We start from the raw sequence: 55,528 nt of genomic DNA, 5'->3' as shown, positions 1-55,528 counted from the left end.
GGGGACGGCGCTGCGGCGGGCCGCCGGGCGGTACCGGCCGGAGCGGATCCTGTGTGCCGGGGACAGCGTCATCGACGTGCCCATGCTGCGCCGGGCGGACCTGGCGATGATCCCGGACGGGACCCTGCTGCCGGCCCTTCCGGCGGAGCGGACCCTGGTCTGCCAAGAGAACGTCCGGTTCCCGGACTTCGTCCTGCGGACGGTGCTGGCCCAGGCCGGCCCGGGCTGAGGGACCGGCGCGGATCTTGTATCACTGCGCCTGCGGGCGGGGAGAGGAGCTTTGGAATGGAACTGCAAAAAGGACAGAAGTGCAAACTGACGGACCTGACGGAGGATGGCCGGCTGCGGCTTTCCGTGGCAGTGTCTCTGCCGGCGGGAGAGGCGGATGTGACCTGCTTCGGCGTGGACGGCGCGGGCAAGCTGTCCGATGACCGCTATTTCGTCTTCTACAACCAGACCCGCTCGCCGGAGGGGGCCGTCTCCATGGAGCAGTCCGGCAGGACCACGGCCTTTTCCATCGACCTGGGGCGGCTGCCGGACTTCCTGCAGCGGCTGGTGGTGACCATCGCCGTGGAGGACGGCACCATGCAGGCACTGGCCCGGGGCACGCTGCTGCTGGAGGGCGGCCTGGGGCAGGCGTCCTACGCCTTCTCCGGCGCCGGATACCGGCAGGAGAAGGCGCTGATCCTCTGCGAGGTGTACCGCAAGGACGGGATCTGGCGCCTCTCCGTGGTGGACAGCGGCTTCAACGGCGGGCTCTCCGCCCTGCTGGCCCACTTCGGCGGGGAGGAGGCCAGGCCGGATACGCCGGCTCCGTCCCCTGCGCCGGCCCCGGCCCCCGCACCCGCAGAGCCCAGGGTGAATCTCACCAAGATCAGCCTGAAGAAGAGCGGTGAGAGCCATAAGATCGACCTGAAGAAAAACCGTCAGCGGATCCATGTGAATCTGAACTGGGACCAGCGGCAGGGCCTGTTCAGCCGGGGCATCGACCTGGACCTGGCCTGCATGTACCGGCTGAAGGACGGGCGGCAGGGCGTCATCCAGGCGCTGGGCAGCAGCTTCGGCGCCTCCGATCAGCCGCCCTACATCAGGCTGGACAAGGACGACCGCTCCGGCGCCAGCGTCAATGGAGAGAACATGGATTTCTTCCGGCCGGAGCTCATCGACTTCGCCATCGTATTTGCCTTTATCTACGAGGGCGTGCCCAACTGGCGCGCCACCAACGCGCGGGTGGTGCTGAGCCAGCAGGGGGAGCCGGATATCGAGGTCCACATCGACAATCCCAACAGCAACGAGCGATTCTGCGTCCTGGCCAGCCTCACCGGCCGGGACGGCGGCCTGGAGGTCCGGCGGGAGGATCTGTTCTTCAACAGCCACCGGGCCGTGGACGCCCACTATCACTTTGGGTTCCGCTGGGTGGCGGGCCGCAAGTAAATACGGGAGAGGAGCCGAAGACATGATGGAATTGCAGCGGGGACAGAAGATATCCGTGCAGACGGTCTGCCGCTCCTGGACCCTGGAGGTGGAGCTGCGGCACGAGGGACCGCTGACCGTGGACGTATCCTGCTTTGGACTGGACGGCGCCGGCCGTCTCTCTGACGAGCGGTACTTCCTGTTCTACAACCAGCGGCGCACGCCGGACGGGGCGATGGTCCTGGCGGAGGGGCCCTCTGCCGGGACCGCCCGGTTCCAGATCGACCTGGCAGCCCTGCCGGATCAGATCCAGCGGCTCTCCTTCACTGCCGCCGTCGACGGCTCCCGGACCCTGCGGGAGCTGACCCGCGGCAGCATCCGCCTGCTGGCCAGAGGGGAGGAGGCGGTCCGATACGCCTACACGGGAGGAGAGTTTCAGGGGGAGCGGGCCATCGTGGCCGGAGAGCTCTACCGCAAAAACGGAGACTGGAAGTTCAGCGCCGTGGGGAGGGGCTTCAACGGCGGTCTCCGGGCGCTGGTGGAGAGCTTCGGCGGCGTGGTGGCAGACCCGGCGCCTCCGCCGCCGCCATCCAGACCGGCCCCCGCCCCGCCCCGGCAGGGCCATGCCGGCGGCGCGGCCCCATCTGTGGGGGAGATCCTCCGGGCGCTGCCGCCCCGGGTGTGCGCCCGGATGGAGGATCTGGCCCGCCGCAGCCAGGGGGATCTGGAGTTTCTGGCGCCGCTGTACAAATCCGCCTTCGGCGCCCTGGCCCGGTTCCCCCAGGCGGCGGAGCGGGAGCTCTCTGCGGTCCTGTGCGCGGATGCCTCCGGGTCCATGTTCGACTTTTACCGGTCCGGGCACGTGCAGCAGATCTTTGACAAGCTCTTTGCCCTGTCCTCCGCCCTGACGGACCGGGGCGACATGGACTGCTGGGCCTTTGCCGCCAAGAGCCGCCAGCTGGACCCGGTGACGCTGGACAACATCCGGGACTATACCTTCGCCCAGTCCGGCGGCTACGAGCGGTGGATGAGCATGCTCAACTACCAGTACAACAACGAGCCTGAAGCCATGCGGGACGTCATGATGATCTACGGCGGCCAGCACAGGCCGGTGCTGGTGCTGTTCCTGACGGACGGCCGCCTGCAGTCCGACTGGGAGATCGAGGAGATCCTGGTCAAGACCTCCCGTTTTCCGGTGTTCTGGCAGTTCATCGGATTTTATGGGGAGGAATACGGCGTCTTGAACCACCTTGAGGAGATCGACGGCCGCCATACCCGGAACGCCGCATTTCTGAAGCTGGAGGAGTATGATGCCTTTTCAGACAGCAGATTTTATGAGGACCTGCTGACCCACGTGAGTGCCTGGCTGCAGGAGCTGAAGGAAAAACAGATGCTGTGACGGCGGGGGCCAGAGGCTCCCGCTGGGCCGCGCCCCTTTATGCGGGCGCGGTTTTTTGTGCAGAGCGTCTGCGGCCGGCGGATCGTGCGCGGGCGGGGCTGGCTGCGGCGGCCGGGTCCCGGGCCATAATGCCCGCCAGGGGGGAGCGCGTACAGGGCTCCGCCAGCCAGGCGCGCTCCTCCTGCATTTGAAAGATAGCAAATACCTGCTTTTGGCCGTGAGACATAGCTGGATCGTATTTTTTGATGGCGCCGGGCGGAAACGTGTGATATACTGGTGGCGAAAGGAGGCGGCAGCATGGAACTGCGGGTCCTGAAATACTTTCTTGTGGCGGCACGGGAGGAGAACATCACGAAGGCGGCGGCCCTGCTCCACGTGACGCAGCCCACCCTGTCCCGCCAGCTGATGCAGCTGGAGGAGGAGCTGGGCGTGAAGCTCTTTCGCCGGGGGAAATACCGCGTGTCGCTCACGGAGGACGGGATGCTCCTGCGCCGCCGGGCCCAGGAGATCGTGGAGCTGGCGGAGAAGACGGAGCAGGAGTTTCAGCGGCAGGAGGGAGAGCTGGCCGGAGCCATCTCCATCGGCACCGGAGAGTCCAACGGCATGACCGCCCTGTCCCGGAGAATGGCCGGCTTCCGCAGAGAGCACCCGCTGGTGCGGTTCCACATCTACAGCGCCACCGCGGATGAGATCCAGGAGCGGCTGGAAAAGGGCCTGCTGGACCTGGGGATCCTCACAGAGCCGGCGGATATCGGCCGATATGAATTCATCCGCCTGCCCAAGCGGGACCAGTGGGGCGTCTGGGTGGAACGGGAGCACCCGCTGGCCGCCAGGGAGCGTGTCACCCCGCAGGACCTGCTGGGCGTGCCGCTGCTGCTGCCCCAGCGGGAGCGGGTGCAGCAGGAGCTGGCCGGCTGGTTCGGAGATGATTTTGAAAAGGCGGAGGTCGCCGCAACCTACAACCTGATCCTCAATGCCGCCAACATGATCCGGAACGGGGTGGGGATCGCTCTGGGCTTTCTGCTCGGGAACCTGTCGGACGACCTGCGGTTCATCCCCCTGTCGCCGGCACTGGAGACGGGCAGCGTTCTGGTGTGGAAGAAGGACCAGGCGTTCTCCCCGACGGCTGCGGCCTTCCTGCGGGATCTGAGACGTGCGGAATAGGGATCCGGCGGCATACGGCTGCATTGCGCTTCCCGCATTTCGCGATGCAGGCATCCGGATCGGATGCTGGATGAAAACGGCGGCCGGACGATCTGCGCCGCGGACTGCGGAAGCGGACAGAGGCCCCGGGCCGCGCGGCCGCAGGCAAACGCTCTCCGTCCTTTGCTGGGGATGTCTCTTCGGCAGGGGGCGGGGAGCGTTTGATCGTTTTTTCACCGGCATCGCGGCTCTGAAAAGCGGCCGCCGCACCGGCCGTGAGGCGGGGACCGCCTGATCGTTACCGCCAGGTGACCATGTCACAAAAAGGTGCGTACTTTACGGGGACGCGGTCCTGTCGTACAATGGGGAGCACAGGGGAAAGACCCGCGGCCGCCCTGCCGCAGACACTGAGTTGGAGGGGATGCCCATGGACCGAAGGGATCAGCTGGCGTTTTTGATCGATGCCCTGCTGGCGGAGATGCCGGAGTACCGGGAGCAGGCCGGACAGTTTCCGCCTGACGACACAAGTCGGCGGCGGCTGCTCCGCTCCCTGATGAACGTCCGGCCGCCCATGCCGCTGGACCGTGCATTTCTGGAGGTGCAGGACGCCCTTCTCTCCGCTGAAACGGAGGAGAAGGGCGTGGTGGACGGAGACGCGCTGCCGCCAACGGCAGGGGATGCCCGTCTGGTCCTCTGGCAGGGGGATATCACCCGCCTGCGGGCGGACGCCGTCGTGGATGCGGACAACGCCGCCCTGCTGGGGTGTTTCGTCCCCTGCCACGGCTGCATCGACAATGCCATCCATTCGGCGGCGGGCCTGCAGCTCCGGGACGCGTGCGCAGAGATCATGCGGGCCCAGGGGCATCCCGAGCCCGCCGGCCGGGCCAAGCTGACAGGAGGCTATAACCTGCCGGCCCGGTACGTGCTCCACACCGTGGGACCCGTCGTGGGCAGATGGGTGACCTGGAAGGACAGGCGGGAGCTGGCCTCCTGCTACCGCGCCTGCCTGGAGCTGGCGGCGGAGCACGGCCTCCGGTCCGTGGCCTTCTGCTGCATTTCCACGGGGGAATTCCATTTTCCCAATCAGGAGGCAGCTGAGATCGCCGTGAAAACGGTCCGGGAGTTCCTGGACCGGCAGGCGGCTTCCATCGAAAGGGTGATCTTCAATGTTTTCAAGGATCTGGACAGGGACATCTACCGCGGCCTCCTCGGACCTGACCGGGCGGCTGTGTGATGCGCTGGACGCGGCGGACGCGGTGGTGGTCGGGGCCGGCGCGGGCCTGTCCGCCTCCGCCGGTCTCACCTACTCCGGGGAGCGGTTCGAACGGTATTTCGGCGATTTTCAGGCCAGGTACGGCATCCGGGACATGTACGCCGGCGGTTTCTATCCCTTTGAGACCCTGGAGGAGTACTGGGCCTGGTGGAGCCGGCAGATCATGGTGAACCGATATACGAAGGCGCCGAAGCCCGTGTATGAGGACCTTTTGGCCCTGGTGCGGGACAGGGACTGCTTTGTCCTCACCACCAATGTGGACCACCAGTTCCAGCTGGCGGGCTTTGACAAGCAGCGGCTGTTCTACACCCAGGGGGACTACGGATTGTGGCAGTGCTCCGGGCCCTGCCATCAGGAGACCTATGACAACGAGGAGACCGTCCGCAAAATGTTCGCGGAGCAGCGGGACATGCGGGTCCCCGCAGAGCTGGTGCCCCGCTGCCCCAGGTGCAGCCGGCCCATGACCATGAACCTCCGTTGCGACGGCACCTTCGTCCAGGATGCGGGCTGGCATGCCGCCGCCCGACGGTATGAGGACTTCCTGCGGCGGCACAGGGGCGGGCGGGTGCTGTTCCTGGAGCTGGGCGTGGGCGGCAACACGCCGGTCATCATCAAATACCCCTTCTGGAGGATGACGCTGGAGAACCGGCGGGCGGTCTATGTCTGCGTCAATCAACAGGAGGCGTCTGCTCCCGCGGAGCTGAGAAGACAGGCCGTCTGCATCCCGGAGGACATCGGCGCGGTCCTGTCCGCATGCTGCGGCAGGCGATGACGGAGAGGAACTGCCGCCGGACAGGAGCTTATCCGTTCTCCTCTCCATACCGGGCGAGGTAGAGATCTTTCGCGGTCTCCTCTGATCCGGTTTTCGCCGCGATCTCATAAAACGCCAGGGTGCGCCGCGAGTGCTCCAGCGCATTTTGCACAGCGGCCAGCTTCTCCTCCAGCCGCGCGATATGCGTCTGGTAGATGGCAAGGCGCTCATCCAAGGTGACGTCCCTCTGCCTGACCAGGGACATGAAGTGCCGGATCTCCCGGATCGTCAGCCCGGACTCCTTGAAGCACCCGATGAGGTCGATGGCCTCCAGGTCCCGGTCTGAAAAAATGCGGTAGCCGGACTCCTTGCGCTGAAGGTCCGGCAGAAGCCCCTCTTTATCGTAGTACCGGATGGTTGGAATGGACAGGCCGGTCATCTCTGAGACCTGCTTGATGGTGTAGTTCATACAGATCGCTCCTTTGGGTGCAGTATAGCGAAAAAAAGAGCCCTCCGTCAAGAAAAAAGGATTGACTCTCAAGCTTACTTTACCCTTATACTGACGCTGAAAAGGGGCTGTTCCACAGCCGGAAATACGATGAGAGGACGGGTCAGCAAGTATGCAGTATCACGAATTTGACGGGATCCAGCTGTCTCAGCTGGGCATGGGGGCAATGCGGCTTCCTCAGACAGAGCCGGGGTTTGCAAAGCCCATTGACGAGCCGAAAGCCATGGAGCTGATCGACTGCTGTATCTCCCACGGGGTCAACTACTTTGATACGGCGTACATCTACCACATGGGGCAGTCCGAGGTGCTTCTGGGCAAGGCGTTGAAGCGGTATCCCCGGGACAGCTTCTGCGTGGCGGACAAATTCAATGTGCAGGCGGAGCCGGATCATGAAAAACAGTTTGCCCGGCAGCTGGAGCGGCTCCAGATGGACCGCATCGACTTCTACCTGCTCCACGGCGTGACGGACAAGTTGATCTCCGACTATCTGGACCACGGCACGCCGGAGTATTTTCGGGAGCAGAAGCGGCTGGGGAAGATCCGGTATTTCGGCTTCTCCTTCCACGGTTCCCCCGATGCCCTGCGGCAGATGCTGGCCCGCGGCCCATGGGACTTTGTGCAGATCCAGCTGAACTACTACGACTGGTTTCACGGAACAGCCCGGGAGCAGTATGAGATCCTCCGGGAACACGGCATCCCCATCATGGTGATGGAGCCGGCCCACGGCGGGATGCTGGCCGATCTGCCCGAGGCGGGCCGTGATCTTCTGCTGACCGCTAAGCCCGGCGCTGCGGCGGCCTCGTGGGCCTTCCGGTTCCTGCGGACGCTGCCGGGGATCGCCGTGGTTTTGAGCGGGATGTCGGAGCTGGGGCAGGTCAAGGACAATATTCAGACCTTCTCAGACGACAAGCTTCTGTCTGAGGAGGAGATCTCCCTGGTGCGGCAGGTCAGCGACGTGCTCCACGGACTCTATGCGGTGCCCTGTACGGGCTGCCGCTACTGCTGTGCCGACTGTCCCCGGCAGCTGGACATTCCCTTCCTGCTTGCCGCCTTCAACGAGTACAAGACCGGGGGAGAAAAGGACCTGTCCTCCTGGCGTCTGGCTCGCCTGGGCGCCCTGCCGGAGGACAAGCGGCCCTCCGCCTGCATCGGCTGCGGCGCGTGTACCGCCCACTGTCCCCAGGGCCTGGACGTGCCCGCCTATATGAAGGAGATGGCGTCGTTTCTGTAAGCGGCTGAACGAGAGGCGGGGGACCTGCGCGGTATTTGCGCCCCGCCTCCGGCGGGCGGTGCCGCAGCCGATCAGGGGCCTGCCCCGGTCTCTCCCCGCGCCGTTCCGCCCCGGCCCCTCCCTTCCCAATGCAGCGGGGTTGGGCGGATGGGATCCGGAGGCGCGGCTTCCCGTGCCTCTGCGGCGGCCTGCCTGGAAATTGATGCGGGACGTTCGTTTCGGCGGGCCGGAACGGGCTTCCGGCTGCAGAAATAGCAAAAAAGCATCTTTGGCCATGTAGAACAGGCATTTGCGCTTTCCGCAGGTCTGCGCTTATAGTGATTTGAAGTTCAGAAAAGCGTGGAAGGGTACATGGCAGAGAAAGCGTACTTGCAAAAGGATCCCCACCGGCTCACTTTGTGGAGCGTGCAGATGGGAAAGGTGATCGCCCTCAGTGTTCCGGCGATCCTGGCGGAGCTCAGCTCCATGGCGATGCAATACATCGATTCGGCCATGGTGGGGAGCTTGGGGGCGCAGGCTTCGGCCTCCATCGGCCTTGTATCGACTTCGACCTGGCTCCTCAGCGGACTTTGCATTTCGGTCGCCAGCGGCTTCTCCGTCCAGACTGCGCAGCTCATCGGCGCCAAACGGGAGGCGGAGGCAAGAGATGTGCTGCGCCAGTCCTTTGTGGTCGCGCTGCTGTTTGGAATGACGCTCATGGCGCTCGGCGTCTTCATCAGCGCCGCGCTCCCGGTTTGGCTGGGAGGCGACCCGTCCATCCGGGCGGATGCTTCCCGCTATTTTTTGATCTACGCCTGCGCGATGCCCGCTGTGCAGATGCGGCAGCTGAGCGGGAGCATGCTTCAGTGCAGCGGCAATATGCGGACACCGAGCATCCTGAATGCACTGATGTGCGGCCTGGACGTTGTTTTCAACGGTCTCCTGATTTTTGATCAGCTTTCCATCCCGCTGCTCGGGATCAAGATCCCCGGAATGGGCCTTGGTGTCGCCGGCGCGGCATTCGGGACTGCCTTGGCAGAATATGTGACCGCTTGTCTGATGGTTTCTGCCGTCTGCTTCGGCTCTCCGCTGCTGCGGCTCCGCAGCGGCGGGTCCTGGCGCCTGCGCCGGACCTGCATGGCGCGGGCTGCCCGGATCGCGGTGCCGATGGCCTTTGAGCACAGCGTGATGTGCGGGGCGCAGATCGCCTCGACCCGCATCGTCGCCCCCCTCGGGACCGTATCGATCGCCGCGAATTCTCTGGCAGTCACCGCTGAGAGCCTGTGTTATATGCCGGGCTATGGCATCGCCACGGCAGCGACGACCCTGGTGGGACAGAGCATCGGCGCCGGCAGGCGGGATCTTGCCCGAAGGTATGCAAGGCTGGCGGTCCTGCTGGCCGTGATGGTGATGACGGGAATGGCCCTTCTCATGTTCTTTCTGGCCCCGCTGATCTTTTCCCTTTTAACGCCGGATGCGGCTGTTCAGCAGCTCGGCGTCCGTGTGCTTCGGATCGAAGTATTTGCGGAACCCCTGTATGCCGTTTCGATTGCCGCGGCCGGGGCCATGCGGGGGGCTGGAGATACGCTGATCCCCAGTACCGCAATCCCCATATCTCTCTGCAGGAGATCATCGACGCAAACAGAAATTCATAAAAGGAGTGTTTTCACATGACGACCATCACACTGAACGACGGCAACAAGATCCCCGCAGTTGGCTTTGGGGTATTCATGATCCCCGCCGACGGCCCCACCTACGACGCGGTGCGGACGGCCCTCGACGCCGGGTACCGGCACATCGACACAGCGGCCGCCTACTTCAACGAGGCGGACGTGGGCCGGGCGGTCCGGGACAGCGGCATCCCCCGGGAGGAGATCTTCATCACCAGCAAGCTGTGGCTCCAGGACTACGGCTATGAGGCGGCAAAGAAGGGCCTGGACACCTCTCTGGAGAAGCTGGGGATGGACTATGTGGACCTCTACCTGCTCCACCAGCCCTACGGCGATGTGGCCGGGGCGTGGAAGGCGCTGGAGGAGGCCAAGGCCGCGGGCAAGGTCCGGTCCATCGGCGTGAGCAACATGACGCCGAAGATCTGGAAGGAGTTCGTTCCCCAGTTCAAGACCCTCCCGGCGGTGAACCAGGTGGAGTGCAACCCCTTCTTCCAGCAGCGGGAGCTGCGGGAACTGCTGGCCAAGGATGATGTGAAGATCGAGGCCTATCAGCCTCTAGGCCACGGGGACAGCAGCCTGCTCTCCCACCCCGTCATTGCCAAGCTGGCGGAGAAATACGGCAAAAACGCCGGCCAGATCATCCTCCGCTTTGAAGTGCAGGACGGACTCATCGTACTGCCCAAGTCCACCAATCCGGAGCGTATCGCCGGAAACCTCCGTATTTTTGATTTTGAACTGACGGAAGACGAAATGAATCAGATGTACGCTCTGGACACAGGTAAGGGGAGCCACGACCCGGAGGCCCCCGGCGTGGCGGAGATGCTGCTCCAGAACTATAAGATCCACGATTGATGCAGGAGGAGATCCTGCTATGAGAAAGAATTTTGGCCCGAAGCCCTTTTTATATCCTCAGCTGGTGATGGTCATCGCCAGCTACGGCAAGGATGGAACGCCGGACGCCATGAACGCCGCCTGGGGCGGCATCGCGGGGGGCGACAAGATCTTCCTGTGCCTCAGCTCGAACCACAAGACCGTGGAGAACATCCTGGAGCGGAAGGCCTTTACCGTCAGCGTGGCGGACGAGGCTATCCTGGACGAGGCGGGGATGATCGACCCGGCCAAGCTGAAGCCGCTCACCTTTGACCCGGCCAATGGGACATACTGGAGTTTGGGTGAAAAGATGGGCAAGGCCTTTTCAGACGGCAGTCAATTGAAATAACAGCAGAGGCTGCCGTTCCCGGCGGAAACGGCAGCCTCTGCTTCTCCTGTGGAATTGAATGATGAAATCGCCTGGGTCACCAGGCGCCTCTGATCCAGGCGACGACTTGTTCTGCCGTTCCCTCGATCCCCATCACAGAACTGTTGATGCAAAAATCGTAGTTCTCCGGCGCGCCCCAATTTTGCCCGGTATAGGTATCGTAGTATTTCTTCCGCTGCTTGTCGATTTTCCGGACGGCAGCCTCCGCCTCTTTCTGCCCGATGCCCTCGATCTCCATCCGGCGTTTGACCCGGTCCTCAAAGGGGGCGCAGATGAACAGGCTGACTGCCGGGATGCCGGCCGAGCGGAGGACCGCATCGGCACACCGACCTACGATGATACATGGCCCGATCTGAGCAAGTTCCAAAATCACCCGGCTCTGCATCTCAAACAGGATGTCCTCCGCCGGCTGTCCCTTCCGCACCTGGGGGCCGCCCTCATAGATGCCGGTGAACAGCCACGGGTTCGGAGCCTTTTCTTCCCTGTCCGCGAACAGCTCCTCCCGCACTTCCGCCTTCTGGGCCGCCAGTGTGATCAGTTCCCGGTCATAGCACCTGACGTTCAGTCTCTCCGCCAGATGTTTCCCGATTTCCCGGCCGCCGCTGCCGAACTGGCGGCCCAAGGCGATGATCGGCGTCCTCATGTTACGATCCCCCCCTGCAGGTCTGTTCCGCGGCCGGGGGCGTTTCCGCCATCCGCAGGGCCGCTCCCCGGACATGGTCCTTCAAAAGCTGATCGGCAAACCGGATCAGTTCCTCGGGCGTTTCGCGGATATTCCCCAGCAGCCACTCCTCCATGATGCTGGCCAGCGCCCCCACATAAAACTTTGTCAGCAGATCGACTTCCTCCTCGGATACCTGGTAGTTCAGCTCTTCGGCGATCCTTTGGATCGTGCCCTGTATGATCACATGCACGTCCGTCTGGAAAAATCGCTTCAGGTGCTCCCGGCTGATGGAATGCAGGGCGCACAGGCAGACGGCCCGGTTCTCCTGAAGGTACTGGAACAGCTGGAGCAGGCCGTCCTGCCACAGCATGACCCCGTCATGCTCCCGCAGAAGCGCCACAGCCTCCTGGTCGAACATCCAGCGCACCGCGTCGTAGAGATCCTCAAAGTGGTAGTAAAAGTGCTGCCGGGCCATGCCGCAGGACTGCATGATCTCCGCCACGGTGATTTTGTTCAGAGGCTTTTGCGCCATCAGCGCTTTCAATGCGGCACAGATCTCCCGCTTGGCCGCCTCGCTGGCCTCATACGTCCGTTTTCTCATTCCGACCACCACGAACCTTTCGTTCAACTGTCCCTGCTATTTTAGCACAGTTCCCGGCACGTATCATAGATGCAGATCGGGGTCAAGTGTCAGAAATCTGACATGCGGCCCCTATCTGCATCTTGTTTTGCCTGGGCGGATTTTCTATGCTGGAATGAGTAAACGGAAAGGAGCGCGGCGCTATGACGGAGCAGTATCAAGTCAGGATCCAGAGCCAGATGGGCCCGCGGGAGGGCGTTCTGACCCTCAGCTATCAGGGGAGCTACGTCACCGGCTCACTGGATCTGGTGGGCTATGTCAACACGGTGCAGGGCGTGCAGGCGGCGGATGGGACGCTTCATCTCTTTCATCCCATCCAGACCGTGGTCAGCACCATCCCCTGTGAAACCGTCCTGCGCCTGCAGGCGGGAAGCCTGCGGGGCACATCCACCTCGAGATCCGCCCGGATGCGGTGGGAGGGCACGCTCCTCCGTCAGGGCCCCCAGGAAACCTGCCGACAGCAGACCCGGGAGGAATCAAAACTGTGAGCAAGGAAACGGAAAAGCCATCCTTTTTTGAGAAGCTGGCCACGGTCATCGTCGACAAGCGGAATCTGATCTTCTTCCTCTATGCCTGTACCCTGATCTTCTGCCTGTTCTCCCGGAACTGGGTCAGCGTCTGCAACGACATCACGGAGTATCTGCCGGAGTCCACGGAGACCCGCCAGGGCCTGACCCTCATGGAGGAGGAGTTCACCACTTTTGCCACCGCCCGGGTCATGGTCTCCCATGTGACGTACGAGATCGCGGCGGACCTGGCGGAGCAGATGGAGCAGATCGAGGGGGTCGCCTCCGCCGCCTTCGGGAGCGGCACCACCGGCGGGGACTCGGAGGACAGCGACCCGGAGACGCCGGAGGACATCGCGGCGTATTTCAAGGGGGCGGATGCCCTGATCTCCGTGACCTTTGACGGGGAGGAGGACGACGAGATCAGCCTGGCCGCCCTGTCCGCCATCCGGGAGCTGCTGGAGCCCTACGACTATTACATCGACAGCACCGTGGGCAGCTCCCAGGCAGACTCCCTGGCCAACGAAATGGGGATCATTCTGGCGGTGGCGGCGGTGATCATCGTACTGGTGCTGCTGCTCACCTCCCGCTCCTACGCGGAGATCCCGGTGCTGCTGCTCACCTTTATCGCGGCGGCGGTGCTGAACCTGGGCACCAATTTTATCTTCGGGGAGATCTCCTTTGTGTCCAACTCGGTGACCGTGGTGCTGCAGCTGGCCCTGGCCATCGACTACGCCATCATCATGCTCCACCGCTTCCTGGAGGAGCGGGAGCACGCCGGGGACCGGGAGGCCTGCATCGCGGCGGTGAGCGCCTCCATTCCCTCCATCTCCGCCAGCAGCCTCACCACCATCTCCGGGCTGGCCGCCATGATGTTCATGCAGTTCCGCATCGGCTTTGACATGGGCATCGTGCTCATCAAGGCCATTCTGTTCAGCATGCTTTCGGTCTTTACCCTGATGCCGGGGCTGCTGATGCTCTTTTCCAAGGCCATGGCCAGAACGCAGCACCGCAGCTTTATCCCCAGGATCGACCGCTGGGGCAGGTTTGCCATGAGGCTGCGCCATGTGGGGGTGCCCCTGTTTGCGGTGGCCATCGCGGCGGGCTTTCTGCTGTCCAACCGGTGTCCCTATGTCTACGGCTACAGCCAGATCGAGACCGCCCGGCAGAACGAGACCCAGATCGCCGAGGAAAAGGTCAACGAGACCTTCGGCACTCAGAACGTGATGGCGCTGATCGTGCCGAAAGGCGACTATGCCAGTGAGAAGGCTCTGCTGGAGCGGCTGGAGACCTATGACCAGGTGGACTACGCCATGGGGCTGTCCAACGTGGAGGTCATGGACGGCTACATGCTCACCGACTCCCTGACGCCCCGGCAGTTTGCCGAGGCCACCGATCTGGACTACGAGCTGGTGTGCCTGGTCTACGCCGCCTACGCGGCGGAGGGGGAAGAATACGGCCGGATCGTGGGCGGTATCGACGACTATACCGTTCCCCTGATGGATATGTTCTTCTTTGCCTACGACAAGGTGGAGGAGGGCTATGTGGATCTGGACGAGGAGAACCAGGCGGATCTGGACGACCTCTATGACCAGCTGTCCGACGCCCAGGCCCAGCTGCTGGGAGAACACTACACCCGCATGCTGATCAGCCTGGATCTGCCTGAGGAGGGTGAGGAGACCTTCGCCTTCCTCCAGACCATCCACCGGGAGGCGGAGCGGTACTATGACGCAGACCATGTCTATCTGGTGGGGGACTCCACCAGCGACTACGACCTGTCCGTCTCCTTCGCCCGGGACAATATCATGATCAGCGTGCTGTCGGTGGTGTTCGTTATCATTGTCCTGCTGTTCACCTTCCAGTCCGTGGGCCTGCCCATCCTGCTGATCCTGGTGATCCAGGGCAGCATCTGGATCAATTTCTCCTTCCCCGGCGTGACCCGGGAGCCCATCTTCTTCCTGAGCTATCTGATCGTCACCTCCATCCAGATGGGCGCCAACATCGACTACGCCATCGTCATCTCCTCCTGGTACAACGAGCTGAAGGAGAAGATGTCCCGGCGGGAGGCCATCATCCAGGCGCTGGATCTGTCCTTCCCCACGGTGCTCACCTCCGGGAGCATCCTGTCCGCCGCCGGGTTCCTGATCGGCCGGATTACCACGGAACCCGCCATCGTGGGCATCGGGGAGTGCCTGTGCCGGGGGACGCTGATCTCCATGTTCCTGGTCATGTTCATCCTGCCCCAGATCCTGTACCTGGGGGACAAGATCGTGGAGCGGACCCGGTTCAATATCAAGGTCCCGGAGGTCAGCCGCAGCGCCAGCGGGACCGTCTATGTGAACGGCCGGGTCCGGGGCCGGGTGTCCGGCGTGGTGGATGCCCATATTCAGGGTGTGATCTACGGCGACGTCTCCGGCATGCTGGAGACCGGAAGCTATCAGACCGAGGAGGCTTCAAACGACAATGAAACGGAAAATCAGTAAACTCCTGAGCCTCCTGCTGGCGGCGGTTCTGCTCCTCTCCCTCGCGGCTCCCGCCGCGCTGGCGGCAGGGAGCGCCGATGTGGTCTACCTCCGCACGGCGGAGGATCTGGCGGAGCTCTCCAAAAACTGCACCCTGGACAGCTGGTCCCAGGGAAAGACCGTCTATCTGGAGGCGGACATCGACCTGACCGGCACGGACTTCGCCCCCATCCCCACCTTCGGCGGCATCTTTGAGGGGCAGGGCCACACCATCTCCGGCCTGTCTCTTACCGGCAGCGGCAATGTGCGGGGCCTGTTCCGGTACATACAGCCCTCCGGTGTGGTGCGGGATCTGTCGGTGGAGGGGTGGATCGATCCCACGGGCCGGAAGAATACGCTGGGCGGTATCGCCGGCAGCAACCAGGGGCTTCTCTCAAACTGTTCGTTCCACGGGACCGTGCGGGGGGCGGACTACATCGGCGGCCTTGTTGGGACCAACGAGAGCACTGGACAGATCATCAACTGCACCTTCTCCGGCGCAGTCACCGGGGAGCACTATGTGGGCGGCATCGCCGGGCAGAACGGCGGCTCCATCATCCGGTGCGCCAACAGCGGCAGCATCAACACCACAGAGGTGGACGCGGAGTTAAACCTGGACAATTTGAATCAAGAACAACTCAACGCCGCGGAGAATGTGCCGGTCTGCACCGATATCGGCGGCATCACCGGGTTTTCCTCCGGCATCCTGCAAAGCTGCGTCAACACCGGAGCGGTGGGGTATGCCCACGTGGGATACAACATCGGCGGCATCGCGGGGCGGCAGTCCGGCTATCTGAACGGCTGCACCAATTCCGGGACGATCTTGGGCCGGAAGGATGTGGGCGGCATCGCCGGTCAGCTGGTGCCGGAGGTGCGGCTGCTCTACAACAAGGGCCAGCTGGGGGACCTGCTGGACGAATTGGATGTGCTGCGGAGCCTCATTGACCAGACGGGGGATGACGTCCGCGGGGCCTCCGATGAGATCTCGGAGCGGATGCAGGCCATCTCTGACCGGGCGGCGGAGGCCCAGGAGGCCATTGGAGATTTCGCGGGTTCCGCCGCGGACTGGGCCAACGAAAATATGGATGAGATCAACGACCTGTCCGCCCGGCTCTCCTGGCTCATCGACCAGCTGACGCCGGTCCTGGACGACGCCTCTGGACTGATGGACCTGGCGGAAGATCTGGCCGACCAGCTGGAGGAGGTCCTGGACGAGGCCGGCCAGGCCTCGGACCTGGGAGAACAGACGGAGCGGGAGCTGCGGGCGGCAGTCCGGTCGCTGCGGCAGGCGGCCGCCAGTGGGAAAACAGCTGTGGCCCGCCTGCTCTCAGCCCTGGAGCACCTGGGAGCGGCTCTGGGCAGCGCCCTCCAGAGCCAGGAGGCCATGGAGGAGGTCCGGGCCGCCGCCGGGGAGCTGGCCGCTGCGCTCCGGGATATGTCCGACGCGCTGGTCAAGATCACCCAGCTCCTTTGGAGCGGCGGCGACGAGGCGGCGCTGAGAGAGGCGGTCCAGGCCCTGGCGGACACCCTGGACCGGGCGGGCGCGGCGCTGGAACAGGCGGTCGCCGCCGTGGCGGCCCATCTGGACGGCGATGCGCTGGATTCAGCCGGGGAGGATGCGGCGGCCGCGTGGCAGGCCCTGAGAGCGGCGGCGCAGTCTCTGCTGGATGCCGCCGGGCACGCCGCCGACGCGGCATCGCTGCTGCCGGAGCTGCTGGCCCAGGGCGGAGATATCGCGGAGGCGCTCCGGGCCCCCGGCAGGACGCTGGAAAAGCTGGCGTCCCGTGCCGCCGGCCTCGGTGAGGACCTGGCCGATATCTTCCGGGAGCTGGCGGAGGAACCCACCCTCTCCATCCGTCCCATCGACAGCACGCTCCGGCAGCAGGGGGACGCTCTGGGAGACATTTTCTCCGGCCTGCTGGATGACGGAGACGCCCTGCGGGAGACCATGTCCGGCAGCACGGACATCCTGCTGGACGACCTGGACGCCATCAACCGGCAGTTCGGCGTGATCACCGACCTGCTGCGGGACCTGCTGGAGGGCGGCGAAGAGCCGGAGGACCGGTTCGAGGATGTGTCGGATGAAGCCTCTGCGGCCACAGATACGGGGGATCTGTCCGATGCCAGGAATGACGGAACGGTGGAGGGCGATATCAATGTGGCCGGGATCGTGGGCTCCATGGCCATCGAGTACGACTTTGACCCGGAGGACGACCTGATCCGGGAGGGCGACCGCTCTCTGGACTTCCGGTATCAGACCAGGGCCGTCGTCACCGCCTGTATCAATACGGGAGAGATCACCGGGAAACAGGACTACGCCGGCGGCATTGTGGGCCTGATGGACCTGGGGCGGGTGAGCGGCTGTGAGAACTACGGTACCGTCACCAGCACCAACGGGGACTATGTGGGCGGCATCGCCGGGGCCTCCTGGGGCAGCATCCGGGACAGCTGGAGCAAGTGCCGCCTGTCCGGCGGGGACTATGTGGGCGGCGTGGCCGGGCTGGGGGCCACTTTGGTGAATTGTCATACTCTGGTGACCATCGACGAGGGAGACGCCTGCCTGGGCGCCGTGGCAGGCGATGCGGCCAGCGGCGGCACCGTGTCCGGCAACACCTTCACCAGCGAGAGCCTGGGGGCGCTGGACGGCATCAGCTACGCCGGAAAGGCGGAGCCGGTGACGTTTGACGCCCTGTGCGGCACGGAGGGCGTGCCGGAGCTGTTTTCCCGGCTGGAGCTGACCTTCGCGGCCGACGGCGTCACGGTGGCCGTGGTGCCCTTCCGGTACGGGGAGGGGATCGATGCCCTGCCGGAGATCCCGGCGAAAAAGGGGTATTCCGCCGCCTGGCCGGATCTGGATTATACCCATCTGACCGCCAGCCAGACCCTGGAGGCGGAGTACACGCCCTACACCTCTGCCCTGACAGACGGCGGAGAGCTGCCGCAGATCCTGGTGGACGGCAGCTTCAGCAGCCGGGCGGAGGTCTCCCACACGACAGAGGAGGTGACCTGGACCGATGCCCGGGGCCGGACCCACAGCGGTACCGCCTATACCGTCACAGTGGAGGATCCGGACCTGGAGCAGGTGGCCTACACGGTGCACTGCCGCCTGCCGGACGCCGGCAAGCGCTGCGCGTTATGGGTGCAGGATGGAAGCGGCTGGTCCCAGGCGGATTTTACAATCGACGGACAATATCTGCTGCTGACCAGCCAGACGGAGGCGATCACCTTCTGCGTGACGGAGCGGCCCGGCAGCCTCTCGGCCTGGCTCGCCGCCGGAGCAGGCTGCCTGCTGCTTTTGGCGGCCGCATGCTATGTGCCGCGCCGCATTCGAAAAAAGAGACGCTGAGCCCCTGTGTGAGAGACATGCCCGTGAGGCATAAAACTTGTGGCATCTATGCAGCAGAGGGGGAGCTTCAAGCTGTATCTGCAGGCGCTGACGGTCATTCGGACTGCGGCGTTGCCCTTTGCGTCCCCGCGCCAAAACGATATCACAGGGAGTGAAAAAACACGCTGGAGGCACTGCCATGGAATGCCTCACCGTGTTGGAGACCGCGAGAAAATGGGACCTTTCCCCACGGATGGTGCAGCACCACTGTACCGTCGGTCACATTCCCGGCGCGCAGAAGTTCGGGAAGTCCTGGCCCATCCCCGCCGACGCGGAAAAGCCCCGGGGCGCCTAACCTGCCCAAAAGCAGGCGGAGACCGGGGCCGCCGGTGTTCTGGACCACACCGTCCTCATGCCCCTGATGAACACCCCCTTCCAGCTGGGAACGTACGTGGCCGCGGTACGGGCCATGGAGGCCGGCCCCCGGCGGGACATCGCCTGGGCGGAATACTGCTACTTCACCGGCCAGCCGGACAAAGCGGCGCGGGCGGCGGGGGCGTTTGTGGCGGCAACCTCCGCTGTGCTGCTCCACCGCTGCGCCCAGCACCAGGGTTACGACGTGTCCATCGGAGAGGACACCAACATTCTCAGCTATGCCGACGCCTTCGATGTGTCCAGGTACGCCGTCTCCGCCCTCCAGCGGGCCTGCGGCGCGGGGATCATCAGCGGCACCGGCGACGGCAGCACCCTCACCCCCCCAGGGCGAGGCCACCCGCGCGCAGGCGGCGACGGTGCGGATGCGGTTCTGTGAACAGGACCATTGACCAGGCAAGCGCAATGCCGGACAGGCGGAATTGCGGGGAGAGGATGTCCAGGCATCCTAAAACCGGAAGAGGACTCAGAGACAAGTCCTCAAATCTTGCGGGGCTGTAAACAAGCGGGAGGGGCATCCCCTGAAGACAGGGAATGCCCTTCCGGTGGTCAAAACAGAAATCCGTCTGCGGTGCGTTCTGTGGTCAAAAACGCTCCCTGCCCTTTGCCGGAAATGGGTTCCCGGCTTAGGCCGGGAGCTTTTTTCATGCCTCTGACTGCCTGCATTGTGACGCTGACGGCAGGATCCCGCAAGTCATTTCTGCGCCGTCCAGGACTCAAAAATTTGGGGGCTGTACAGAAAACTTAAGAGAATATTCATGAGATTTCCCCATTCGCCGTGATATAATCTCGGCACTTCATCAAGACATCGCTTGGGAGGACAGTGTATGAAACGCATCATCACAAACGGGATCACCGATCTGGAGCCGCTGGCCGGCAGCAGCGAGTGGTACTGGGGCACCGACTATGCCAGCGGAGATTTATACGAGGCGGAGGAGCTGTTTCGCAGCGGCCATCCCATCCGCAAAAACCGGCTTGTCCTGGTCCGCTGCCCGGAGGGCACAGTCTATGAGCCGGTATGCACAAAGCCGGGACAGTACCTGGGCAGACCGGCGTACCACGATGGTCAAGTGGTACTGCTGCTGGTGGACTTCCCGAAAGGAGAAATCCATATCCTTGCCTTCCACGAGACGACGGGAACGACCGAACCACTGGCGGTGCTGCCTCTCTCCATTGCAGATGACTGCTGCAATCTGATGCTGGAGACTCCGCCCCTCATGCTGATACGGTCAGGGCATAATAACAGGATTCAGCTCCTCTGGCCGGAGCGCCGGGACTTCGCGGTGGAGGAGAACGAGTATTTCGCGTTTCTGGAAGGGAACAGGCTGTATACTTCGGTTTGGTACGAGGACCCGGACTACCGGGAGGAGGTCCTGGTGCGGGATTATGATACCGGGGAAGTGCTGGAGCGGATCCCGGGGAGTCTCCGCTCCATGCCGGACGGCCAGAACTGGCTTTTGGTGTGAGAGGGTGCTCATCAAATTGAAGTTTGAAGAGTCGCAGAACCGAGAGGCGGTGAAATGATGTCCCTTTCCATTGTTGCTGCGAAAGACATTGAGCAGGCCATTGAGCTCCTGGCGTCCAGGCCACGGAAAGCCGTGAAAGATCACTTGGCAGAGGAGCCGGAAGGAGTGGGAAACTTCTTGTATGACTTCCGGGCGGCGTTTACAAATTACCAATGCTATCACCAGTTTGATCCATACAGGGAAGCCTGTCTCGAAATGGACCAGGTCCCGGCTATCCGGGCGTTTGCAGATTCCGTCTTCAACTGGCTGTCAGCGCATGGGGCGGAAGAAACCAGCGTGATCCAGCGATATGGCGTGTCCTTTCAGAAAATCCGAGGGTTCGTCGCGGCCCTCATCCGCGTTTGTAATACCGCCATGGAACATGGATATGGATTGGCAGGTATCGGAGATTGAACAGGGCTAAGGAGACATGTTGAAAGGAGCGCAGAGCTATGCTGGAACATCATTTCTGGGAAAATTTCAGAAAGTGGGTTCCCCATCCTGAAGTGGACGAAGTCTATGATGTGGAAGAGATCGGATTTCAGGAGGATGGCTTTGTGGTCCTCCTGCGCCCTGATCATTTCCAAGAGGAGAAGCGGTCGGAGCGGGCCCTCCGGCTGGTGTGGGACAGGATCGTCTCCTACACCGTCACCGACGAGAGCTACCGCCCGGAGCTTTGGGTGTCTGAGAAAACGCCGGGCTGGGCGCTCTGGACCTTCTATCTCAGCGAGACCTCTGACCATCTGACCAGGTTCCGGGAGGAAAACTACATTGTTCCAGAAGACACCCACCACTTTTTTATCTGCGGGACGAATCTGATGGCAGACATTTTGTCTGACGAATATCCCACGGCCACATTTCTGAAATGGGGTCCCGAAATACGATGATACAGCGGACAGAGGGCTTTGCACGAGTCTTTTCTTCAGAATAAGAGCGATAAAATATATATGTGCATAACGGCAACATTTGCACAAAGATATTTAGGAAGGAAATCTAACGATGAATCCTGAAAAAACACACTTATATAAAAGACAATATCAGCAGCCAATCGAGGAAGAAACGCCTCCGCAGAAAAGAAAATCAAAGACGGCTGCTACCTCTGACAGCCGAAAACGGTCTAAGCACAAACACATATACAAAAAAATCATCTTACACTATGGCAGTGCCTCATTTTCCTGGGGAGGACAATGCGAAGTTTGTGGGAGATTGGATTCTACATATAAATCATCTAATTGGAACCCTGAAGAGCTTCAGGTAACCGGTGAGGGCTTGTATGGAGAGTGGAGAAGTATTTGCCTTACCGAAATTCACAGAAGATATCCTGAATACACCATTATGACATTGGAACATGCAAAGTGGGTGGAATGGACAGGAGAAAACGATAAAGAGAAAAAAGAAGATCTCCCATGAGTCACTGTGTTTTTATCGCAGCAGATACTCCCCTGCCTGAAGTCACACCATCGCAAGATTATCCCCTATATATTGATTTGGACACCGGCACCATCTTTGACGGGGGAGCGGATGACAATGATTGCCTGCTGCCCTTTGACGAGGTGGATCTGTACAGCGAGAAGAAATACGGAGTTTATCTTGAACTTCCGCAATTTACCAATGGACGGGCCGAGCAAATTACTGCTTATATCAGAACAGCTCTGAGGAAGGCGATTCAGTTTGTAGAAAAGCAGAAGACGATGATCGCTTCTGTCACCCTAAGAAAACATACGGCTATGAATTTGAAGTTTGATAAAATTTGGAGGGGAAATGACGGAAAACAACTGGAAAATGTGGATACCACATGATGATTTAGAAAATAAATACTTTATATGTAAGGCAGTTGATGATAAAGAGATTGCAAAAGAATCGCATGACATTTATCCATTTTCACAGCTTATCCATTTTGCTGTTGTCGGAAGCCAAGCATTATTTGAGGTTATCACGGATGCACTGCCTATAATCACCGAAAGCTGGGAATTTTCACCCGAAGATATACGCCCTTAACGTTATGAGCTGATGGAGACAGAAAGATGAAGATTGAATTAAACGAACACGAAGCCCTCACCCTTTACAGACTTCTTTGCCGCTGGGAGTCTACAGGAAAACTGACTGTTGAGGGCGAAGAAGAACCCCAAATGCTGTGGGATCTGCAATGTGTGCTGGAGAAGGAACTGGAACCGGTGGATGAGGCCATCACAAAAAGACTTGTTTGAAGAATGTTCAAGAATACAACTGCGAGTAAAGGACGATGAAATGATACTTCCAAGGGGAATTACAGGATTTGGGAGCATAAACACAGTTCCGCCTCTGTTCCTGGATGAAAAAGCGTTCTGCCGGATGTGCCATGCACTGGCCCGGGAAAACGGCGGAGCTGTGACAGAAGTGGATACAGACACAGCCATAAGGAACTTCTATTCTGCCAAAGTCAGCAGATACGGCCAGTCTGTCTTTCTTTTGCAGAACATCCATTATCCCTATGCGGTCTTTGCTCAGCGGGAAGCTTCCGGCAGATTTGTTCTGACCCAGCAGCCGGAATGGCTCCAACTGCCGGAAAGCCCGGTGCAGTTCCTGAGTTTTGATAAGCTGAATCAGGACTGGCGCAGCCTGTGCGGGGAGCTGAGCCCGGAGGAACTGGAGCAGATCCGCTATTGGGACCCGCAGACGGTGGGGGAGATCATATTCAACACTTGGGACTGACAGGAAAACTGGCCGATGTCAATTTTATCATCGGCCAGTTTAAAGCTATCGTTTTGAAGAAAATGATAGCATACATGCGTTGATTAACCTGCACTTTTGCCGCCCGCCCCGATCAAGGGAGCGCCGGGGCCGTTTGCGGCCCTACTCCGCCGGTTCCCACTGCTTGTTGGCCTTCATAGCCGTCCAAAATCAAAGGAGGCGCACTTGTGCAGCCTTCATTTCGGCCATTGACAGCCCCGGCTGGATTTGCTATTTTTGTGGAATTTTTTCGTGAAATGTTTCGGTTTTCATCGTAAAAATCCTGCTACAAAGTCCCCTCAAATCTCGCGGCAACCTTTTTCAACCATTCCCGGATATGAATGTGCTGCGGGCACATGGTTTCACATTGTCCGCACCCGATACAGTCGCTTGCTTTTCCAAACTGTTCCGAAAAATGGCGATACAACATTGTCTGCGCAGTCCACGCCTTTGTTCCTAACTCCCGCATATCCGCATTGTAAAGGGCAAAGTATTTTGGAATGGCTATGTCTTTCGGGCATTTGTTGATACAATAGGCGCACTCCGTACAGGGTATGGCAATACTGCCATTGATGATCTCCGCCGCTTTTTGGACCAGTCCATATTCTTCCCCTGTAAATGGAGAGAAGTTTTCCATATAGGACAAGTTATCTTTGACCTGTTCCAGAGTGCTCATGCCGCTTAAAACCAACATCACGTTTTCATGGCTTGCCGCAAATCGGATGGCCCAGGAAGCGACAGACAGATCGGGATGATAGGTGCGGAACAGATTTTCCGCTTCCTGGGGGATATTGGCAAGCGTCCCGCCCTTGACCGGCTCCATCACGATCACGGGTTTCCCATGCTTTTTTGCTGTTTCATAGCATTTGCGGGATTGGATCGTGTCGTTTTCCCAGTCGAGGTAATTCAGCTGTATCTGGACAAAATCCACTTCCGGGTGTTCGGTCAAAATCCCGTCCAGCACATCGGCGGTATCATGGAAGGAAAATCCGATCTGCTTGACAAGTCCGGCTTTTTTCTTCTCGGAAAGGAACGCAAAGACATGCGTATCTTCTGCCGCTTTGCGGCGGTTGCCCCCCATATCATGGATTAAATAATAGTCGAAATAGTCCACACCGCACCGCGCAAGCTGTGCGCTGAAGTATTCCTCTAACTCGCTTTCCTTGCGGATGAGGACAAGGGGCATTTTGTCGGCAAGCAGAAAAGCGGAACGGGGATAACGCTCCACAAGACATTCTTTCACGGCAGCTTCCGATTGCCCGTTATGATAGAACCATGCCGTATCAAAATACGGAAATCCTTTTGCAAGGAAAAGGTCGACCATATCGCATAGCTGCGCCTTATCCGGATGGGAAAAGTCATCGTTTGCAAGCGGCAAACGCATCAGCCCAAAGCCTAATTTTTTCACGGATTCCACTCCATTCTGAAACAGTCATAAATCTTTGATTTTGGATATGCAGGTGGAAGTATATTTGTCCCAAAGGTCCGTCATGATCTGCTGTTCCTGTTCCGTCAAAGAGGCAAAGGTCTCCAACTCCGCCTTCTCGATATGGGAAATGACTTTCTTTTGAAACACCCGTCCTTTTTCGGTCAGCAGAATGGAGCGGGCGCGCCGATCATCAGAATTTTCCACCAATGTTACATAACCTTTTTTCTCAAAAGAGAAAATCACTTTATTGACCGTCTGTTTCGGAAAGTACAGCGCGTCGCATAATTCCTTTTGCGTCGTTCTGTCGTCGATCAACTGTAAGACGAACATGGAAATATAGGTCAGATCGTGCTCCTTTGCGTATTCCTCATAGACATGGTTCAACCTCTGCCAGGAGAGGTAAAAGCGTTTTAAGTTTTTCGGTCTGTCTAATTCTTTCATACAATAGTCCCCTTTTAGACTATTAGAGCAGAAACGCGGAGGGTAAATCAATGCCTTTCTCTGTCTGCTTCAGGGAAAAATACCTCCTTGCTCATTAATAAGAAACATATAACGGGTAGGGATATATCACGATATCCCAATGAGATGGCAAACAGAGCCATCGTCATTTTTGAGCCCCATATTTCCGATGCTGCCGGAATACGGTTCGCCATCTCTGTCGGCAAATCGATCAGCAGTCCAGGCTTTCCGCACACCGCTCCCGCAGGCGGTCCAGGAACGTTTCTGCCGCCGGGGAGAATACCTGGTATTTTTTCCACACGATGTCAAGGCCGGACTCCAGCCGGGGCTCCAGCGGCCGAAAGCAGAGGGGGCTGTCCACAGAGGTGTCCGCCAGCTTGTCCAGGCTGACCACGCAGCCCACGCCCTGCTTGGCCATGACCGCGGCGTTGTAGCAGAGGTTGAAGGTGGTCACGATATTGAGATCGCTCCAGGCTGGTCCAAACCACTTGGCCAGTTCATTGTCTCCGCTCCGCTCCTCCAGCACCTGCCGGGAGAAGATCAGGGGCTCGCCCACCAGGTCCTCCGCCCGGATGCTCTGCTTTGCCGCCAGCGGGCTGTCCCGCCGCAGGATCACACCCCAGCTGTCTTTTGCCGGCAGGCTGAGATAATCATACTTCGCGATATCGGTGGGCTGGATCAGCAGACCGAAGTCCAGCAGGCCCTTGTCCAGCCGCTCTGTCACATCCTGGGCGTTGCCGCTGAACAGGTGGTAGCGGATGCCGGGATGCTCCTCCTGAAGCTCCCGGCAGACGGCGGCGATGAGGTTCATGGCGTCTGTCTCCCCGCCGCCGATGTAGATGTCGCCGGACAGATCTCCCTTCATGGACCGGAACTCTTCTTCCGTTTTGTCCGCCATGGCCACGATCTCCTCCGCCCGCTTCCGCAGGAGCATCCCTTCGGCGGTCAGGGTCATCCGGTGATTGCCCCGGATCAGCAGCTTCTGCCCCAGTTCCTCCTCCAGATCCCGCAGCTGACGGGATAACGTAGGCTGGGTCATGTGCAGGGAATTGGCCGCCGCTGTGATATTCTCCTCCCGGGCGACCGCCAGAAAATAGCGCAGGACCCGCAGTTCCATAGGATGTTCCTCCCTTGCATTTCTTTGATGAAAGCATAGCGCAAAGCAAAATGCCCGTCAAGCATTTTGCTTTATAAGAACAAGGTATTTGCTATAGAGACTGCGGAGCATTATGATGAGGGCAGGACAGGAAAGCGTCCTCGCAGGAAAGAAGGGACCCTAATGGACTCTTATGCACAGACGGAGCGGCTCTTGATCCGCAATCTGAAAGACGCCGGCTGCTCTGAAACGGACATCCAGCGGTTTTTGAAACTGGGACAGGAGGGCAGGAGACGGGATCAGCTGCGGCTTCTGGCCACGCATCGGGCCTCACTGCTGGATCAGCTCCACGTCAGCCAGCGCCAGATCGACTGCCTGGACTACCTGGTCTATCAAATGAGCAGCCGGACAGACAAACAGCAGGGACGAAACATGGAAACGGAGGCATGACAATATGGAAAAACTGGATTTCACGCAGGAATGGGATAAGACTTTCCCCCAGAGCGGCAAGGTGGCGCACAGCAAGGTGACCTTCCACAACCGTTACGGCATCACCCTGGCGGCCGACGTCTACAAGCCCAAGGGCAAGGATGGCAAGCTGGCGGCCATTGCCGTGTGCGGCCCCTTTGGGGCGGTGAAGGAGCAGGCCGCGGGCCTCTACGCCCAGACTATGGCGGAGCGGGGCTTTCTCACCATGGCCTTCGACCCTTCCTTCACCGGCGAGAGCGGCGGCCAGCCCCGGTACATGGCCTCCCCGGACATCAACACCGAGGACTTCCAGGCGGCAGTTGATGATCTCTCCTGCCGGGAGGATGTGGATGCGGAGAAAATCGGCATCATCGGCATCTGCGGCTGGGGCGGCATGGCCCTGAATGCGGCGGCCCTGGACACCCGGATCAAGGCCACAGTTGCCTCCACCATGTACGATATGGCCCGGGTGAACGCCAACGGCTACTTCGACGCCGAGGACAGCGAGGCCGCCCGGTACGAGAAGAAAAAAGCCCTGAACGCCCAGCGGATCGAGGACTACAAAAACGGCTCCTACACACTGGGCGGCGGCGTGGCGGAGGAAGTGCCGGACGACGCCCCCTTCTTCGTAAAGGACTACCACGACTACTACAAGACGTCCCGGGGCTATCACGCCCGGTCTTTGAACTCCAACGGCGGCTGGAATGTCACCGGCACCATGTCTTTTATGAACCAGCCCATCCTGCGCTACAGCAACGAGATCCGCTCCGCCGTCCTCATCATCCACGGCGAGAAGGCCCACTCCTGCTACTTCAGCCGGGACGCCTACGCCGCCATGATGGAGGGCAACCCCTGCCCGGAGAACAAGGAGCTGCTCATCATCCCCGGCGCGGTGCATACCGACCTGTACGACAAGCTGGATGTGATCCCTTTCGACAAGATGGTGGACTTCTTTCGGAAGGCCATGGTCTGAGGACCGACACTGTTTATCGTTGAGAGGAGGAGATCCCAGTGGGGTATGAGTTGTTCGAACAGCGGGCCAAGGAGATGGCCCTGCCCGTCTACCAGTACATGCGCATCGCCAGCCAGCGGGCGCAGAAGCTGACGGCGGAACTGAATTTTTCCTACCATGAGCCGGAGGAGGTGGTGCGGCTGTTCTCGGAACTCATCGGCAAGCCGGTGGGCGAGGGCTTCTGTCTGTTCCCGCCCTTCTATACCGACTACGGCCAGAACATCACCATCGGCAGCAACGTGTTTCTCAACACCAGCTGCCACTTCCAGGACCAGGGAGGCATCACCATTGGAGACGGCACCCTCATCGGCCACAATGTGGTGCTGGCCACTCTGAATCATGAGGAGGACCCGGAGCGCCGCCACCACACCTATGCCGCCCCCATCGTCATTGGAAAGAATGTATGGATCGGGGCCAATGCCACCGTCACCCCTGGTGTGACCATCGGGGACGGGGCCATCGTGGCTGCCGGGGCAGTTGTAACAAAGGATGTGCCGCCCGACATGGTGGTGGGCGGCGTCCCGGCCCGGGTGATCCGGCCGGTGCGAAAGGAGGAAAGCAGATGAAGAAACGAGTGTTCTCTTTCCTGCTGGCTGTCTGCGCAGCCCTCTCCCTGACCATGACCTCCTGCGCGGCGCAGGAGGGGCCGGAGGAGGACGCGAATCCCTCGCCGGTCTCTGCCGTATCCCGGGAACTGCCCTTCACGGACATTCCGGCGGACGCCTGGTACGCAGATGAGGTGCGATACTGTTATGAGAATGGGATCTTCGCCGGGACCAGCGATACGGCCTTTTCTCCGGACACGACGCTGAGCCGCGCCATGCTGGCCACCACCTTCTACCGAATGGCGGGGAGTCCCTCCCTGGAGGATGAAAACCTGGGCTACCCCTTCTCCGATGTGCCGGGGGACAGCTGGTACGCGGACGGGGTCTACTGGGCCCGGATGGAGGGTGTCGTGGGCGGCTACGGGAACAACGCCTTCGGCCCCGACGATCCGGTGACGCGGGAACAGGCGGTGACCATCCTGTGGCGCTACGCCGGTTCTCCCACAGCCTCGTCCGGGACGTTCTCCGACAGCGCGGCTCTTGCTGATTGGGCCGTCTCCGCCGCCGGCTGGGCGCAGGCCATGGGACTGCTCACCGGCTGGGCGGACAGTTCCCTCCAGCCTCAGACGCCGCTGACCCGGGCGGAGGCAGCCGTCCTGCTGGCCCGCTATCTGGAGAGCGGCGAGGCCACGGCGGATGGCAGCAGTTCCATTCTGGTGGCCTACTTCTCCGCCACCGGGACCACCCGGCCGCTGGCGGAGTATGCGGCGGATCTTCTGAACGCCGACCTCTATGAGATCGTCCCGGAGGACCCGTATACCAACGAGGACCTGGACTACACAAACCCGGACAGCCGCTCCCAGGTGGAGGGGGACGACCCGGACGCCCGCCCTGCCATTGACGGGAGCGTAGAGAATATGGCGGGGTATGAGGCCATTTTGCTGGGCTACCCAATCTGGAACGGCCAGGCGCCCAAGATCATCTCCACCTTCCTGGAGTCCTATGACCTCTCCGGCAAGACCATCGTGCCCTTCTGCACCTCCCATTCCAGCGGCATCGGCTCCAGCGACGATAATCTGCACAGACTGGCCCCCGATGCCAACTGGATAGATGGGACCCGCTTTGCAGGCGGAACCAGCCGGGCGGAGATGGAGCAGTGGATCGAGGGCTTGGGACTGCCCCGGGCCCAGGAGAGCGCCGCGCCGGTCTTCAACTTTGAGACCCGCACCGTCCTGCTGAACAGTGGGTATGAAATGCCCATTATGGGCCTTGGAACCTACAGCCTCTCCGACGAGGAGTGCTATAACTCTGTAACGGCGCTGCTGGAGGCCGGAGGGCGGCTCATCGACACCGCCTATATGTACCACAACGAGGAGCGAGGAGGCCGTGGGCCGGGCGGTCCGGGATTCCGGTGTGCCGAGAGAAGAGGTTTTCGTTATCACCAAGCTCTATCCCAGCCAGTTCAGCGATGCCGAGGCCGCCATTGACGATGCCGTGGAGAAACTGGACATCGGCTACATCGACCTGATGCTCCTGCACCACCCCGGTGACGGGGATGTGGCGGCGTACCACGCCATGGAGCAGGCGGTGGCAGACGGGAAGATCCGCTCCATCGGCCTGTCCAACTGGTACATCGAGGAGCTGGAGGAGTTCCTGCCCCAGGTGAACATCACCCCCGCCCTGGTGCAGAACGAGATCCATCCCTACTACCAGGAGCAGGAAGTGGTGCCTTACATCCAGAGCCTGGGCATCGTCACCCAGGGCTGGTATCCCTTCGGCGGCCGGGGACACACGGCGGAGCTGCTGGGCGACCCGGTGATTTCCGCCATCGCAGAGGCCCACGGCGTCACCTCCGCCCAGGTGATCCTGCGGTGGAATCTCCAGCGGGGCGTGGTGGTCATCCCCGGCTCCAGCAACCCCGACCACATCCGGGAAAACCTGGACCTGTTCGGCTTTGAACTGACCGATGAGGAGATGGCACAGATTGCCGCTCTGGAGAGAGGAGAAAAGCATGACTGGTATTGATTTAAGCGGTGGACGCAATGGAAAGGCCCCGGTGGTGAAACTCTCCAGCGGCTGCGACCTGCCGGTGGTGGGCCTGGGCACCTACTCCCTCCATGGGAACGCCTGTGTCAACGCTGTTCGGACCGCCCTGGAATGTGGTTACAGGCTGATCGACACCGCCTCTATGTACGGCAACGAGTGGGAGGTGGGCGAGGGCGTCCGCGGCTCCGGCGTGCCGCGAGAGGAAGTTGTGGTGCAGACCAAGCTATATCCCAACCAGTACGGCCACGCGGCACGGGCCATTGAGGAGTGCCTGAGCAAGCTGGACCTGGGCTACATTGACATCCTTCTCCTGCATCATCCGGCCTCCAACGATGTGAGCGCCTACCGGGCCATCGAGCAGGCAATCCGGGATGGGAAAGTCCGCTCCGCGGGCATCTCCTGCTACTACATCCGGGAGTTGGATACCTTTCTTCCCCAGGTGGATCTGAAGCCGGTGCTGGTCCAGAATGAGGTCCACCCCTACTACCAGGACACGCCGGTGGTGCGGCACATCCAGGAGGCGGACATCCCGGTCCAGGCCTGGGACCCCCTGGGCGGGCGAGGTTTTAATCGTGAACTGATGACCGACCCGGTGCTCCGGGACATCGCTGCCGCCCACGGCAAATCCCTGGTGCAGGTGATCCTCCGCTGGGATCTGCAGAGAGGCGTGACTGTCATTCCAGGCTCCAGCGATCCTGAGCATATCCGGGAGAATATCTCCGTCTTTGATTTCTCCTTGAGCGAAGACGAGATGGGTAAAATTGCCGCGCTAAACAAGAACGAGAAACACGACTGGTACTGAGGATATACCTCAAATCCTGCGGGACAGTAAACAATAAAGGGCACTCCTTCCGAAAAGGGGTGCCCTTCAAGTGGTCAAAACCAAAACCTGTCTGTGGTATTTCTGTGGTCAAACGAGAAATCGCCGTGGTAAAACCACGGCGATTTCCATTTTTGGTGGACTCGAAGGGGATCGAACCCTCGACCTCTGCGATGCGAAAAGGCATATAAAACTTTTTTGCATGATTTCTAATTATTTGTGGTGATTTCCGCTCGGTTTCTCTTTCTTTCCGCCACTCTTTAGAACTCTAATATCCATGTGCTGCGCCGCCGTCTGTGGTGCGTCCTGTGGTCAAAAACGCTCCCCGCCCTTTGCCGGTGCCTTTCGCCGGCGGGGACAAGGAGCATTTTTCGTGTCTTTGTCTGCCTGCATTGTAACTCTGATGGCAGGATTCGGCAAGTCTTTTCTGCACCGTCCATGCCTCAGAAATTGGGGGGCTGTAAACAAAGAGATGGAATTATCTTTTTTGTATTATTTCTAATACTTTATAGCCATTTTTGTTCCATTCCGATTACTCTTTAGCATTCTTCGGATGGACTGTTTCCGTGTGCTCCGAGCGGCACTGTGGCTAAAAATGTGGTCAGAGTAACGCATTGGGAGGCAGTTAGCAACCACATCTTTCAGAATGGTTTTAGCACGGTGTTAACAAAGATTACTCCGGCATCTTGAACGCATCCTAACTATGCCCCCGGTGCAACACACCGGGGGACTTATTTTTTGGGACAGTCTTGCATTTCAATTAAGTTTCGCTATAATACAAATAAAGAATATTTTTTGATTTTGTACTTTATATAGGGCGGTGACAGCTTGTGGCAAGAAAGGCGTATTCCGATGAGGAGAGGGCGCAGGTAAAGGAAGCCCTGATGGCTGCCATGATCCAGTGCATCGTGGATCGGGGGCTGATCCACAGCAGTATCGAGACCCTGTGCGGAAAAGTTGGGATTTCCAAGACCTTTTTCTATAGTTTTTTCTCATCCAAGGAGGAATTGGTGTACCATGCCCTTCGGTATCAGCAGCCCAGACTGCTGGACTACGCCCGTCAGCTGATGGAGGACCCGACGCGCAGTTGGCGGGCGGGCGTGGAGATCTTCCTGAAAAACTGCTGCTACGGGGCCAAAAGCGGAGTTGCTGTTTTGTCCATTGAGGAGGAGCAGCAGGCGCGCCGCTGCCTTTCCGAAGAGAATTTTCAGGCCTTCCGACAGGACCAGGTCAGTTTTTATGGGAAACTGCTCTCCATCTTTGGCCTTCCCACAGACGGCATTGACCCCCGGCTGTTCGGTAATCTGGCTCTGGCCATGATGATGGTACACAAGGCCATTCCAGACACCATGCCATTTCTGTTTCCAGAGGTGGCGGAGGACATGGTGGACTTCCAGGTCAGGGCTCTGGTGGACGAGATGGAGCGGGTAAAAGAGAATGTGCGGTAGGTGAAAGCAAATGGATAGAGATCAGTACCCATGTCCAAACGGGCGGGAAAGACAGCAGAATATCGTTAGACACAGAGCCTTGGGATACAGGTCTTGGTTCTGTGCGGCCTTTTCACGCCCTGCGTCAGCCTGTCCAAGTGACAGGGTGTCGCGGGGCGTTTTTTATTGTTCGGAAAGAGGTGGCCTAATATGAGTTTACCAAAACGAAATAGTGCGGACGGGCGCTGTTACTGGATGAAGCCCGAGGTACAGGAAGAACTGCAACCGCTCTTTGACCAGTGCATCCAGGATGCCATTGACGGGAGAATCACGCGGCTTGATTCCCTCTGGCCGCCGGTAGTGGTTAGCAGTCAAGGTGCGCCCTTTGAGGTGTGGCAACTGCTTAGGGCGTGGACCGAAATACAGCGGGCCGAGACCCTGGATGCGGAAAAGGCCATCGCCTTCAGCGAAAACCTGCGCCGCCAGAGCCGGTGGGGTGAAATTGACCACCATTTACTTGATATGCTGAAACGGGAACTACAGGAGAAGTATTTTATCGTGACAGGCAATGAAGATGATCACTTCTGGGATCGGGAGTATTCTCTGAAACCAGGTATCCGTGCAGAGGAGGTCCCGGAGCCGCTGCTGCGTTTCGCCTGCTATGTGGCGGTGAGCTATAAGGTATATGGTATGGACTTTCAGTATCTGGACACCAATTACCTCTTTGGATTGGTGGAGAAAGTCCGTCCTGATATGGTGAAAAAGCTCCGGGAAAATGGGACCGGCAGGCTGCTGATCTCTCTGCAAAAGCGGAAAACAGAGCACTTCACCGCATCGGCCAACGATGCCTTTGCTGTGATCCGTATTACTGCCAGGGACAACACAGAGGAATGCTGCCATGAAGTGCTGAACTACCTGTGTGAGCTTCTGGAGCAGGAGGATTTTCCCCGCAGCTATGGGGTGGAGTTCAAAGGGCCGGAAAAAAGTTATCTTCCCATCACGGGACTGCCCAAAAAGGGAGTAAACCAGCTCTTTGCCTGTGCCGTGCAGTATCCCGGCCTCCACCCCCTGATGGAACGGTACGCCCGGCTTGCCATGCGGCAATATGAGCAGTACACCAATCTCAGCGATGAGCAGTGCGCGCTCCCCGGAAGTTTTGCCGTGTTCGCCCTGGGAATGCTGGGGCAAGAGTGGCGGCAGCTGGTATGGGATTATCTCGATCTCTGTGATGATGAGCACTCCCACTTACAGGAAAAATTCCTCCGGGAGTATGTGAAACAGTTCGGATTTACTGCCGATACCGTCCCTGTATTTGTCCGTGGGGTGCTGTCCATGCAGAACATGAAGTATTCCAAGGACTATGCCGCGTGGATGGCAAACGCAGAAAGCCTGGACGCTCTGCTGGAGGCAAAAATCCACCTGTCCGAGATCGTTCCAAGCGGTTTTTCCTCTGACGAGGATGACGATGATGACGAGGGCGAGGAACCCGCCGAAGAAACAGAAGCCAGCCCGGAGGAAGTGCTGCAATACGCATGGGAAACGGTCTGCTATGTGATCTGGGGCAAAGCCAGCGCCAAGGGTGGTCAGAAAGTGGTGGAAGCAGCTCCGGAGGAACTGAAGGAACTTTACCGACAGATTTTTATTCCGATAACGAAGAACCTGGAAGGAAGTGGTGGCCTGCTATGAGTTTGCCGAAACGCGACGGCGTACAAGGTCGTTATTATTTGATCCAGAAACCAGATACGAATCCCGAAGTGCTGGAACACGCCGATCAGTGCATCCAGGATGTGTTGGATGGAACTGCAAAAGAAAACCATTCCGGCTATCCGGTGGTCGTTCGGAACCAAAGTGGAACGCCCTTTCTTCCCAGCCAGCTGCTGGGTCGGTATCTGTCCAAACTGCCTTTGAAGGGATTTCCCTATGCGGATGCGGTCGCCTTCTGCGATGCCCTGCGGCGGCTGGCGGGCTGGAAAGAGATTGACCACACACTGGGACAATACATCGAACATCAGGTGCAGGAGCGGTATTTTGAGGTTGGAGAGAAAGAGGATTACTTTTCCGCTTACCCGCCCTGCACCGTGTGGCCCGAACTGAGGCCGGAGGATGTGGATGACGGCCTGCTGCGCTTTGCCTGCTATGTGGCGGTCTGTTATACGGTATATGGAGCCAGCTACAACTCCCTCACCACCGAGCACATTCTCGGCCTGGTTTCCCAGATTCGCCCGGACATGGTGAAGCAGCTGAAAACGGGCGGCAGCGGCAAATTGCCAAAGGACATCCAGCGGCGTAAGACGGAGCATTTCACCGCATCGGCCAACGATGCGTTTGCCACCATCCGCATCACCGCCAGGGACTCCACCGAGGAGTGCTATGGGGAAATCCTGGACTACCTGTGCGCGGTGCTGGAGCAGGAGGAATTTCCCCGCAGTTACTCGGTGGAGTTCCGGGGGCCGGAGAAGATTTACCTGCCCATTCCCGGCCTGCCCAAAAAGGGAGTCAATCAGCTCTTTGCCTGCGCTGTGCAGCACCCCAATCTGCACTCGGCTATGGCGCGGTACGCTCGCCTGGCTATGCGGGAGTTTGAGTGGTACCAAAACCTCGCGGATGAAGCCTGTGCGATGCCCGGCGCCTTCGCCGTGTTTGCCCTGGGGCTGGAGGGAGAACCGTGGGTGCCGCTGGTGACGGAGTATCTGGATCTCTGCGATGACGAGCACTCCTCCCTGCAAGGGAAATTCCTTCATGCCTTGATCCGGAAGTTTGGGTTTCAACCATGGACACTGGGGGTATTGGTGCGGGGCGCATTATCTATGCAGTGGCTGGAGCCTGCCAGAGAATTCCGCAGCCTGATCGCCAATGGGGAAAGCCTGGATGCACTGCTGGCAGTCAAGCGACGCTTTTCCGCTTATCTCCTGCCGGAAGAAAACGAAGACCCGAAATTCCGGGCCATTGCTTGGCAGAGCCTGCTCTGGGCCATCTGGGGACAAGCCTCTGAAAACGGCGGCAGCAAGGTCATCAAGTCGGCACCGAAGGAACTGAGAGAAAGGTATCAGGAAATTTTAGAATAGAATGTTATGTCGTTAGTATTGAAGATGAGAAAAATGAGGCGTGTGATCCATGATTATCGGAAAGTATTTGGAGAATCCAGCATTATATAGTCCCGATGAACTTGAGCGATTGGACAAGCATATTGAAAAATATTTTGGGAAAGCCACAACAGTGGTTCACGAATTTTTCAGCGAAGATATTCATGTTGATGTCTCCATCATTCCGCCCCATGAGGAACACAACTATTATACTTTGGTAACCACAGGCATGGGTGCGTTTTCGATGAAGATCCCAAGTGAATATCAAGAGGATGGCCTTCCCTCTCGGATAGAACTGATGATGTGCCTTCCGCCTGAGTGGAACCCTGAAAGTAAGGAAAGCCAAGAAAATTGGCCAGTAGAGCTGCTTCGCTATTTAGCAAGATTTCCAATCATAGAAAGCACTTGGCTGGGCTATGGGCATTCTATTCAAAACGGAACACCATACGCAGATAATACATTGCTGGCAGGGTGTGTTCTTTTAGGCGTACAGGATGCGCCGGAGGGTGCTGCCGTCTGTAAGCTCTCAGATGGAAGTTGGGTCGGTTTTTATCAGGTGATTCCTCTGACAGAGAACGAACTGGAATACAAGATTCAACATAGTACAGATGAAATGCTGGAATACATGGAAGATGTAGACCATGTTGTATATTTCCAAAGACCGGATACCAAGTTTGAATAACACAGAAGAATAAGGAGAGAACGCAACATGGAACAGGCATATTGCACCGCAGTTTTCTGGCGCGGCGGAGAAAAGATTGATCTGAATGGATTAGAGCTAAACGCGGTGCGGCGCCTATCTGTGACGGGAGAGCGGAAGGTGAATCTGTCCTTCCTGCGAGATTATCCCAATCTGGAGGAACTGACCCTAATGGAAAAATGTGAGGGTGTAGAAGTTCTCTCCGAGCTAAAGCAGCTTCATACACTGTCCCTATGGCTGTCGGCCCCTGTTTTCTGGGACAATGTTTCTCTCCCCGGCCTGCGTGTTTTCCACCTTCGTGGGGAAAAGAATGGCGACATCACCCCGCTTCTCTCCGGCATTACCTATCTCCATTTGGAGGAAATGCGGAAAACGGAAGATCTTGCCCCTTTCCTGACTCCGGCGACCCGGCTTCAGAAACTCTATCTCCAGTCACTACCAGCTGTGCAGAAACTACCGGCTCTGGATGGGCTTCCTTCCCTTTATGCCCTGAAACTCTATGAACTGCATAAACTCAGCGATTTGTCCGCCCTCTCTCACAGCCATTTGCGCTACTTTGCCGCCTCTCTGATTGGGGATAAACTCTCCGCCCAGGCGCTGGCAGATGCTGTGCTGGCAATTCCCGGTCTGGAGGCAGCCGCGCTCCAACTGGTAGACCGCTCCGGGCGGCGCTATGGCGGTGTCCAAAAAACCTTTGCCGCCGCTGGCAAGTCCCCGCTGCTGCGAGAGGAAATTAGTGCTTTGAGCACATGGCTGTCGCTGTAACACAATGGAAAGGAGGCGACCAGATTGTGTGAGAATGTGAAAATTCTTTGTCCTTACTGTTTGACGAGAGAAATTGATCCGGCACAGGCGATATGCTCTGCTTGTTATTCAAAAGAGGATAAATTGGAACGAGGCAGTTGGGATGATTTGCGGAAGCGCAAGAATACCGATGAAATCCAGATGTTTACCATAGCCAAGAAAGTAGATGAAGCGTTCCAGGTACCAGAAAATAAAGCCTATGCCTGTAGAGAGAAACACGAAATGATTCAGGCCGAGGCTTTGGAGCGGGAAATGGAAGCTTTTCACCGGCGGCGCATTCTCTGTATGGCGGAGATGTTTTCCAAGATTGATTGTAGCAGCCTCTTTCCCAGCTACATAGAATTGGATACCTATTTCAAGAATGTGCAGGATTATGCCCATCAGCACATTGCCACAGAACAGCTCAGAGAGGTTCAGGAGTATCTGCGGTCACAGATTCCATGGAAATCCCTATCCAGTCAGCAGATGGATCTGGGTGCAGAACTTCTCAACTTTTGGTGCGGAGAGGATGAGTTGGATTGGGGCTATTCTCAATATTTTGAGATTGCAGCAGGTAATCTCAAGCCGTTTCTTGCAATGACCTTATTCACAGAGATTCTGTGTAAGTATTTTCCAGATGTAATGTCTGCGCCAGTCAAGCGGCTGAGCAGCAAACTTTGAGGCACCAAAAAGGGGGTACTTTCATGCCAGGCTGGGCACAAATCATATCCGATGCGCTGGACATTCTAAAATTTGACGGAGCCGTACAGGACACTCTGGCGGAACTTCGAGAAAGATGGGGCGCACAGGTCCCGGCGCTGCTGGATGAACGCTTTGACGCCATCGGCATCCAATATATGAAATTGCCCCATGAAAAAGGAGCGGCGGCCTTGGGGCAGGAGCTGTCTGCCTTCGGCTGGGCGCTGTATAACCTGGATGATGAGGACGAGTATCTGTTTGCCTTGATCCCAGAGGAAGAACGCAGCGAATGGGAACGCTACTGCAAAAAGCAGGGGCAATATTGCCACCTGATGAAACAGCAAGGGCGAAAATGGGGCGACCATGCCAAGGAGCAGGACCCTGGGAAGCTGATGCCCTGCGAGGAATACATACTTCAGGATGAGTACGATTATTTCTTCAACTCCCTGGCGGGTGATTTTGCGGCGGGCGAATGGAAAAACCAGGATGCAGAAGAATGGAAAAACGGCTGTGTGGCCGATCTGCGCCAGCGTCCGCCCCAGGTGACCCGCGCCCACAATTTGCCGCACCTTGGGTGCCTCACTTATTCCGCAGAAAATGGACTCTATGCCGCGTCCAGAGCCGCTGGCAGCGGGACTATTGGCCGGGCATTACTGAGCAAGAATCCAGCCACGCTCAACTGGGCCGAACCGTCCCCCATTGGATATGACGGTCCGCCCCGGACCCTGTGCTGGGCTGACCATTCCCTCTGGGTGGGCGATCCCACCAACGCCACACGGATTGAACTCACCGACCGGGGCACCTGTCAGGATGTGAAAAACTGGCCCCTGCCGGAAGATGGATGGAGCACCAAATACCATTGTGGCATCGTGACAGACGGGCTGGGCCGGGTCTACTTTTCCAACGAGTGGTACAAGGGGCAGATTTACCGCTGGGAAAACGGCAAGGTAACAAAACACACCTTCTCTCTAGACGGATACGACCATCTCTCCGAGGCCGTTCCCGTTCCCAGCACAGGCCGCATTACCATGATCCATGCAGTCAGTGGCAAGGGGCGGATGGAAGAATGCCTGCTGGAACTGGATATGGACACCGGGCGGTGCCGCATCGCCCCCCTGCCTGGAATGGGCGAGGGGCTGAAACTTCGCTGGTTTACCGGGGACTGGCTGCTGGTGCAGGGAAACGGCGAAATCCTCTCCGATGACTTTGCCCAGCTCATCAATAGGAACACCCGTGAAGTGCTGCGTATCCGTCCGGGAATGTTCGGCGGGGAGAAAATGCAGCACATTGGAATACTCACCGATGGCACGGTGGTCATCGTCACCCGGCGGGATAGGGTTGGGCCGGTGTTTCGTTATCCCATCGACTTCTGGGGTTTCCTTCGGACGGCAAACAAGCCCAAAAAGCTGGAATGGCGGGAGTACAAAGAAGTGTACCCGAATCTGCCCATCTTTCTACCGCCCAAGGCCACGGAGCGAAAAATCGTTCTCAAAAAAGACAGCCTGACCATCCTGGAGTCGGTATTTACGCCGCCGTTTACCCTGTCGCAGCTGGCGGAAAAGCTGGGGCCTGCCCGCATTGTCCTGCAAAATGGAACACGGAAAAGCCCCTTAACTGGCCGGGAAAGTCCCTATACCCAGGCCCTTGCTCTGTGGGACGAGCTTGGACTCCAGGGCTGGTTGGATGAAGATGAGCAGACCATCAAAACCCTTGGTGTCCGGGTAGCGGCACAGGGAGAGTATGCGGTCCGGCAGACATTTGACGGAGCGGTTTGGATCGGGTCCAAGGACTACCGAGAGGCCAGCTGGAAGGATTTCGCCGGATTTGCCCATACCCTCAAATTAGGCGGCTTTACCGTCTATACCCGCTTGCCGGGTCCTGTTCCAGAGGAGCAATCAGCGCAGAAAGCAAAGCTGGAGGCCCTCTCCGCCATGGTACAGATCAGCTGGAAAGAGCCAGAGAATAAGGCGGCGAAAGCGCAGAAATACAAGTTATCCAAGCCGACTGAACCAGTGCTCACCTTTACCAGCTTCAACTTCAAGCTGGCGGTTATGGAAGTCCTGATGTACGAGAAAGGCTTACTGGCTCCTAAACTGGATGCACATGAGTTTGCCAGAGAGTATAGCCGACGCAAGATCGACATTGACGCGGAAGGGTATGAACCCATCCCAGAGATTCGGAAGTGGCTGGAGAAATACCCTGTCCCGGAGCGGCTGGCCCGGTCGGTCACAGAAATTGAGATGGATGGCGGCAGCGAGATTTATACCCAGCTCTGTCCGTTCTGGGATGGCGAGGATGGAGCCTTTGATCTTAATACCATTACGGAGGCGGAACTGCGCCAGTTCCCCAATCTCAAACATATTACCCTCATGTCCTCCAAGCCGGAACAGGTGCTGCCCGTTCTGGAACGGTGCGGTATCAAGGTAGACTTGCTGTGAGGTGAAAGCATGAAAGCGAAACTAAAAGTGATAAAGAACTGGGAGTTCGAGGAATTTGAACTGACGGGAACTTCCTTCAAATACAGCCCGACTGGATGCAAAGGTATGGTAGCCCGCAGCGAGGATGAAATTGTGTTTTGGACCTATCATTTCGTGCAAAAGTGCAGCGGCGTTTTGTGGGTCAAAGGCGAAGTTTCCAGGTGGATTCCCAGCCCGGAGCCGAAAGAGCAGCAAGATGTTTGGGAAGATCCTGTCTTGCTCTCATGCGACAGAGGAATACTGTTGGTTTGCCCGGCCAGTAAATCCCTTTGGTGGATGCCGCAGATGGATGGAGAGTGGATTCCGCTCCCCATGGATAACTGGTGTGCCCAGGGTATTCCCAAGCCGGTAGCAGTCACCGGAAGCCAGGGCGTTTTCCCTATTGTGTGCCGAGTGGACAACTCCGCTGATGCGACCAACAGTTTTACCAGCCTGACGGTAGACCTTGAAACCATGACTGCACACTGGGCAGAAAGCGGCTCTTGTGTATACAGCAAAGCAGGAACCCGACAGACCCATTTGGCGGCATTAGAGCGTGCTGGCGGAAATTTTGCCCAGGCAGACTTTCACTACAACTATCCTATGATTGGCTCTATACTGGAACAGAATGGACAGTTTTATGCCTTTTTGGAAAGCAGCACCATCAATCCGGCAGGTCTTTCTCTCATAGGCTACTATTGGTATCTGGAACTGGAGGAAAACGGACTATTCAAAAAGAAACTGTGGGGCAAAGATAATTTAAGCCGCCTGCCCGGAAAACACGGGATGCGCGGAAAATTCTCCGGTGACAGGACTTGCCTGATCCTGTCTCCCATTTTTAAGAATGATGACTGGAAGGGTAAACAAAAGGTGCTGCGCCTTTCAGATTTGGTGCTGATCGACCTTGCCATGCCCCGTGGATACGCTTCCTTCCATATGCTGGATGTATGGGGAAACCGGGCATTTCTCAGCGATGAGAAAAACAAGCTGGTTCTTTGTGAAATGACCTTGGAGTAGTTATGAGGGCTGAGTATGCTTTTCAAGAAAAAGATTGTATTTACAGAAGGAATGAATGAAACCCTTTGTTCTTTCGATGAAATACCCTGGTTTTCCTGTTGTGGAGTTTCGTATGATAAACCATCGTATTACCCATATCTTCAGGAAAAGGACCCAAAACGAGCAGAAAAACTACTGCTGCATACAAAGAACTACTCAGGAACCGTCTGCCTTACAAATTTGTTCAAAGAAGGCATTTGTCGTGCAGATACCTTTATTCTGCAAACGGCTGGGTGGAAGTTTTACCAGAATGAATTTATGCCATGTGTGGAGGCCAGTTGGCGCACTTATGAAAAAAGAGTATCGAAGGCAAATGGCCTCGATCTGAACTCGGCGGAAAAAAGATTCCTGCGTGATTGTGGCTTTCCTGACAGCATAGATCTTCAGTTGTGCCGAATGGTGCAATATTTACTGGTTGAACAATACTTCCTTGAAAGGTTTCCTCAGTTCCCTCTATTTTTCAGCCGGATCATTGATATTTACAAGGATGGGCATATCGTGCTCGGCTGGAATGGAAGATTTGCATCGCATGAGACGAATCTGGAAAATGAAAACGGAACCCCAATCTTACCAACAGACGGAAGTTTGATTATATGGTAAGAAAAGAAGAATTTAATTGCTGTGAGACGAGGGAAAATGATATGGCATTACAGGAAAAGAAAATAATGCCTCCCCCTTGGCTGGCTCACCGGGAGATCGAGCGATACTCTATTGGCTGGCGCATGGGCTACGGGGAGGATTACATATACCGATTTGGCGATTGGATGGACACCCTCTCCCCGGATGAGCGGACGGAATACCGCACCCTCTTTCCCGAGCCGGTGACCTGGAAGGGTTGGTGGGATGACGAAGATAGCAGCGAAGTGCTGGAACATGGGGACTTCTGGGTGAATGCGTGGCAGCCGGAAGGAAGCCCTAAATACACCCGGCAGTGGCTTCAGCAGGAGTTTGCCGCTGGGAGAAAGCGGGAATTTTGCTTATTCTGGGGCCATCAGCCTTCCGAGGACGGCCAGCTGACAAAAAGCTGCCTCAGCCAGTGGTGGATGGAGGATTTCTGGTCCATTGCCAATACCTATCTTTGTATGGAGCAGTATATGATGGCGGCCAAGGCGGAGCTCTTTGGCGATAGTGAAATCCAGGAGCAGATATTGAAGTGTAGTGACCCTAAACAGATCAAGGCCCTGGGCCGCAAGGTGCGGGGTTTTGACCAGAAGGTATGGGATAAGTTCAAATACGCCATTGTATTGAATGGCAACTGGTGCAAATTCAGCCAAAACCGCGACCTGCGCGAATTTCTTCTCTCCACCGGAGATAGTGTGCTGGTGGAGGCCAGTCCCTATGATAACATCTGGGGTATTCGTCTCGCAGCCAGCTCCCCCGAGGCGCAGGACCCGATGAAGTGGCGGGGGCAAAACCTGCTGGGTTTTGCTCTAATGGAGGTACGGGACGAACTGCGCCGGGTCACGCAGAATGAAATGTTGTGCGACTGGAACGCAGTCTGAGGTAAAATGATGGAATTATTTGCAAAAAGAATGACTTGGGAGCTGGACAATGAGGAAGGGCTGTCCTGCCTGTTCTTTGAACTGGAGGATGGTTACTTTACACTCTCCCGCAAGACCGGCGCGGAAGCACTCCGCTTGGAAATGAATGATCCAGCCAATGGTCAGTTGATTGACCCGGACTGTTTTGAATATGCCCTTGATAATACCAGGTTTCGTCTAAATATCGTGCGGAACAACCGAAAGGTTCTGCGGTATCTGGAAGAACACCACATCAACACGGAGTTGTATGGAGAAATCGTCCTTCACTACACTCCTCTCAGCAAGCCACAGCTTGAAACAGTATCTGCCGTAACTCTCAGGCTGTTTTTCGGTGAACTGCTCTTTTAGAAGGAAACAGTACTTCGGCTGGGAAAAATGAAAGGAGATCATGATGGATGATATACAGCGCAGCTGGCGTCATGTGGATTTTGGCACGGGAAAGGTCATTTTTCTGGATGTCACACGAAAAGAAGATATGCTGCAAGTGGAATATCCGAACTGCTTTCTGCTGGATATGGGCTGGTATCAGGACAGATACATCATTTCTGTCATTCATAACTTCGATTGGGCGAATCCAGTCCAGCAGTATGAAACGACAGAAACAAATCAGCTTCCCGCGCTATTGATGGAGGCGGTTTATCTTGTGGAAAAGGAATCGCGGTCTGCTGTGGTGAATTGAAAGAGGACTTGATATGAACGAGAATTTATTTCGCCCACAATTTGATAAACTGAAACTGTCCGATAAGCTCTGGCTGATGCAGACGCTGGCGACTCGTTATCATTTGACATTCAAGGAACTATACGCCTTTTCCCGCTGGGGGCAGAGCTGCACCACCGGCCTATTTGAAAAAGGTGGCCGGGAGTTTGTCTTTGTCCCAGGCGATACCGTGATTCTTGGCTGGGAGAGCTTTGTCCAAGGAATGGACAGGGCCAACCAAGAGGAACTGGCGGATATTTTTGCGGAAATCGAATATGAGGGCTCTGCGGAGGAATTTCTCAGGCAGAGCATGACCCCAGTACGCCAGGTGACCATCGGCCCCATGTTCGTAGGCAGAAAACTGGAGGAGATCGGCTGGGAAAGCGTACCCATGAACGACCCCCGCATCACCGCTCACCCGGACTGGCTGGAGAACCTACAGAAGTTGGCAGGCCGGAACAGCCAGAGCCTTGAGATCCACCAAACGGTCCGCTTTGAACGCAATGGTGATAGCTGGCGAGCGTGGCTGTGCCATCCAATGACCTACCCGGAGTTTCAGCGGTCCCTGTTGTGGGAGGTGGCAGCCAGCCTTCCCACGCCGGATGAGTGGGCCTATCTGTGCGGAGGCGGATGCCGCACCCTGTTCCCATGGGGGGATGGACTGGACTACTCCATGCATCTGCACCACTTTGAAAGCGAGGAAGATCAGGGTAAGCCATACGACATGGAGCAGACCAACTTCTTTGGCCTGTCGATCGCCTACGACCCCTATAAGCGGGAGCTGGTAGAGGGGAAAACATTGACCACCTGCGGCGGCGACGGCGGCTGCAATATCTGCGGCGGCATGGGTCCTTTGCTTGGATATTTACCCTGTTCCCCTCACTGTAAACCGGAGGTTCGGGAAGATAACGAGATTCACAATGACTATGACTTTTTCCGTCCTGTTATCCGGGTGCAGACATCCGGGTGGAGAATGGTATCGCCCGAAAATGAGAGGTGATATTGATGAAAAGCCGATTGGAGCAATTATTGGACGAGCTATTAAGACAAATTGATATACCTGCGATGGAGCAAGCCATGTCCAAGCAGTATAAGAGCCAGATCCGCAGACGCTGGGAACTTCCGGCAGACTATTGGATGCTGTTGGAGCGCTGCTGTGGACTGCGAACCGTGTGGAGCAATGATACCTATGAGGCCCTGGAACTGTGGGGACTGGATACCCTTGTGAAGGGCCAGGAGGGATACGCCTATAATCCTGTGGAACAAAAGGTAATTAAAGATTGGGACGAGCATCTTGTGGGAAAGCGCCCGAAAGTCACCAGCTCCCGCACAGTCAGCTTCATCTGGATGTTATTGGACTGGGTCAGGATGGCAAGGCGCTTGGAGAGCTCCTTGCTTTTCCATTTGCCAATGTCCTTGCCCTCAAAGTCTATCAGTCCGCTGTCGTGGGCGATCAGTCGGGAGATCATGCCCATGACGGTGGACTTGCCCGCGCCGTTGGGGCCGATCAGGGAAATCACCTTGCCCTTGGGAATGGCGAAGCTCACGCCGTCCACCACGGTTTTCCCGTCATACTGTTTTGTCAATTCCTGTACACGCATGGTCACACCTTCTTTCTTGTCAGGAGGAGGTAGAGGAAGTAAAGGCCGCCGCCCACGGTGATGAACACGCTCACCGGCACGGAGTAGGAATACACATGCTCGACGATGAGCTGCCCGCCCACCAGCACGATCATGCCGAACAGGGCCGAGCCCAGCACCAGCTGGGTGTGGCGGAAGGTCTTGAGCAGCTGCCGGGACAGGTTGGCGATGATGAGCCCCAAAAAGGAGATGGGTCCTACCATGGCGGTGGCCACGGCGATGCAGAGGGTCACGCCCAGCAGCAGGCGGCGGATGCAGCGGTCGTAGTCCACCCCCAGATTAATAGCCTGCTCCTTGCCTAAGGTCAGCACATCCAGCAGGGCCAGCTCCTTTCGCAGTGCGAAGATGACGCCCGCCAAGAGGATCAGGGAAAAGACGATGATCTCGGAATTGATGTTGCTGAAGCTTGCCACCAGAGTATTCAGCAGGCTGTCGTACTCATTGGGGTCCATGACCCGTGTAAGAGTAGTCTGAATGCTGCTGAAAAACGAAGTTAGTACTGTGCCCACCAACAGCACATACAGCACATTGTGCTTGGTCTTTTTGAAGATCCAGCTGTAGATAATGGTAGCGGTAATGCCCATGAGCACCACATCCACCGCGAAGGACAGGTTGGCATTGGAGGCCACCACGCTGGCAGACCCCAGGAAAAACACCACCGCCGTGTGGATAAGAGTGTACAGGGAGTTCATGCCCAACAGGCAGGGGGTCACGATGGTGTTGTTGATGATAGACTGAAACACCAGCGAGGCGCCGCCGATGGAAAAGGCGGTAATGAGCATGACAATGAGCTTGGGGGTGCGGATCTTCATGGCGTAGGCCAGCAGCTTGGGATTAGAAAAGTTGACCTCCACCAACATATATCCTGCCGCACAAAGAAGAACAATCGCAGCCAGGATCAGGAGTTTGCGCCGGTTGGCGCGCACGGCAGCGGTGTTCACTGGTCCGCACCTCCCTTCAGATTAGGCATGGCGGAGCAGCAGCCTGTTCCGGCGCTGCCCAGACGGATGGCTTTTCGGCCGTGCTTGAGCCGGTAAAAGAGCAGGCCGATAAAGATCAGGCTTCCCAGGATGCCCACGATCAGCTCGATGGGCAGCTCGTAGGGGGCGATTACGATCCGGCCGATCATGTCGCATACCAGCACAAAAATGGCGCCGAACAGAGCGGTATCCACCAGCGTGCCCCGGATCTTGTCTCCCTTGTACATGGCCACCACATTGGGCACGATCAGCCCGATGTAGGAGATGGAACCAACCACCACCACAATGCTGGCGGTGATCATGGCAGCGATGGTGAGCCCGGAAAAGAGGACCAGGTTATACGGGACACCCAGGTTCTTGGAAAAATCCTTGCCCAGTCCCACAATGTTGAAATGGTTGGCGAAGAGGAAGGCCAGCACCACCAGCGGGACCGTCAGCCAGACGATCTCATACCGGCCTTTCAGCACCAGCGAGAAGTGGCCCACCAGCCAGGAGGACAGAGCTTGGGTCATCTCATATTTGTAAGCCAGATAGTTGGTAATGCCGCCGATGACATTGCCGAACATGATGCCCACCAGAGGGACCATCACCACATCCTTGAACTGGATGCGCTGAATGAACCAGACGAAGATCCAGGTGCCCAGAATCGCCGTGGCAAAGGCGAAGATAGCCCTGCTCCATAGGGTGGAGGCCGGCATAAAGAGCAGAGCCAGCAGGATGCCGAACTGCGCCGAGGAAATTGTCGCGCCGGTGGTGGGCGACACAAATTTGTTGCTGCACAGCTGCTGCATGATGAGCCCCGCCACGCTCATGCCGATGCCGGTACACAAAATGGCCAGCAGACGGGGCAGCCGGGAGATGATGAAAATCTCCAGCTGCTCAAAATTGCCCGCCAGAAGCTCGCCCGGCGTCAGATCGATCACGCCTACAAACAGCGAGCAGCAGGACAAGACAAGCAACAGAGCCAAGAGAACTATGGTAGAACGATACGGTCTGATACAATCCTCCCCTTTCTTCAATACGGTTAGCTATAACTAACTGTATTGTAAAAAACGATGCGCAGCGGCGATTGGACTTACCATGCATCACGCACTGCGCATCGTGGGCTTATTATAGCACACGGAGTTAGTCATATGCGACCACGCAAAAAGCACAAGCTACCAAGCGGAAAGGATTCTTTTTTTATCCATTATGCGAATTGTTGCCCCGAGCGGACTGCGTCTGAGCAGTCAGCCGGCCCATGCTCCGCAGGCTGACGCCCAGGGTGGAGAGATTGTGCAGCGTGGCAGAGGTGGCGGGCGGCAGAACACCGGCCACACCAAGGGCAATCAGGGTGCCGTTGAAGCCGATAACGAAGCGGTAGTTGGAGTGGATGCGCGCCATCAGCGCCATGGCGATCCGGCGCAGCTCTACCAGTTCCCAGAGACTGTCGGCAGCGATGGTGATGTCCGCGATTTCCCGGGCGATGGCGGCCCCGTCGCTGATGGCAATGCCTGCATCCGCCTCGGACAGGGCCGGTGAGTCGTTGATGCCGTCGCCCACCATCAGGACGGTATGCCCCTCCCGGCGGAGCCGTGCCACATACTCCGCCTTGTCCGCCGGAAGGACTCCAGCGCGGAAGTCATCCACTCCCACCTGGGCGGCAATGGCTGCGGCGGTGCGGTAACTGTCGCCGGTGAGCATGACGGTATTGGTGACCCCCAGAGCACGGAGGGTGGACAGAACTTCCTTCGCCTCCTCCCGCAGCGGGTCGGAGATGCAGATCACAGCGGCCAGCTGCCCCCCTACTGCCAGATACAGGTGGGAATACTCCGGCGGCAGCGCATCAAAGCGTTCCTGTTCGTCCTCTGGAACGACGCACCCCTCATCCTCAAAAATAAAGTGGGCGCTGCCGATGAGGACTCGCTCCTCATCGACGGTGCTTGCGATGCCGTGAGCCACCAGATACTCCACCTTGGAGTGGTACTCCTCGTGGCGCAGGCCCCGGCGCTTGGCCTCCTCCACCACGGCGTTGGCCATGGAATGGGGGAAGTGCTCCTCCAGACAGGCAGCCAGCCGCAGCATTTCGGATTCCTCTTTGCCACCGAAGGACACCACCTGAGCCACCCGGGGGCAGGCATGGGTCAGGGTGCCGGTCTTGTCGAAAATGATGGTGTCGGCGGCAGCCACCGCCTCCAGGAACTTGCCGCCCTTGACGGTGATATGGGCCCGTCCCGCCTCCCGCATGGCAGAGAGGACGGCCAGAGGCATAGCCAGTTTCAGGGCGCAGGAGAAGTCCACCATCAGCACCGACAAAGCCCGTGCTACATTCCGGGTAAGGACGAAGCTCAGCAGACTCCCTATAAAGGTATAGGGCACCAGCTTGTCCGCCAGATTGGCAGCCTTGCTCTCAGCCTCCGACTTCATCTGCTCCGACTGCTCAATCATGTGAACGATTTGGTCATAGCGGCTCTGACCGGAGGCCTGCTTTACCTCCAGCACACACTCGCCCTCCTCCACCACGGTGCCGGCATAGACTGCGCCTCCGGGGCGCTTGGGTACCGGGATGGATTCGCCGGTGAGGGACGCCTGATTGACAGTGACCTCCCCCTCCAGCACCAGGCCGTCCACGGGGACGATGCCGCCGGCGCGGACGACTACCGCATCCCCCGGCTGGATCTGGGACACAGGGACCAGCACTTCGCCCTGGGTCGTGCGCAGCCAGACCCGGTCCACATTCAGCGACATACACCGGGCCAGATCCGCCACAGATTTCTTCCTTGTCCACTCCTCCAGCAGTTCACCTACCTCCAGCAGGAACATGACCATTCCGGCGGTTCCAAAGTCCCTTCTGCAGGCGGAAATGGAAATAGACAGGGCATCCAGCAGCTCCACCTTGATGCGGCGGCGCAGCAAGCAGTGCAGTCCTCGCCGTACAAAGGGGATCATGTGCCAGAGAATACGGGCAATCCGCAATGGGGACGGGAGAAACAGGGTACAGGCAGCTTTGCACACTACCTTAGTTACCAGCTTCTCCTCAAATTCCCGGTTCAGCGCCCGGGTGCTGTGGGCGGGCAGTGATGTGGTCCGCTCCGCCTCCTGCCAGGAAAACTGCCGGATGGCCTCCAGCACAGTTTGTCGATCCCCATCGTAGTACAGGATCACAGCACAGGTGCGTTCATGGACGGTGACCTGGCGTGTCCAGGATTTTCCTTGGAGCCAGGCTTCCAGCAGATCCGCTTGAGCGAGTGTCATCTGTTTCTGGCGCAGCCGGAACCGGATGCGCCCCCGGCTCTCGTGCAATATGGTTGCGTTCATAGGTTCCTCCTTCACGAAAAGAGGGAGCCGCTGGCGGCTCCCTCTGGGTCAATCAGGCTTCTTCGCTTTCCAGATTGGCAGCGGCGGCTTCCTCCGCTTCCTTTGCAGCCCGGTCCTCGTTCAGCTCCTTGGCGGAGGCCAGAATGTCCGCAGCGTTCTCCTGCACCGTGGTTACGGTCCCCATAACCGAGTCCTTCATCCGCAGACCGGCGGCCGTGACATGGACATAGGCCTTTTTGGCGTCCTTGCTGGACAGCAACTTAACGCCAAAAGAGCCAAACAACGCACCGCCCGCAAAGCAGGCCAGTTTCGTATAAACACTCATTGCAATACTTCCTTTCCCTTATTTCCGCTTGTAGCCGGTGACCATGACCATAATCATGCAGATCACAGCGCCCCAGGCCCAAAAACGATGTTGTTTCATCGCTCTCACTCCTTTGATCACTTTGGAATGTCTGGTTATTATAGCAGGAAATGTGGGGGCTTGTCGCTGTCAAAACGGACGCAGAGTTGCGGTTTCCGACATTTTTCTGTACTGGCCGGGAGTCATGCCATACTCCCGCTTGAACGCTGCGTTGAACTGGCTCATACCCTCATACCCCACAGACTGCGCAATTTGCTGAATGGACATCCGGGTGGTACAGATCAGCTCCTGTGCTCGCCGGAGGCGCTGCTGGATCAAATACGTGTGGATCGGTACGCCATAGGCGCGGCGAAAACCTTCTTTCAAGAAGGTCGGGGAAACGGAAAACTGTTTGCAGAGGAGCGCAATGGTGAGCTTATCAGACAGATGCGTCTGTATGTATGCCTTGACTTCCAAGAGACTTTGGGATACTGGGCAGCCTGAGCCGGAGAGAGATTCATCCGATTCAGATACTTCGGTGCAGAGCAGATACAGCAGTTCCACCGACTTGAAAACACAGTAGCGTTCCTGCTCCTGCTCTGACAGACAGCGAACGGTTTCAAAAAACGCCTGTGTCCAAGGTGTGCCGTGCAGGGCCGTGCAGCCGCTTCTTGCTGTCATCTTTTTCTTGACGATCCTGGTGTCCAGCTTCATCCCCAGAGTGGAGCAGACCGTCACAAGGCTTTCCTTTGCGGCTTTAGCGTCCACGGCAATCAAAACGCCGCACAGGTTTCCGCTACACTGACACGAGCGGAGAGCGGAGCTGTCGGAGAGGAGGAAGATCCCCGGAGCCTCCACCATGCAGGAAGCACCCTGTAACGCTCGGACAGTAAGGCGGCCAGTCATGCAGAACAGCACCTCAAACTGGAGCGGTGCGCCGCACACTGGGACAGACCGCAGAGGTTCCTGTTCCGGCTCCGGCAAGGAAAAGCGGCAGATTTCTACCCCTGGCATACCGTGGCCCCAACGGCCCGTGCCGGAGCCCTGCCTCAATAAGTATTCTTTCAGCATGATTTCTCACGACCTGTTTCTCTGGGTTCGGAAATGGTTTTGTCTATGCTGACTGGGGATACAGGCAGAAGGCAGGAGACGAGCGCCTCCTACCTTCTGCGGTGTTTTTGTCAGGCCAGCGACGCGCCCAGTTCGCGGCAAGCCGCCAGAGCGTCATCGTCCGGAGCTTCGTTGCAGATCACGCTGTCACAGGCCAGATTGGCGCCGCCGTCGCTGCAGCGGGATTCCCAGCTGCGCATCCATTCGCCATCGCCCCAGCCGTAGGAGCCGAACAGGGCGATATTCTTCCCACTCAGCCTGCCCTCACAGGCGGTGAACATGGGCTCGAACTCGCTCTCCTCCAGCTGTTCCGCCCCCATGGAGGGGCAGCCAAAGGCGATGGCGGAATATTCGCTGACCTGCTCCGGGGAGAACTCCGCGGCAGTGATCACAGATACCTCGGCGCCCTTGCCCTTGGCGCCTTCGGCCACCGCCATGGCCATGGCCTCGGTGTTTCCCGTGCCGCTCCAATACACAACTGCAACTTTACTCATAAGACGCAACGACCTTTCTTTCTGGATTTGTTATGGTAGAAACATCAACCAGCTACGGTAAGCTGCTCGATGGATTTCCCTTGCTGCCACTGCCGGAAGTAGATTTTGCTGCACATCTCGTATTTCTCAAAGATATTTCTGGCGGCCTGTTCGTCGCCGTAGACCTTCCAGCAGCCCACGCATTTGTGATTGCATGCCCGATTGCAGATGAAGCCCAGCACATCCTCAGGGGGATAGCTCAAAAACAGGCCGATCTCATGGGGGAATTCCCCCTCGCTCCGGAGCCGGTGGATGAGGTGAACCACGCAGCCATTGGGGTTTTCCGGCACATAGCCGTATTTCAGAAGCAAGGCTCTGGCCCGTTGATCGGTCAGATCGCTCTCCAATGCATTGGGCCGGTAGGCATAGATCAAAGCGCGGCCTTTGCGAACCCGGAGCGGCAGAATACGGATTCCTCTGGGAACCAGTTTCTTGTTCAGCCAGCACAAGTCTTGCGTCAGATCCTTCCGGCTGGGGCAGGCGCAGGAAAAGAGATTTCCCGTCTTGATCCCGGCCAGGGTGGGAGAGCAGTGACGAATCAGCAGATCCTCTGACATAGGCGTTTCCCTCACAAAATCATGTCCAGATGCGGACAATGCGGTGAAATGTGGAATACTGACAATTTAAGAAAGTTAGCAATAGCTAACCGATGCGTTAAAAAATATAGCCACTGCCTCTTGGTTAGCGATAGCTAACTAATGAAATTATATATAGGACTTGTTCGCTTGTCAAGAGGATGTATGGATTTTGCAGACAAAAAATGGCGCTTCTCAGATACCTGTGCTATAATATGCAAAACACCCATTTTTTATGGAGGTTCCTATGGCGATTCACGAGTCTGGACAGATGTATCTGGAAACCATCTATATTCTCTCTCAGGACAGCGCCTTCGTTCGGGCTATCGATGTGGGAGAACAGCTGGGCTTTACCAAACCCAGTGTCAGTAGAGCCATGTCCATTTTGAAAAAGGACGGGTATGTGAATGTGGACGCCGACGGTGCGATCACCCTGACGGAGACCGGGCTTGCCATTGCAAAGACGATGTACACCCGCCATACAGTGTTGAGCCAGATGCTGATGGAACTGGGTGTGGACGAGAAGACCGCGACCGAGGACGCCTGCCGGATTGAGCATGTGATCAGCGAAAAATCCTTTGCGGCGGTGCAGGCGCACTTGGAGCAGGTAACGAAAATGCGGGAAGATGCTCACGGGCAATGAGCTTATGCAAATTTGGCGGACTTTGTTATCGAGCGGCAACATGATAAGTGAATACCTGCCATCTGACACAGAAGACAAAATGCGGTGGAGCCTGGATATGGCCTCCACCGCATTCTTATGTGATCTGCGCTTTTGAATCAGGAGCGGCTTGCTGCTTGGGCTTTGTGTGAGTTCACCGCCAAGCGCACCTGCTCCATAGCTCCAACCGCTCACGACAGTTCGCCCTTATGTGGATGCTGTCTTTTCAAAAGTTTTCGGGCGGCTTTTTTGATTTTATGGCACACGCCAAGAACAGTGATGCAAAACAGCAGGGCCGCTAATCCATATCCAAACGACTGCATTGCCATGTTCATGTTCACGCCTCTTTTCTGGCCGCTGCCGCCAATGAACTCAACCGAATAGTCCTCTTTTTTTGTACGGTTCCTTCTGGATCGTGCCGACCTCATACCCCGTGCCGCGAATGGCGTTCATGAGCGCCTCCGTGTCCAGCTCTATTTCAGAGAGGATCACGGCCTGGTTTTTGCTGTGGGAGGAGTTTACCTTTTTGACCGGGCAGGCTTTGTGTACGGCGTCATTGACATGGGCTTCGCACATCCCGCACATCATTCCGTTGACTTCCACTGTGTACTTCCACATGAGTTTTCATTCCTCCTTGACTTTTGTATGATCGAACTGCGCGGACCGGACGGCGATCTGCCGTGCCGCAGTCCGTTCATTCGAGATCTTCCTGGCCATCAGACAGCACAGCGGCGCCAACGAACTTCCGAAAAGCGGATGGCGAACGATGGAATAGCCACACTCGGACAGATATGCCATCAGCTCCCCGGAAGTCCAGACATGATACACCCGAAAGCCTGAAAGCCCCATGAACCAGAGCCGGAGTCTGGCGCATCGGCTTTTGCCCCAGACAAAGGTAGGAGCGAACAGCCATCCCCTTGGCTTTAGAACCCGCCAGGCTTCCGCCAGAACTTTTTCGGGATGAGGCATGACATGGAGGGCGTTGGAGATCACGACCGCATCGAAGCTCTCCGGGCCGTAGGGCAGTTTGGTGGCGTCCTGGACGGAGAAATGGAGCCGAGACGAATACACCTGCTTTTTGGCCTGACGGATCATTTCAGCTGAAAAGTCGGTTGCCTCCCAGCTCCGGACACATGGAGACAGCGGGACGGACAGCTGACCTGTTCCGCAGGCCAACTCCAGTACGTCCATGTCCCGTTTCAGAAAAGGACGCATTGCTTTGCATATCTGCTGATAGGTTGTCTGAGAGCGGCGCATGAAGCCGGCGTAATGCCGTGAAAACCGCTCCCAAAACTGCTTGTTGTCATCCATGCAGTATGGTCACCTCAATGATGGTTAGCGATTACTAACTATATCATACTCTTTGTCTCATGAAATTGCAAGAGGCCGCCATAACATCTTTCTGTCAATGGATGGCCAACACTTCAAACGAAACAATGGTGTCATATCCTAAAAGCTGATAGCTTTGTTATCACATGACTGCGGTGTGAAAGCCGTTTGCTATAGTTTATTGCGCTGGAACGAAAGCATGATCTGATACGAAAATAACTTGACTGGTTAGCGATAGCTAACTATAATCAAACATAGAGTACCTCATCTTTTGAGGAGGGCCTATGGAGAAGTATAAAATCGAGAAGGACTCCGTGCAGGAGACGCTCATCATCCCGTTGTATGGCCGGCGGCTTTGCTCGCAGCGGTTCCCTGGCCTTTATCAGGATTCGACGGCGGCAATGCTGATGGAAAAGGTGGACTACGACTTTTCTCCTTTGGAGCGGCAGGCAAACAGTCTGATGCAGACCTTCGGTGCGCTGGAGGTGGCCATGCGCCAGAATGACCTCACCTGGGAAGTGCGGGATTATCTGAATGCCCATCCCAGAGCCGCCGTCATCAATCTGGGCTGCGGTCTGGACAACACCGGGCAGGCCTGTGACAACGGCCGGTGCAGCATCTGGAATATCGACCTGCCGGATGTGATCGAACTGCGGGATCGCCTGTTTCCTGCCGGAGAGCGGGAGAAAAACCTGGCCTTTGATCTGAAAGACCCGCGCTGGATGGATGCCGTCCGAACTGATCCTGATGATGGAGCGGTGCTGTTTGCCGCCGGAGTCTTCTACTATTTCACGACAGAAGAGGTCAAATCTCTGGCCACAGGCGTCGCAAAACGCTTCCCAAGAGGGCGGCTGGTCTTTGACGCGGCCGGGAAAACGGCTGTCCGGCTTATGCTGAAAACCTGGGTGAAGCAGGCGGGTATCCGGGATGTGGGCGCCTATTTTTCCGTCAAGGACGCCAAGCGGGAGCTGGAGCCATGGTCGCCGCTTTTTTCTGTTTCCAGCCGGGGCTATATGCTGGGCTATCAATCGCTTCATGATCCGGCGGTTCGGCCCGTCCACCGGCTGCTGGCGAAGCTGGCCGACGGACCGATGCATCTGCAGATCGTCCGAATCGACTTTGCAGAATGATGATACCTAACCAATTTTTTCACCCGAAATACGAGCAAATGATCGTGATAGGGGATGTGTATGAACTGGACGCGCACCGTTTTGGACGGGTTCGCTATAGCGGCCTACTCTAACCTGTTCGCTGGGTTTGTAGCACTCTATCGACCCCGGCTGATGTTCCCCTGTTATCTGCCTGCCATCATCAAGGCGGCGAAAGATCCGCCCACCGGGGTGGAAAACCGTTTTTACTGGCTATGGATCTGCTTTGGAAAGCTGCTGCCTCTCCTTCTTTATGGTGCGGTCAGCACTGTGGAGGGCGGGACAACCGGATTCTGGGTTCTGGTTCTGACAGCCTATATCCAGTGGATGATGGTCAATTTCTGCGACCTGTTCTTTCTGGATTGCTGGCTGATTCAGAGGAAGGCGAAAAGCCGGTTTATCATCCCGGGGACCGAAGGGCACCCCGGCTACGGGTTCAACGCCTGGGTGAAGGACTACGCTCTGCCGGAGTACCTGCTCCAGTGGCCGTTTTTGATGTGTCCCATCCTGGCGGCGGCCCAGGCAGGGTTGGGGCTGCTCATCGATATATTTTGGTGAACGGTAAGAAAACAAGATGTGCCGCATGAGTGCTCCTTTTCAAATCATCAGTCCGGCAGTCAAGATGATGGGGATGCAAAAATTGTTTTCCATACTCCCAGAGGGACCGCTGGAGGAAGCAAAAAAAGAT

63 protein-coding genes (1 of these 63 running past the window's edge) are annotated in these 55,528 nt (G+C 57.7%); 45 read left to right on the top strand and 18 right to left on the bottom strand.

What is annotated here, in order from left to right; all coding sequences use genetic code 11:
* The 6 genes from H9X91_RS03185 to H9X91_RS03160 form a co-directional block, all read left to right on the top strand.
* Positions 1-229 carry the 3' portion of an HAD family hydrolase gene (locus H9X91_RS03185; protein ID WP_204802421.1) on the top strand. It extends 539 nt beyond the left edge of the window, so only the last 229 of its 768 coding nucleotides appear in the window; its start codon lies off the left edge, out of view; its stop codon occupies positions 227-229.
* 56 nt (positions 230-285) lie between these two features.
* Positions 286-1,434 carry a TerD family protein gene (locus tag H9X91_RS03180; RefSeq protein WP_204802419.1) on the top strand — a complete coding sequence of 383 codons (1,149 nt, stop codon included), beginning with the start codon at positions 286-288 and terminating at the stop codon, positions 1,432-1,434.
* 22 nt (positions 1,435-1,456) lie between these two features.
* Complete coding sequence (locus H9X91_RS03175) at positions 1,457-2,812, top strand: VWA domain-containing protein (RefSeq protein ID WP_204802417.1); 1,356 nt, start codon at positions 1,457-1,459, stop codon at positions 2,810-2,812.
* A gap of 297 nt (positions 2,813-3,109) precedes the next feature.
* Positions 3,110-3,976, top strand: coding sequence for a LysR family transcriptional regulator (locus H9X91_RS03170; protein ID WP_204802415.1), 867 nt, complete (start codon positions 3,110-3,112; stop codon positions 3,974-3,976).
* 406 nt (positions 3,977-4,382) lie between these two features.
* Positions 4,383-5,189, top strand: coding sequence for a protein-ADP-ribose hydrolase (locus H9X91_RS03165; protein ID WP_204802413.1), 807 nt, complete (start codon positions 4,383-4,385; stop codon positions 5,187-5,189).
* Positions 5,122-6,000 (top strand): SIR2 family NAD-dependent protein deacylase, encoded by an 879-nt coding sequence (locus H9X91_RS03160; RefSeq protein ID WP_204802411.1) that lies wholly within the window; start codon positions 5,122-5,124, stop codon positions 5,998-6,000. Before H9X91_RS03165 ends, H9X91_RS03160 begins: the two co-directional genes overlap by 68 nt.
* A 28-nt stretch (positions 6,001-6,028) precedes the next feature.
* Here H9X91_RS03160 and H9X91_RS03155 read toward each other — a convergent pair whose 3' ends face one another.
* Entirely contained in the window at positions 6,029-6,448 is a 420-nt protein-coding gene (locus H9X91_RS03155) for a MerR family transcriptional regulator (RefSeq protein WP_204802409.1), read from the bottom strand.
* A gap of 151 nt (positions 6,449-6,599) precedes the next feature.
* Between H9X91_RS03155 and H9X91_RS03150 the strand changes: the two genes are divergently transcribed.
* The 4 genes from H9X91_RS03150 (at position 6,600) to H9X91_RS03135 (ending at position 10,586) form a co-directional block, all read left to right on the top strand.
* Complete coding sequence (locus H9X91_RS03150) at positions 6,600-7,718, top strand: aldo/keto reductase (RefSeq protein WP_204802407.1); 1,119 nt, start codon at positions 6,600-6,602, stop codon at positions 7,716-7,718.
* Between the two features lie 351 nt (positions 7,719-8,069).
* Positions 8,070-9,371, top strand: coding sequence for an MATE family efflux transporter (locus tag H9X91_RS03145; RefSeq protein WP_204802405.1), 1,302 nt, complete (start codon positions 8,070-8,072; stop codon positions 9,369-9,371).
* A complete protein-coding gene (locus H9X91_RS03140; RefSeq protein WP_204802403.1) occupies positions 9,368-10,219 on the top strand; it encodes an aldo/keto reductase in 852 nt (283 codons plus the stop codon). Before H9X91_RS03145 ends, H9X91_RS03140 begins: the two co-directional genes overlap by 4 nt.
* Positions 10,220-10,238: 19 nt before the next feature.
* The gene (locus H9X91_RS03135) at positions 10,239-10,586 is read left to right on the top strand and encodes a pyridoxamine 5'-phosphate oxidase family protein (RefSeq protein WP_204802401.1); all 348 of its coding nucleotides are present in this window, start codon (positions 10,239-10,241) and stop codon (positions 10,584-10,586) included.
* A gap of 76 nt (positions 10,587-10,662) precedes the next feature.
* Here H9X91_RS03135 and H9X91_RS03130 read toward each other — a convergent pair whose 3' ends face one another.
* Both H9X91_RS03130 and H9X91_RS03125 read right to left on the bottom strand, forming a co-directional pair.
* Entirely contained in the window at positions 10,663-11,268 is a 606-nt protein-coding gene (locus H9X91_RS03130; protein WP_204802399.1) for a cytidylate kinase-like family protein, read from the bottom strand.
* Between the two features lies 1 nt (position 11,269).
* Positions 11,270-11,890: a TetR/AcrR family transcriptional regulator gene (locus H9X91_RS03125; RefSeq protein WP_204802397.1), complete on the bottom strand. Its 621-nt coding sequence runs from the start codon at positions 11,888-11,890 to the stop codon at positions 11,270-11,272.
* Between the two features lie 182 nt (positions 11,891-12,072).
* On the opposite strand from H9X91_RS03125, the gene H9X91_RS03120 reads away from it, so the two are divergent.
* The 13 genes from H9X91_RS03120 to H9X91_RS03060 all read left to right on the top strand — a co-directional run bounded on the left by H9X91_RS03120 (position 12,073) and on the right by H9X91_RS03060 (position 22,889).
* Positions 12,073-12,417, top strand: a complete 345-nt coding sequence (locus H9X91_RS03120; RefSeq protein WP_204802395.1) for a hypothetical protein — start codon at positions 12,073-12,075, stop codon at positions 12,415-12,417.
* Positions 12,414-14,918 (top strand): MMPL family transporter, encoded by a 2,505-nt coding sequence (locus tag H9X91_RS03115; protein ID WP_204802393.1) that lies wholly within the window; start codon positions 12,414-12,416, stop codon positions 14,916-14,918. The genes H9X91_RS03120 and H9X91_RS03115 overlap by 4 nt, the downstream gene beginning before the upstream one ends.
* Entirely contained in the window at positions 14,899-18,282 is a 3,384-nt protein-coding gene (locus H9X91_RS03110; protein WP_204802391.1) for a GLUG motif-containing protein, read from the top strand. Before H9X91_RS03115 ends, H9X91_RS03110 begins: the two co-directional genes overlap by 20 nt.
* A gap of 178 nt (positions 18,283-18,460) precedes the next feature.
* Complete coding sequence (locus H9X91_RS03105; protein WP_204802389.1) at positions 18,461-18,616, top strand: DNA-binding protein; 156 nt, start codon at positions 18,461-18,463, stop codon at positions 18,614-18,616.
* Between the two features lie 57 nt (positions 18,617-18,673).
* Positions 18,674-19,072 (top strand): hypothetical protein, encoded by a 399-nt coding sequence (locus H9X91_RS03100; RefSeq protein WP_204802387.1) that lies wholly within the window; start codon positions 18,674-18,676, stop codon positions 19,070-19,072.
* A gap of 448 nt (positions 19,073-19,520) precedes the next feature.
* Positions 19,521-20,159, top strand: coding sequence for a hypothetical protein (locus H9X91_RS03095; protein WP_204802385.1), 639 nt, complete (start codon positions 19,521-19,523; stop codon positions 20,157-20,159).
* 57 nt (positions 20,160-20,216) lie between these two features.
* On the top strand, positions 20,217-20,612 hold the full coding sequence (locus H9X91_RS03090; RefSeq protein ID WP_204802383.1) for a hypothetical protein: 396 nt from the start codon (positions 20,217-20,219) through the stop codon (positions 20,610-20,612).
* Positions 20,613-20,650: 38 nt separating this feature from the next.
* Positions 20,651-21,085: a hypothetical protein gene (locus tag H9X91_RS03085; RefSeq protein ID WP_204802380.1), complete on the top strand. Its 435-nt coding sequence runs from the start codon at positions 20,651-20,653 to the stop codon at positions 21,083-21,085.
* A 112-nt stretch (positions 21,086-21,197) separates the two neighbouring features.
* Positions 21,198-21,608 (top strand): hypothetical protein, encoded by a 411-nt coding sequence (locus H9X91_RS03080; RefSeq protein ID WP_204802378.1) that lies wholly within the window; start codon positions 21,198-21,200, stop codon positions 21,606-21,608.
* A complete protein-coding gene (locus H9X91_RS03075) occupies positions 21,605-21,997 on the top strand; it encodes a hypothetical protein (RefSeq protein ID WP_204802376.1) in 393 nt (130 codons plus the stop codon). The genes H9X91_RS03080 and H9X91_RS03075 overlap by 4 nt, the downstream gene beginning before the upstream one ends.
* Positions 21,960-22,196 carry a hypothetical protein gene (locus H9X91_RS03070; RefSeq protein ID WP_204802374.1) on the top strand — a complete coding sequence of 79 codons (237 nt, stop codon included), beginning with the start codon at positions 21,960-21,962 and terminating at the stop codon, positions 22,194-22,196. Before H9X91_RS03075 ends, H9X91_RS03070 begins: the two co-directional genes overlap by 38 nt.
* Before the next feature lie 26 nt (positions 22,197-22,222).
* Entirely contained in the window at positions 22,223-22,405 is a 183-nt protein-coding gene (locus H9X91_RS03065) for a hypothetical protein (protein WP_204802373.1), read from the top strand.
* Entirely contained in the window at positions 22,377-22,889 is a 513-nt protein-coding gene (locus H9X91_RS03060) for a hypothetical protein (protein ID WP_204802371.1), read from the top strand. The genes H9X91_RS03065 and H9X91_RS03060 overlap by 29 nt, the downstream gene beginning before the upstream one ends.
* A gap of 304 nt (positions 22,890-23,193) precedes the next feature.
* Here H9X91_RS03060 and H9X91_RS03055 read toward each other — a convergent pair whose 3' ends face one another.
* The 3 genes from H9X91_RS03055 to H9X91_RS03045 all read right to left on the bottom strand — a co-directional run bounded on the left by H9X91_RS03055 (position 23,194) and on the right by H9X91_RS03045 (position 25,912).
* Entirely contained in the window at positions 23,194-24,315 is a 1,122-nt protein-coding gene (locus H9X91_RS03055) for an aldo/keto reductase (RefSeq protein WP_204802369.1), read from the bottom strand.
* A 24-nt stretch (positions 24,316-24,339) separates the two neighbouring features.
* Positions 24,340-24,777: a MarR family winged helix-turn-helix transcriptional regulator gene (locus tag H9X91_RS03050; protein WP_204802366.1), complete on the bottom strand. Its 438-nt coding sequence runs from the start codon at positions 24,775-24,777 to the stop codon at positions 24,340-24,342.
* A 229-nt stretch (positions 24,778-25,006) separates the two neighbouring features.
* The gene (locus H9X91_RS03045; RefSeq protein ID WP_204802364.1) at positions 25,007-25,912 is read right to left on the bottom strand and encodes a LysR family transcriptional regulator; all 906 of its coding nucleotides are present in this window, start codon (positions 25,910-25,912) and stop codon (positions 25,007-25,009) included.
* A gap of 162 nt (positions 25,913-26,074) precedes the next feature.
* Between H9X91_RS03045 and H9X91_RS03040 the strand changes: the two genes are divergently transcribed.
* The 19 genes from H9X91_RS03040 to H9X91_RS02945 all read left to right on the top strand — a co-directional run bounded on the left by H9X91_RS03040 (position 26,075) and on the right by H9X91_RS02945 (position 44,224).
* Positions 26,075-26,341, top strand: coding sequence for a hypothetical protein (locus H9X91_RS03040; protein WP_204802362.1), 267 nt, complete (start codon positions 26,075-26,077; stop codon positions 26,339-26,341).
* A 4-nt stretch (positions 26,342-26,345) separates the two neighbouring features.
* Complete coding sequence (locus H9X91_RS03035; RefSeq protein ID WP_204802360.1) at positions 26,346-27,332, top strand: alpha/beta hydrolase; 987 nt, start codon at positions 26,346-26,348, stop codon at positions 27,330-27,332.
* A gap of 74 nt (positions 27,333-27,406) precedes the next feature.
* Entirely contained in the window at positions 27,407-27,937 is a 531-nt protein-coding gene (locus H9X91_RS03030) for a sugar O-acetyltransferase (protein WP_204802563.1), read from the top strand.
* Positions 27,934-29,403: a flavodoxin gene (locus tag H9X91_RS14280; RefSeq protein WP_338111922.1), complete on the top strand. Its 1,470-nt coding sequence runs from the start codon at positions 27,934-27,936 to the stop codon at positions 29,401-29,403. Before H9X91_RS03030 ends, H9X91_RS14280 begins: the two co-directional genes overlap by 4 nt.
* Positions 29,330-29,941: an aldo/keto reductase gene (locus tag H9X91_RS14275; RefSeq protein WP_338111921.1), complete on the top strand. Its 612-nt coding sequence runs from the start codon at positions 29,330-29,332 to the stop codon at positions 29,939-29,941. Before H9X91_RS14280 ends, H9X91_RS14275 begins: the two co-directional genes overlap by 74 nt.
* Positions 29,928-30,764, top strand: coding sequence for an aldo/keto reductase (locus H9X91_RS03010; RefSeq protein WP_204802358.1), 837 nt, complete (start codon positions 29,928-29,930; stop codon positions 30,762-30,764). The genes H9X91_RS14275 and H9X91_RS03010 overlap by 14 nt, the downstream gene beginning before the upstream one ends.
* 902 nt (positions 30,765-31,666) lie before the next feature.
* Complete coding sequence (locus tag H9X91_RS03005; RefSeq protein WP_207754317.1) at positions 31,667-32,230, top strand: TetR/AcrR family transcriptional regulator; 564 nt, start codon at positions 31,667-31,669, stop codon at positions 32,228-32,230.
* Between the two features lie 189 nt (positions 32,231-32,419).
* On the top strand, positions 32,420-33,895 hold the full coding sequence (locus H9X91_RS03000; protein WP_243414403.1) for a DUF6138 family protein: 1,476 nt from the start codon (positions 32,420-32,422) through the stop codon (positions 33,893-33,895).
* Positions 33,892-35,274 (top strand): DUF6138 family protein, encoded by a 1,383-nt coding sequence (locus tag H9X91_RS02995; RefSeq protein WP_204802559.1) that lies wholly within the window; start codon positions 33,892-33,894, stop codon positions 35,272-35,274. The genes H9X91_RS03000 and H9X91_RS02995 overlap by 4 nt, the downstream gene beginning before the upstream one ends.
* Positions 35,275-35,323: 49 nt before the next feature.
* On the top strand, positions 35,324-35,974 hold the full coding sequence (locus tag H9X91_RS02990) for a suppressor of fused domain protein (RefSeq protein WP_204802354.1): 651 nt from the start codon (positions 35,324-35,326) through the stop codon (positions 35,972-35,974).
* 27 nt (positions 35,975-36,001) lie between these two features.
* Positions 36,002-36,757, top strand: coding sequence for a hypothetical protein (locus H9X91_RS02985; RefSeq protein WP_204802351.1), 756 nt, complete (start codon positions 36,002-36,004; stop codon positions 36,755-36,757).
* Between the two features lie 24 nt (positions 36,758-36,781).
* Complete coding sequence (locus tag H9X91_RS02980) at positions 36,782-37,456, top strand: hypothetical protein (RefSeq protein ID WP_243414402.1); 675 nt, start codon at positions 36,782-36,784, stop codon at positions 37,454-37,456.
* A 23-nt stretch (positions 37,457-37,479) separates the two neighbouring features.
* Positions 37,480-39,912 carry a DUF6892 domain-containing protein gene (locus H9X91_RS02975; protein WP_204802349.1) on the top strand — a complete coding sequence of 811 codons (2,433 nt, stop codon included), beginning with the start codon at positions 37,480-37,482 and terminating at the stop codon, positions 39,910-39,912.
* Between the two features lie 9 nt (positions 39,913-39,921).
* The gene (locus tag H9X91_RS02970) at positions 39,922-40,947 is read left to right on the top strand and encodes a hypothetical protein (RefSeq protein WP_204802347.1); all 1,026 of its coding nucleotides are present in this window, start codon (positions 39,922-39,924) and stop codon (positions 40,945-40,947) included.
* A gap of 15 nt (positions 40,948-40,962) precedes the next feature.
* Positions 40,963-41,586, top strand: coding sequence for a hypothetical protein (locus H9X91_RS02965; protein WP_204802345.1), 624 nt, complete (start codon positions 40,963-40,965; stop codon positions 41,584-41,586).
* 41 nt (positions 41,587-41,627) lie between these two features.
* Positions 41,628-42,488, top strand: coding sequence for an NADAR family protein (locus tag H9X91_RS02960; protein ID WP_117484284.1), 861 nt, complete (start codon positions 41,628-41,630; stop codon positions 42,486-42,488).
* A 9-nt stretch (positions 42,489-42,497) separates the two neighbouring features.
* On the top strand, positions 42,498-42,875 hold the full coding sequence (locus tag H9X91_RS02955; protein ID WP_243414401.1) for a hypothetical protein: 378 nt from the start codon (positions 42,498-42,500) through the stop codon (positions 42,873-42,875).
* Positions 42,876-42,918: 43 nt separating this feature from the next.
* Complete coding sequence (locus H9X91_RS02950) at positions 42,919-43,206, top strand: hypothetical protein (protein WP_227605417.1); 288 nt, start codon at positions 42,919-42,921, stop codon at positions 43,204-43,206.
* A gap of 13 nt (positions 43,207-43,219) precedes the next feature.
* Entirely contained in the window at positions 43,220-44,224 is a 1,005-nt protein-coding gene (locus H9X91_RS02945; RefSeq protein ID WP_204802341.1) for a hypothetical protein, read from the top strand.
* Positions 44,225-44,471: 247 nt separating this feature from the next.
* On the opposite strand, the gene H9X91_RS02940 is transcribed toward H9X91_RS02945, so the two are convergent.
* The 9 genes from H9X91_RS02940 to H9X91_RS02905 form a co-directional block, all read right to left on the bottom strand.
* A complete protein-coding gene (locus H9X91_RS02940; protein WP_204802339.1) occupies positions 44,472-44,825 on the bottom strand; it encodes an ATP-binding cassette domain-containing protein in 354 nt (117 codons plus the stop codon).
* 2 nt (positions 44,826-44,827) lie between these two features.
* Entirely contained in the window at positions 44,828-45,724 is an 897-nt protein-coding gene (locus tag H9X91_RS02935) for an iron chelate uptake ABC transporter family permease subunit (protein WP_243414400.1), read from the bottom strand.
* 77 nt (positions 45,725-45,801) lie between these two features.
* Positions 45,802-46,794 carry an ABC transporter permease gene (locus tag H9X91_RS02930; RefSeq protein ID WP_338111930.1) on the bottom strand — a complete coding sequence of 331 codons (993 nt, stop codon included), beginning with the start codon at positions 46,792-46,794 and terminating at the stop codon, positions 45,802-45,804.
* Positions 46,795-47,026: 232 nt separating this feature from the next.
* Positions 47,027-49,141 (bottom strand): heavy metal translocating P-type ATPase, encoded by a 2,115-nt coding sequence (locus H9X91_RS02925; protein ID WP_204802337.1) that lies wholly within the window; start codon positions 49,139-49,141, stop codon positions 47,027-47,029.
* Between the two features lie 52 nt (positions 49,142-49,193).
* Positions 49,194-49,466, bottom strand: a complete 273-nt coding sequence (locus H9X91_RS02920) for a DUF6110 family protein (protein ID WP_087238102.1) — start codon at positions 49,464-49,466, stop codon at positions 49,194-49,196.
* Positions 49,467-49,484: 18 nt separating this feature from the next.
* A complete protein-coding gene (locus H9X91_RS14780) occupies positions 49,485-49,604 on the bottom strand; it encodes a DUF6219 family protein (protein ID WP_275532993.1) in 120 nt (39 codons plus the stop codon).
* Between the two features lie 30 nt (positions 49,605-49,634).
* Complete coding sequence (locus H9X91_RS02915; RefSeq protein ID WP_204802335.1) at positions 49,635-50,555, bottom strand: helix-turn-helix domain-containing protein; 921 nt, start codon at positions 50,553-50,555, stop codon at positions 49,635-49,637.
* Positions 50,556-50,665: 110 nt separating this feature from the next.
* Positions 50,666-51,088: a flavodoxin gene (locus H9X91_RS02910; RefSeq protein ID WP_087238106.1), complete on the bottom strand. Its 423-nt coding sequence runs from the start codon at positions 51,086-51,088 to the stop codon at positions 50,666-50,668.
* A 44-nt stretch (positions 51,089-51,132) separates the two neighbouring features.
* Positions 51,133-51,684, bottom strand: a complete 552-nt coding sequence (locus H9X91_RS02905) for a DUF3793 family protein (protein ID WP_204802333.1) — start codon at positions 51,682-51,684, stop codon at positions 51,133-51,135.
* Positions 51,685-51,949: 265 nt separating this feature from the next.
* Here H9X91_RS02905 and H9X91_RS02900 point away from each other — a divergent pair, with 265 nt between their 5' ends.
* Complete coding sequence (locus H9X91_RS02900; RefSeq protein ID WP_204802331.1) at positions 51,950-52,345, top strand: metal-dependent transcriptional regulator; 396 nt, start codon at positions 51,950-51,952, stop codon at positions 52,343-52,345.
* A 209-nt stretch (positions 52,346-52,554) separates the two neighbouring features.
* On the opposite strand, the gene H9X91_RS14270 is transcribed toward H9X91_RS02900, so the two are convergent.
* The 3 genes from H9X91_RS14270 to H9X91_RS02885 are packed head-to-tail and all read right to left on the bottom strand — an operon-like array spanning position 52,555 to position 53,674.
* Positions 52,555-52,698 carry a hypothetical protein gene (locus H9X91_RS14270; RefSeq protein ID WP_243414399.1) on the bottom strand — a complete coding sequence of 48 codons (144 nt, stop codon included), beginning with the start codon at positions 52,696-52,698 and terminating at the stop codon, positions 52,555-52,557.
* A gap of 37 nt (positions 52,699-52,735) precedes the next feature.
* Complete coding sequence (locus H9X91_RS02890) at positions 52,736-52,981, bottom strand: heavy-metal-associated domain-containing protein (protein ID WP_204802327.1); 246 nt, start codon at positions 52,979-52,981, stop codon at positions 52,736-52,738.
* A 6-nt stretch (positions 52,982-52,987) separates the two neighbouring features.
* The gene (locus tag H9X91_RS02885) at positions 52,988-53,674 is read right to left on the bottom strand and encodes a class I SAM-dependent methyltransferase (RefSeq protein ID WP_204802325.1); all 687 of its coding nucleotides are present in this window, start codon (positions 53,672-53,674) and stop codon (positions 52,988-52,990) included.
* Positions 53,675-53,976: 302 nt separating this feature from the next.
* Between H9X91_RS02885 and H9X91_RS02880 the strand changes: the two genes are divergently transcribed.
* Both H9X91_RS02880 and H9X91_RS02875 read left to right on the top strand, forming a co-directional pair.
* Positions 53,977-54,822: a class I SAM-dependent methyltransferase gene (locus tag H9X91_RS02880; protein WP_204802324.1), complete on the top strand. Its 846-nt coding sequence runs from the start codon at positions 53,977-53,979 to the stop codon at positions 54,820-54,822.
* 60 nt (positions 54,823-54,882) lie between these two features.
* Entirely contained in the window at positions 54,883-55,398 is a 516-nt protein-coding gene (locus H9X91_RS02875; protein ID WP_204802322.1) for a hypothetical protein, read from the top strand.
* Positions 55,399-55,528 lie beyond the last annotated feature (130 nt).

The sequence above is a fragment of the Oscillibacter valericigenes genome, assembly GCF_016902445.1.
GTDB classification, from domain to species: domain Bacteria; phylum Bacillota; class Clostridia; order Oscillospirales; family Oscillospiraceae; genus Oscillibacter; species Oscillibacter avistercoris.
This window is presented reverse-complemented; position numbering and strand designations above follow the sequence as displayed.

Excerpts from the sequence above, each read along its gene's own strand:
- H9X91_RS03180 (WP_204802419.1), top strand. The coding sequence starts at position 286 with ATGGAACTGCAAAAAGGACAGAAGTGCAAACTGACGGACCTGACGGAG.
- H9X91_RS03175 (WP_204802417.1), top strand. The coding sequence starts at position 1,457 with ATGATGGAATTGCAGCGGGGACAGAAGATATCCGTGCAGACGGTCTGC.
- H9X91_RS03170 (WP_204802415.1), top strand. The coding sequence starts at position 3,110 with ATGGAACTGCGGGTCCTGAAATACTTTCTTGTGGCGGCACGGGAGGAG.
- H9X91_RS03165 (WP_204802413.1), top strand. The coding sequence starts at position 4,383 with ATGGACCGAAGGGATCAGCTGGCGTTTTTGATCGATGCCCTGCTGGCG.
- H9X91_RS03160 (WP_204802411.1), top strand. The coding sequence starts at position 5,122 with ATGTTTTCAAGGATCTGGACAGGGACATCTACCGCGGCCTCCTCGGAC.
- H9X91_RS03155 (WP_204802409.1), bottom strand. The coding sequence starts at position 6,448 with ATGAACTACACCATCAAGCAGGTCTCAGAGATGACCGGCCTGTCCATT.
- H9X91_RS03150 (WP_204802407.1), top strand. The coding sequence starts at position 6,600 with ATGCAGTATCACGAATTTGACGGGATCCAGCTGTCTCAGCTGGGCATG.
- H9X91_RS03145 (WP_204802405.1), top strand. The coding sequence starts at position 8,070 with ATGGCAGAGAAAGCGTACTTGCAAAAGGATCCCCACCGGCTCACTTTG.
- H9X91_RS03140 (WP_204802403.1), top strand. The coding sequence starts at position 9,368 with ATGACGACCATCACACTGAACGACGGCAACAAGATCCCCGCAGTTGGC.
- H9X91_RS03135 (WP_204802401.1), top strand. The coding sequence starts at position 10,239 with ATGAGAAAGAATTTTGGCCCGAAGCCCTTTTTATATCCTCAGCTGGTG.
- H9X91_RS03130 (WP_204802399.1), bottom strand. The coding sequence starts at position 11,268 with ATGAGGACGCCGATCATCGCCTTGGGCCGCCAGTTCGGCAGCGGCGGC.
- H9X91_RS03125 (WP_204802397.1), bottom strand. The coding sequence starts at position 11,890 with ATGAGAAAACGGACGTATGAGGCCAGCGAGGCGGCCAAGCGGGAGATC.
- H9X91_RS03120 (WP_204802395.1), top strand. The coding sequence starts at position 12,073 with ATGACGGAGCAGTATCAAGTCAGGATCCAGAGCCAGATGGGCCCGCGG.
- H9X91_RS03110 (WP_204802391.1), top strand. The coding sequence starts at position 14,899 with ATGAAACGGAAAATCAGTAAACTCCTGAGCCTCCTGCTGGCGGCGGTT.
- H9X91_RS03105 (WP_204802389.1), top strand. The coding sequence starts at position 18,461 with ATGGAATGCCTCACCGTGTTGGAGACCGCGAGAAAATGGGACCTTTCC.
- H9X91_RS03100 (WP_204802387.1), top strand. The coding sequence starts at position 18,674 with ATGCCCCTGATGAACACCCCCTTCCAGCTGGGAACGTACGTGGCCGCG.
- H9X91_RS03095 (WP_204802385.1), top strand. The coding sequence starts at position 19,521 with ATGAAACGCATCATCACAAACGGGATCACCGATCTGGAGCCGCTGGCC.
- H9X91_RS03090 (WP_204802383.1), top strand. The coding sequence starts at position 20,217 with ATGTCCCTTTCCATTGTTGCTGCGAAAGACATTGAGCAGGCCATTGAG.
- H9X91_RS03085 (WP_204802380.1), top strand. The coding sequence starts at position 20,651 with ATGCTGGAACATCATTTCTGGGAAAATTTCAGAAAGTGGGTTCCCCAT.
- H9X91_RS03080 (WP_204802378.1), top strand. The coding sequence starts at position 21,198 with ATGAATCCTGAAAAAACACACTTATATAAAAGACAATATCAGCAGCCA.
- H9X91_RS03075 (WP_204802376.1), top strand. The coding sequence starts at position 21,605 with ATGAGTCACTGTGTTTTTATCGCAGCAGATACTCCCCTGCCTGAAGTC.
- H9X91_RS03070 (WP_204802374.1), top strand. The coding sequence starts at position 21,960 with ATGACGGAAAACAACTGGAAAATGTGGATACCACATGATGATTTAGAA.
- H9X91_RS03065 (WP_204802373.1), top strand. The coding sequence starts at position 22,223 with ATGAAGATTGAATTAAACGAACACGAAGCCCTCACCCTTTACAGACTT.
- H9X91_RS03060 (WP_204802371.1), top strand. The coding sequence starts at position 22,377 with ATGAGGCCATCACAAAAAGACTTGTTTGAAGAATGTTCAAGAATACAA.
- H9X91_RS03050 (WP_204802366.1), bottom strand. The coding sequence starts at position 24,777 with ATGAAAGAATTAGACAGACCGAAAAACTTAAAACGCTTTTACCTCTCC.
- H9X91_RS03045 (WP_204802364.1), bottom strand. The coding sequence starts at position 25,912 with ATGGAACTGCGGGTCCTGCGCTATTTTCTGGCGGTCGCCCGGGAGGAG.
- H9X91_RS03040 (WP_204802362.1), top strand. The coding sequence starts at position 26,075 with ATGGACTCTTATGCACAGACGGAGCGGCTCTTGATCCGCAATCTGAAA.
- H9X91_RS03035 (WP_204802360.1), top strand. The coding sequence starts at position 26,346 with ATGGAAAAACTGGATTTCACGCAGGAATGGGATAAGACTTTCCCCCAG.
- H9X91_RS03030 (WP_204802563.1), top strand. The coding sequence starts at position 27,407 with ATGGCCCTGCCCGTCTACCAGTACATGCGCATCGCCAGCCAGCGGGCG.
- H9X91_RS14280 (WP_338111922.1), top strand. The coding sequence starts at position 27,934 with ATGAAGAAACGAGTGTTCTCTTTCCTGCTGGCTGTCTGCGCAGCCCTC.
- H9X91_RS03010 (WP_204802358.1), top strand. The coding sequence starts at position 29,928 with ATGACTGGTATTGATTTAAGCGGTGGACGCAATGGAAAGGCCCCGGTG.
- H9X91_RS03005 (WP_207754317.1), top strand. The coding sequence starts at position 31,667 with ATGGCTGCCATGATCCAGTGCATCGTGGATCGGGGGCTGATCCACAGC.
- H9X91_RS03000 (WP_243414403.1), top strand. The coding sequence starts at position 32,420 with ATGAGTTTACCAAAACGAAATAGTGCGGACGGGCGCTGTTACTGGATG.
- H9X91_RS02995 (WP_204802559.1), top strand. The coding sequence starts at position 33,892 with ATGAGTTTGCCGAAACGCGACGGCGTACAAGGTCGTTATTATTTGATC.
- H9X91_RS02990 (WP_204802354.1), top strand. The coding sequence starts at position 35,324 with ATGATTATCGGAAAGTATTTGGAGAATCCAGCATTATATAGTCCCGAT.
- H9X91_RS02985 (WP_204802351.1), top strand. The coding sequence starts at position 36,002 with ATGGAACAGGCATATTGCACCGCAGTTTTCTGGCGCGGCGGAGAAAAG.
- H9X91_RS02975 (WP_204802349.1), top strand. The coding sequence starts at position 37,480 with ATGCCAGGCTGGGCACAAATCATATCCGATGCGCTGGACATTCTAAAA.
- H9X91_RS02970 (WP_204802347.1), top strand. The coding sequence starts at position 39,922 with ATGAAAGCGAAACTAAAAGTGATAAAGAACTGGGAGTTCGAGGAATTT.
- H9X91_RS02965 (WP_204802345.1), top strand. The coding sequence starts at position 40,963 with ATGCTTTTCAAGAAAAAGATTGTATTTACAGAAGGAATGAATGAAACC.
- H9X91_RS02960 (WP_117484284.1), top strand. The coding sequence starts at position 41,628 with ATGGCATTACAGGAAAAGAAAATAATGCCTCCCCCTTGGCTGGCTCAC.
- H9X91_RS02955 (WP_243414401.1), top strand. The coding sequence starts at position 42,498 with ATGGAATTATTTGCAAAAAGAATGACTTGGGAGCTGGACAATGAGGAA.
- H9X91_RS02950 (WP_227605417.1), top strand. The coding sequence starts at position 42,919 with ATGGATGATATACAGCGCAGCTGGCGTCATGTGGATTTTGGCACGGGA.
- H9X91_RS02945 (WP_204802341.1), top strand. The coding sequence starts at position 43,220 with ATGAACGAGAATTTATTTCGCCCACAATTTGATAAACTGAAACTGTCC.
- H9X91_RS02940 (WP_204802339.1), bottom strand. The coding sequence starts at position 44,825 with ATGCGTGTACAGGAATTGACAAAACAGTATGACGGGAAAACCGTGGTG.
- H9X91_RS02935 (WP_243414400.1), bottom strand. The coding sequence starts at position 45,724 with ATGTTGGTGGAGGTCAACTTTTCTAATCCCAAGCTGCTGGCCTACGCC.
- H9X91_RS02925 (WP_204802337.1), bottom strand. The coding sequence starts at position 49,141 with ATGAACGCAACCATATTGCACGAGAGCCGGGGGCGCATCCGGTTCCGG.
- H9X91_RS02920 (WP_087238102.1), bottom strand. The coding sequence starts at position 49,466 with ATGAGTGTTTATACGAAACTGGCCTGCTTTGCGGGCGGTGCGTTGTTT.
- H9X91_RS02915 (WP_204802335.1), bottom strand. The coding sequence starts at position 50,555 with ATGCTGAAAGAATACTTATTGAGGCAGGGCTCCGGCACGGGCCGTTGG.
- H9X91_RS02910 (WP_087238106.1), bottom strand. The coding sequence starts at position 51,088 with ATGAGTAAAGTTGCAGTTGTGTATTGGAGCGGCACGGGAAACACCGAG.
- H9X91_RS02905 (WP_204802333.1), bottom strand. The coding sequence starts at position 51,684 with ATGTCAGAGGATCTGCTGATTCGTCACTGCTCTCCCACCCTGGCCGGG.
- H9X91_RS02900 (WP_204802331.1), top strand. The coding sequence starts at position 51,950 with ATGGCGATTCACGAGTCTGGACAGATGTATCTGGAAACCATCTATATT.
- H9X91_RS14270 (WP_243414399.1), bottom strand. The coding sequence starts at position 52,698 with ATGAACATGGCAATGCAGTCGTTTGGATATGGATTAGCGGCCCTGCTG.
- H9X91_RS02890 (WP_204802327.1), bottom strand. The coding sequence starts at position 52,981 with ATGTGGAAGTACACAGTGGAAGTCAACGGAATGATGTGCGGGATGTGC.
- H9X91_RS02885 (WP_204802325.1), bottom strand. The coding sequence starts at position 53,674 with ATGGATGACAACAAGCAGTTTTGGGAGCGGTTTTCACGGCATTACGCC.
- H9X91_RS02880 (WP_204802324.1), top strand. The coding sequence starts at position 53,977 with ATGGAGAAGTATAAAATCGAGAAGGACTCCGTGCAGGAGACGCTCATC.
- H9X91_RS02875 (WP_204802322.1), top strand. The coding sequence starts at position 54,883 with ATGAACTGGACGCGCACCGTTTTGGACGGGTTCGCTATAGCGGCCTAC.